The sequence below is a fragment of the Saccharopolyspora shandongensis genome (genome assembly GCF_900106995.1).
In the GTDB taxonomy this organism is placed as follows: domain Bacteria; phylum Actinomycetota; class Actinomycetes; order Mycobacteriales; family Pseudonocardiaceae; genus Saccharopolyspora; species Saccharopolyspora shandongensis.
Map to the genome: position 1 here is coordinate 57,672 of NZ_FNOK01000035.1, position 43,952 is coordinate 101,623.

Annotated in this window: 16 protein-coding genes (1 of these 16 only partly in view); 6 read left to right on the top strand and 10 right to left on the bottom strand. The window is 68.7% G+C overall.

Annotated elements, in window-relative coordinates:
* The 9 genes from BLW84_RS29705 to eccD all read right to left on the bottom strand — a co-directional run.
* On the bottom strand, positions 1-25,933 hold the 5' portion of the coding sequence (locus tag BLW84_RS29705) for a scabin-related ADP-ribosyltransferase (protein ID WP_093271903.1). Its footprint begins 9,518 nt before the window's first position; only the first 25,933 of its 35,451 coding nucleotides appear in the window; it begins with the start codon at positions 25,931-25,933; its stop codon lies off the left edge, out of view.
* A 6-nt stretch (positions 25,934-25,939) separates the two neighbouring features.
* Positions 25,940-26,263: a hypothetical protein gene (locus tag BLW84_RS29710; RefSeq protein ID WP_143061149.1), complete on the bottom strand. Its 324-nt coding sequence runs from the start codon at positions 26,261-26,263 to the stop codon at positions 25,940-25,942.
* Positions 26,256-26,696 (bottom strand): YbaB/EbfC family nucleoid-associated protein, encoded by a 441-nt coding sequence (locus tag BLW84_RS29715; RefSeq protein ID WP_245761478.1) that lies wholly within the window; start codon positions 26,694-26,696, stop codon positions 26,256-26,258. Before BLW84_RS29715 ends, BLW84_RS29710 begins: the two co-directional genes overlap by 8 nt.
* A 40-nt stretch (positions 26,697-26,736) precedes the next feature.
* Positions 26,737-28,878: a hypothetical protein gene (locus BLW84_RS29720; RefSeq protein ID WP_093271908.1), complete on the bottom strand. Its 2,142-nt coding sequence runs from the start codon at positions 28,876-28,878 to the stop codon at positions 26,737-26,739.
* A gap of 114 nt (positions 28,879-28,992) precedes the next feature.
* Complete coding sequence (locus BLW84_RS29725; RefSeq protein WP_093271909.1) at positions 28,993-29,394, bottom strand: hypothetical protein; 402 nt, start codon at positions 29,392-29,394, stop codon at positions 28,993-28,995.
* Between the two features lie 92 nt (positions 29,395-29,486).
* On the bottom strand, positions 29,487-29,780 hold the full coding sequence (locus BLW84_RS29730; RefSeq protein ID WP_093271911.1) for a WXG100 family type VII secretion target: 294 nt from the start codon (positions 29,778-29,780) through the stop codon (positions 29,487-29,489).
* A gap of 35 nt (positions 29,781-29,815) precedes the next feature.
* Positions 29,816-30,127, bottom strand: coding sequence for a hypothetical protein (locus BLW84_RS29735; RefSeq protein WP_093271914.1), 312 nt, complete (start codon positions 30,125-30,127; stop codon positions 29,816-29,818).
* Between the two features lie 67 nt (positions 30,128-30,194).
* Entirely contained in the window at positions 30,195-31,601 is a 1,407-nt protein-coding gene (gene eccB, locus BLW84_RS29740; protein ID WP_093271916.1) for a type VII secretion protein EccB, read from the bottom strand.
* Between the two features lie 27 nt (positions 31,602-31,628).
* Positions 31,629-33,011 (bottom strand): type VII secretion integral membrane protein EccD, encoded by a 1,383-nt coding sequence (gene eccD, locus BLW84_RS29745; RefSeq protein ID WP_245761482.1) that lies wholly within the window; start codon positions 33,009-33,011, stop codon positions 31,629-31,631.
* Between the two features lie 247 nt (positions 33,012-33,258).
* Between eccD and eccCa the strand changes: the two genes are divergently transcribed.
* The 4 genes from eccCa (at position 33,259) to BLW84_RS29765 (ending at position 42,479) form a co-directional block, all read left to right on the top strand.
* Positions 33,259-37,188, top strand: a complete 3,930-nt coding sequence (gene eccCa / locus BLW84_RS29750) for a type VII secretion protein EccCa (RefSeq protein WP_093271920.1) — start codon at positions 33,259-33,261, stop codon at positions 37,186-37,188.
* Positions 37,185-38,348: a S8 family serine peptidase gene (locus BLW84_RS29755; RefSeq protein ID WP_093271922.1), complete on the top strand. Its 1,164-nt coding sequence runs from the start codon at positions 37,185-37,187 to the stop codon at positions 38,346-38,348. Before eccCa ends, BLW84_RS29755 begins: the two co-directional genes overlap by 4 nt.
* A 303-nt stretch (positions 38,349-38,651) precedes the next feature.
* Complete coding sequence (locus BLW84_RS29760) at positions 38,652-41,507, top strand: LuxR family transcriptional regulator (protein WP_177226763.1); 2,856 nt, start codon at positions 38,652-38,654, stop codon at positions 41,505-41,507.
* Between the two features lie 330 nt (positions 41,508-41,837).
* A complete protein-coding gene (locus BLW84_RS29765) occupies positions 41,838-42,479 on the top strand; it encodes a sigma-70 family RNA polymerase sigma factor (RefSeq protein ID WP_093271926.1) in 642 nt (213 codons plus the stop codon).
* Positions 42,480-42,778: 299 nt separating this feature from the next.
* Here the strand turns inward: BLW84_RS29765 and rdgB are convergent, their stop codons facing one another.
* The gene (gene rdgB / locus BLW84_RS29770) at positions 42,779-43,342 is read right to left on the bottom strand and encodes an RdgB/HAM1 family non-canonical purine NTP pyrophosphatase (RefSeq protein WP_093271929.1); all 564 of its coding nucleotides are present in this window, start codon (positions 43,340-43,342) and stop codon (positions 42,779-42,781) included.
* Positions 43,343-43,470: 128 nt separating this feature from the next.
* Between rdgB and BLW84_RS48500 the strand changes: the two genes are divergently transcribed.
* Together BLW84_RS48500 and BLW84_RS29780 are read left to right on the top strand one after the other, a co-directional pair.
* Complete coding sequence (locus BLW84_RS48500; RefSeq protein ID WP_218157511.1) at positions 43,471-43,626, top strand: hypothetical protein; 156 nt, start codon at positions 43,471-43,473, stop codon at positions 43,624-43,626.
* Positions 43,627-43,698: 72 nt separating this feature from the next.
* A partial coding sequence (locus BLW84_RS29780; protein ID WP_218157512.1) for a hypothetical protein occupies positions 43,699-43,952 on the top strand: 254 nt, incomplete at its 3' end.

The following is a 43,952-nucleotide window of genomic DNA, read 5'->3' on the forward strand; positions in this document are numbered from 1 at the left end:
GCCCGAACCGCCAGCGGATCACCGTATCGCGCCCTGCGGTCGAGCCCTGGGCCCGCAGCTGACCGGGCGTGCTGCCCTGGGCGTGCAGCCAGTCATCGAAACGCACGAGATCCGCGCCGGTGAGGGGATCACCGAGGCCTGCGAACCACGCGAGGTCCTCGATGCGCAGCCCGGTGCCGGCCAGGCGGTGCGCGATCGCCATCCGTCGAGCGCTCTCCTGGTCGGTACCCGCCTGCACGGCCTGTTCGATCGCTGCCGTGAGGACGTTGTCGTGGGCGACGAGTTGAAGGTGCTCCACCGGTCCCGCCGAGCCTGACGGGCCACCCGCGTCCTGCCAACCGCTCTGCGAGGAATCGTCGAACGCTCCCGTCATCTCGGAGTCGGACGACGCTCCCGCGGGAAGGCCCTCGGTGCGTTGGACGTCGTGCTCGACGACGAGATCCTGCGCGAGTCGGTTGGCGGCGTCCACATCGCCATCCGCGTGCAGCCGTTCGGCGACGAGGATGGTGATGTCGTCGATCAGCTCCTTCTGCGCGCGTTGTTCGGCGGTGGGCTCGCCGATCACCAGAGGCGCATGGCCTACAGCACTGGTGATACCCACGGCTCGGGCGATGAGCGCGGCGTAGTGTCCCTCGGGGAGCTTGCCGAGGTTCGTGCGGGCAGCCGCGACCCGTCGCCGCAACTGGTCACGGGGTCCTTCCTCCGCGAAGGCAGACGCCTCGTCGACGTCGGAGTCGTGCTCGTCGTGGGTGGCTTCGCCGTCGTTGCGGGCGATCGCGGCCCGCAAGTCGGCCAGCGCCTCGTTGAACGTTTCCGCGTTACCGCTTTCCAGCGCGTGCTCGATCGACTCCTTGAACGACGCCAGCCGCGCCGGGTAGCCGACGACGACCCGACCCTCTTTCCCCTGCTGGAGGATGTGGCGCTGCACTTCCTGCACGATCAGTGCCGAAGCAGCTTCCGGCAGGTACTCCGGATTCCCCTCGAAGACACCCGTGTTGAAGACGAAGTCGCCCTTCTTGTGGGGAGCACCTTCGAGTGCGAACTCGTCACCGATGTATTCGGCACCGATGATGAACCTCTCGTCGATGCCGCCCGCGAAGGCGATCTCGCGTTCGTGTCTGAACTTCGCCGCGGGGCCGAGCGTCGCGTTCACGGCGATACCGCCCGGCGCGAAGATCCAGTAGCGCCACTTGCGCCCCTTGAAGGTGAAGAGCGAGTTCATCGACGTGCTCACGTACATCGCGTCCGTGTACAGGCGCACGTACTCCACCAGCGAGACGTTGTGACCGTCCGGCGCCGTGTTCCCCGGGTTCTTCGGGAAGAAGCCCGGTCGCCAGTCCCCTGCAACGTCGCCAGTGCCCATGAAGATCTCGTCCGGGGGCGGCTCGGCGATGCGATAGACGAGCACCGGTTCGTTGATCACCAACGGACGCGGGACGATGTTTTCAACGGGCACATCGACCACAGCCGCCGGCGGCCGGTTCTCCGACCATTCGTACCTCCGCAGCCGACCGGCGAGCCCCGCTTCGACCGGCTGTATCGCGCCGATCCCGGTCTTGGCCACGACATCCGGACCGTGCCAGACGTACTCGTTGTTGACGACCGTCGCCGTGACGTTGATTCCATCGGGAACACCGATCGCGGTGACTTCAATTCGGCCGTCCGCGTAGGCAGTGCGCGACCACTGTCCGTTATCGCTCAGCTGGACGACGCGGTCGAAATGCACGTCCGGCGCCAACCACCACTCCGCGAACTCGTGGGGCAGATTTTCGTCCCTCCTTTCGAACTCCGAGAGTTCGCCTTCGTCCAACCGAATCGGCGACCAGACCTCACCGGTTTCCGGGTCGATAGTCCGGACGTCATCATTGATCAGGTCGATTTCACCGGTATCCGTGGTGAACGCCAGCCGCCGGGAGTACTGACCGTTCTCGTTCCAGTGCTGGAATTCGAGTATTGCGACCCCATCGCCTTCGTTTGGCACGACGCCGAGATGAGCCGCGCCGATCAGGTCGACGAACAGCACCTGGTCACCGTTTTCGGCGCGGCGGAAGTGGCCGACGCCCTGGCCGTTTCGGTAGGTCCAGATCGGATCGCCCCACTCGACGCCGTCGAGTTCGACAATCTCGGACCCGAAGACTCGTGCGGCCGCCGTGGCCAGTCCCTCGTGCCACATCTGCGCGAAGTGGGCCAGGTCCTGTTCCGCCAGGGCGAGCAGGGTGCCCTGCCAACCATTGGCTCTGGCGAATTCAGCGAAAACGCGCCAGTTCGCGAAACCGATGCCATACCCCTCAAGCATCGACACGAGCTCGTGGAACTGCCATCCCGTATCCACTCCGGCGAGCATGGAAAGGGTGTCGATGATGTCTTGGAGCCCGTGTCCCTGCATCCACTCCGGGGCCAGCAACGCCGCATCTCCCGGTCCGATGCCCAGGATGCGGCCCAGCTTCGCGAGTTTGGCCGGCGCCAATCCGACTTGTCCCGCGACCTCCGCCAGCTCGGTCGGAATGCGTCCGAGCTCGTGGAACCAATCGAAGAGCTCGTGCATCCGCCTGGAACCCGCTGGAGCATCCTCAACCCTCATCATCTGCAGCGCGTCCTCGACGACGAACCACTCCTGGGCCAAGAAGGACCGCTCGTCTGCGTCGAGCTCGAACAGCTCCGCCAGCCGTTCCCGGCCTTCGGCGGATCGCGCGTTCTGCCCCAGCGGGATGCCTTCGACGAGCACCCACTGCCGAGGCGAAGCACCGTAGTGGTCCTTCGAGCGGGCCACCGCATCGACTGCCGCCGCCAGGCTCGGCTGCGGCGGGACCAGCAACAGGACGCTCGGATGGGTGCCGGCCAGAGCGGCAACGCGAAGAACGTCTCGTGGGGACATCCCGAGCTCCCCAGCGACTGCGGGCAGTGCGGCCCCGACCGAATCGAGATCGAGGGACTCGGCGAGAGCTGCCAGGGCCTGCCGGTCGTCGGCATCGAGCTGCAGCGAGTCGGCAAGCTCCGCGAAGTCAAGCGCCGCAGGGGCGTTCACCACGCTCGTGGAGACGATCTCCTGGAGCACGGTTCCACCATCGTCGTTCGAGACCACCCGGAACCGGCTGCCCGCAGGATAACCGATCCTGTCCTGCGGCAGGAGGCGCGCCGAATCCCACTGCGCATCGGCCGCAGGCAGGAGGACCACTCCGCCGGCGTTGGCGTTCAGCGACGCGAAGGCCGCAGCGGTCAGGCTGAACTCCTCGCCAGGCTGTGCGTTGACCAACCACCCCATCGAATGGTCAGCCGTCGCACGCACCCCGCTATCAGCCACCGGGAAGCGACGCAAACCGTTGTTCACCAAGGCTTCGACCAACATCTTCGCCGACCGATCATGCATGGCCGCGAGGATGTGGTTCAGGGCCCCTGACGCCGCCTGCAACGCTGCCAAGACCTCCACACCGCCGAGGTCGCCATCCATGACGTCGGACATGTTGCGCTCGAACAGGAACGGCATCGTCGCGAGTACCACGCGCATGAGCTCGTCGTTGTGCCAAAGACTCCGGTAGAACTCGCCGTCCGCATCCGTCGCCGTGAACCCCTCGACGACCCGCCTCGCCGCCTCCCCGGGGTCCTGCCAGCTCCTCATCCAGCTGATCGCCGAATCCAGCACGTCACCGAGCTCGGCGTCCTTGATGCCCGTCTTCTTGAGGTACTGCTCCAGGCCCCCAGCGAACAGGTACAGATCCGCAAGATCCTCCGCACCGAAGCGACCACCCGACACACCCGGCTGCGCCAACGCAGTCAGCGTCACCTCGTCGAAACCGGGAATGCCGCGAAGCAGCTCCAGCTTCCGCGAGTCGACCTCGAGCGCGTGCTGCTCGGACACCAGTGACACCGAATCGTCGGACGACGCGACCGGCATCTCGTCGCCGACGACCGGTGCGCCGCTCGGCTCGGCAACGGCCTGCGCCAGCTCGTAACCGTCCGCAATGGCATCGGTCGACTCCAGCTGCGCACCGGACTGTTCGGCCCCACCGACGTTGAATGCATTGCTGTCGTGGCGGGCGATCGCGGCCCGCAAGCCGGCCAGCACGCTGTTGAACGCTTCCGCGTCGCCGCTTTCCAGCGCGTGCTCGATCGGCTCGTTGAACGACGCCAACCGTGCTTGGTCGACGACTGCGGGCCGGCCCTCGTTCTTCTGCTGGTGGATGTGGCGCTGCACTTCCCCCGCGATCAATGCCTGGGCCGCCTGCGCCGGGTAATCCGGCAGCCCGTCGAAGACACCCGTGTTGAACACGAAGTCGCCGCGCCTGTAGGTCACATCGCCGACCGTGACCTCCGAGCCGAGGTATTCGGCACCGATGATGAACTTCTTGTCGATACCGCCTGCGAAGGCGATCTCGCGCTCGTGCTGGTTGTTCGTCGCGGGGCCGAGCGTGTCGTTCACCGAGATGCCACCCGGCGCGAAGATCCAGTACCGCCACTTGTGGCCGCCGACGTTGCCGAAGTACGAGCTGAGCGACGTGCTCACGAACATCGCGTTCACGTTCTGGTCCACGTACTCGACCAGCGAGACGTTGTGATCACCGATCTCAGCTTCGTTCCCGGGGTTCCTCGGCAAGAAGCCCGACAGCCCGCCTCCGGTGGCGCCGTCGGTGCCGTTGAAGATCATCTCCGGAGGGTTGAGGTCGGCACGGAAGACGAACAACGGCTCGTTGACCACCAACGGGCGCGGAACGATGCTCTCAACGCCCACCTCGACGACAGCCGCCGGTGGCTGACCATCGTTGCTCGACCACTCGTGCCGCAACAGTCCGGCGATTCCCGCCTCGACCGGGCGCAGTGCTCCGATCTTGGTCCTGGCAACGAAGTTCGTCGCAGACCAGCGGTATCCGCCGTTGTCCACCTCCGCCGTGACGTTGATGGCATCCGGAACGCCGATCGCGGCGACGTGAACCATGCCATCCACGTAGGCGGTGCGGAGCCACTGGCCGTCCTCGCTCCGCTGGGTGACCCAGCCGACTTCCACGATCGGCGACAGCCAACGTTCCCCGACCGCGTGGGGCAGGTGGTCGTTCCCGTTCGACACTCCCTCGTCCAACTGGATCGGCGACGGCTGCTCCGGCTCCACCTCGCCGGTTTCCGGGTGGGCAGCCTGGACATCGTTCTCGATCAGGCTGACTTCGCCTGTTCCCTTGACGAACTTCAGTTGCCTGGAGTACCGGCTGTTCACGTTCCAGTGCCTGAACCCGAGCGTCACGCTCTCCGGGTCTTCACTGGTCACGAAGCCGAGGTGGACCGCTCCGGTCCGGTCGACGAACAGCACCTGGCCGCCGTCGTCAGAGCGGTGGAAGTAGCCGATCTCCTCGCCGTTGCGGAATGTCCTCAGTGGATCGGACTGCACGACGCGCTGGAGTCCGGTCGCGAACTGGTCCACGTCCTCTTGCTGCAGCGATTCCAGGGCATTGGCGGGCACGAGGCCGAATGCGTCCTCGGCGATCACCGGGGCGGTCTCGTCGAACACCGCGGCGCGGCCGTTCGAGATCAGGTCGAAAAGGTCGTCGTGGTCGAACAGACGCTGATCGTCGCCGTCACCGGGATCGAAGTCGTTCTCCGCACCGTTGCTCTCGACCGGGTAGTCAGTGCGCTCGGGCACGTCTTGCTCGGTCGCCACGTCGTCGCCGGAAATGTCGAGTGCGTGCTCGGTACGGGCCAGCCGTTCCTTCCAGTCGCGCGTCAGTTCGGTCAGATGTTGGGTACCCTCCAACGTCAGCAGCGCGCCCTGCGCCCCATTGTCGTCGGCGAAGGTAGCGAACTCGCGCCAGCTCGTGAAATCGATGCCATGCCGCGCCAGCATCGACACCAGCTGCGTGAACTGCGGCCCCGTTTGCACACCCGCGATCGAGGAAAGGTCTTCCGCGATCTCGTCGAACCCCCGTCCCTGCGACAATTCCGGGGCGAGCAGTGCGGCGTCACCTGGTCCGACGCCCAGGCGCTCGCCCAGCATCGCGAGCGCGGCCGGTGCCGATCCGACGCTTTCCGCCACCTCAGAGAGTTCGGCCGGAATGCCTTCGAGCGCCTGGAACCACCTGAAGAGATCGCGCATCCGAGGGGAACCCGCGGGAGCGTCCGCGGCCCGCATCACCTGCAGCACGTCCTCCACCTGGAACCACTCCTGTGCCAGCAGAGATCCTTGGTCCCCGGCAAGGTCGAACAGCTCCGCCAGCCGCTCCCGGCCTTCGGCGGATCTCGCGTGGTCCCCGAGCGGGATGTCGGAGAGGAACACCGATTCGCGGGAGAACGGCTCGTAGTGGATCTTCGCGTAGGACACCGCGTCGACCGCGTTCTCCAGGCCGGATTCGGACTGCTGCGAGCCGCCCGCCATCGATCGGATCGCCTCGGGCGGGACCAATAGCAGGAAGCTCGGGTGGACGCCGGCCAGTTCGACGACCTGGAACACGTCCTGCGGTGCTACCCCCAGCTGCTCGGCGACGGTCGACAGCGCAACCTCGACCGAGTTTCGATCGAGCGACTTGGGCAGGCCCGCATACTCGCGAAGCTGCTCCAGCTCCTGGACGAAGGTGTCGATCTCGATCGCGGCCTGCTCGGACACCTCCGACGCCGCGTCACTCGGCACGAGCGGCGGCTCGGCCACGACAACCGGTCCGCCGCTCGACTCCGTGACAGGCTGCGACGGCACCGAACCGGTTGCCTCCGATAGGTTCGCGGCGGGCGATTCCGCGAACCACTTAGCCAGGCCCGTGAGGGAACGATCGGGGCCGCCGAGCTCTTGCGGTACACCCATGCCCGACAGGCCGCGAGCCGCGAGCCGGGCGCCGAGCGCCTTCGTCAACGCGCTCCGCGGGTCCAGGCCGGCGGCCACCATCGTGTCCACCGCCTGCTGGACTTCCAGTTCCTGGGACAGCTCGGCCAGCCGGTCCGCGAGGACACCGAGCTCCTGTGCGATCAGATCCCGGACATCGACGAACTGGAACTCCTCCGGCTGCCCGGAGTCCTCCCGCACCACCTCGGTCTGCTGTTGTCCCGGCGAGCTCGGTCGCGCACCCGAACCGGACGGACCAGCCCAGCTGGACGGACCGACGTTGTCGTCCTCCGCCACCTCGGAGGTGAGCGGAGCTCCGCCGAGCAATCCATCAGTCCGTCGGACGCGGTGTTCGGCGGCGAGAGCACGTGCGAGTTCGCGGGCCGCGTTCTCGTCGCCGTCAACGCGCAACCTATCGGCGACGAGAACGGCGATTTCGTCGATCAGCGCCATCCGCGCGGCTTGCTCGCCGGTGGGTTGACCGATGTAGGTGGGCCACTTGGACTCTTCCTTGGTGATCTTGCCGGCGTCGGTCGTGATCTCGGCGTGGCGGCCGGTTGATAGCTTCCCGAGCCTCTTGCGGGCGGCTTCGACCTCTTCCGCCAACTGCATGTGGGACTTCTCGTACCCGACGAAGACGGCCATCTCGGCGACGGCGGCATCAAGGGCTCCGATTTCGGATTGCGCGGCGCCGCTCTCCCATGCGGAGTACAGCTGTTGGAGCGCCATCTGGAGTGATCTCTCGGCGCCGGTCGCGTTCAGGCTTTCCCTGCTGGTGGATGCGATGGCATTCGAGGCGTGTTCCGACACCTCGGGCAGGGCGGGCACCGCGTCCACCCGTCGAGGGCGTGACCCGTCAGCGGGGAACATCCGCCACTGCTTGCGCCCCCCGCCTCTTTCGACCAGTGCCACGACGTCCTCGCCCAGCTCTTGCGCCAGCTTCGAGGGCGTCGTCTCGGTGAAATCGAGCGGCTGGTTCCGAGGTGCCTCGGTGGAGAGCAGCACGATGTGCCGTGCGCGGCGGCCGACCAGGTTCCACACGTTGGCGGCCGAAACCGGTTCGTCCCCCGGCAGGGAGACGAAGCCGGCTCCCTCGGTGACCGATGCCGGCAGCCACGGAGCCGGCGAGCGGGGCGGGTCGCCGACGACGGGGTTCTCGAAGGGTTGCGCGTCCGACGACCTCACGTCGAACTCGACCGGCATCCCGACCAGCGCGTTCGCGCCTTCCAGGCTGTGCTCCGCCCAGCCAGGCAGGAAGCTCAGCTTGGATCGGATGACGATGTCGTACTCCGGGACCGCGCTGTAGCGGCGCCAGGTGACGTTCTTGGTCTTGGTGGAGTTCTCCAGCGTCGTCGTGTTCGACATGCCGTGGGACGTGGCATCGCCGAACTGGCCCGCGCTGTCGGGCCCCGAGTAGCTGTGCGCCGCCTGGTCCAGCTGCGCGATGCCCAATCCGGCGTTGCCGCCTCGGTCGTGGGTGTCGCTGTTGGCTTCGGTGCGGTTCTCGCCGTCCTTGGTCTGGTGGACCTTCCCGGTCCACGCCTCCCGGAACCTCGGGTCCGTCAGCCGGGCGCGCACCTGCACTTCGTACTTGGCGGACATGAACCGGTCCGTGACGATGAACTCGGTCGTGTAGCCGTCCTCGCCGAGCATCCGCCGCCGGAAGCCCAGGTTGCCCATCAGACTGTCCGGCGAGAAGAGCGCGTCGATCTTGGCGCGGTTGTGGGTACCCGGCCCGAACCAGCGGCGCACCAGGTCCTCGTTGCCCCGGGCCGCGCCGATGGCCTCCACCAGGCTCGTCGTCAGCCGGTCATCGCGGAGGGCCTTGGCGAGTTGCAGCGACGGGGTGGTGCGGGCGGTCTCGGTGATGTCGCGGCGTGTGCCGGCATCGCTCGTGTCGGGCCGCTGGCGCAGCAGGAACTCGGGAACTGCCAGGTCGACCGAGCCGGACAGCCTCCTGAGGTTCGGCGGGATGCCGACCGCGCGCCGGTCCGGATGGCGGTAGGCGTACGACCCGGCCCTGCCCTCCGTGATGGTGGACAGCAGCAGCGGCGGCACCTTGTGCTTGTGGACGGTGATCTCCAGCTCGACCGGGGCACGCACCGCCGCCCGGGCATCGGAATCCAGCCGGTCCTGGCGGTAGCTGCCGGTCTCGGTGGACTGCCGGCTGCCCTCGTCCTTCGACCAGCCCAGCGACGCGCCCGGCAGCAACGCCTGGTTCTCCTGCAGGCTGCTGGTCTTGCCCGGAACGACGGACCCGACGGAGACACCGGCACCCAACCCGACCCCGCGGGAGCTACCGGCCCCCAGCGCCCGGGTACCGGTGGCCTCGGAGTAGCCCGACGCCCTGGTGTCGCCGTACTGGAGGTGTTCGGCCGACCCGGGAGCCTGCTTGGCACGAACGCTGATGGTGTAGTGGTTCTTGCCGAACCACTGTCCACGGTGGACCGTCTCGTCCCAGCCTCCGTTGAGGATATGGCGGATGCTCGCCTCGTCGTCCAGCTGCAGCAGCGCCTCCATGACGTCGCTCAGCGGGGCGGGTTCGCCGGATTCGGGCTTCCAACCGGGGAACAGCTCAGGCGCCGCGTGCGCCACCGCGCGGGCAGCCCACTCCGACAGCGTGCCAGGGCCTGCCTGCCGCGGATCGAGGTTGAAGCCGGTCACCGTGACGCCCTTGTCCAGGCCGCGGCCCAGATCGGTCAGCAGCGGCAGGTCATCCGGGAGCCGCTTGCTGGACACCGGCGCGCCGGTGTCCAGCGAGCCTGCCGCACTCGTGTCGGACCGGACGTACCGCACGCCATCACGGATGACGACATCGATGAACCGGCTGCTCGTACCGTTCGGGTACGGGCTGATCGCCTCCCACTTGCGGTTCGGCTGACCCAGGAAGTGCTGCCACGCATCGGCCCGGACCCGCACCACCAGGTCCGCGGAGTACATCGTCAGGTTCGCCTTGCGGGACGCGGCGGTCTTCGTCGCGCCGGTCAGCGAATCCTCGTCGCTGCCCGAAAGCCGTGCGGCGAAACCGAGCCTGGCATCACCCACGCCGGCGAGGACCTGTCCGCTCAGCTCACCCGAAAGGCCGGAGCCGCGCCCGTGCGACACCAACACCTCGGACTTGGTGACGTTCTCCCACCGCGCGTCGCCCGCGACGGGACCGAGCGCACGCTCGTTGTACACGCGCATCTCGAAGCCGCCGCGCTGCATCCGGTCGAAGAAGGTTCCTTCGCGGCCACCTTCGTCCAGGACCTGGATCCCGCGGAACATCCCCGCCACCCGAGTCCGCCACCACTCCGGGTCGAGGTCCATCACGAACTTCGGATCGTGGCTGCACTTGCGGGCGGGCGCGTCCTGCGGCTGCCGGTCGGACGCCTCGTCCGGTGCGGTGGCTTGCCCGACCGCCGCTCGCGCCTTGTCGAAACCGCCGACGACGGCGTGCGTCACCGCGTCGAACGCGTCGACCACCCGCACCCGGCCGCGTTCGTACCTGCCGTCCTTGGCCGCCAGCACGGCCGAGGTCTGCACATCGCGGAACGCTTCGTTGACCACCTGGTAGCCGTCGGCCACCGACACGACCACAGAGTCCCGCATGTCGACACGGCGGGCCTCGTCGAACTCGTGCACGTCCTGCCGCTGCGGCGGCCCCGGGTTCCAGCCGTTGTCTCCGGTCTCGTCGAGCAAGAATCGCGCAACGCGGTACTCGACGTGGGCCGGGAACACGATCCGCGTCGGCCCGAATCCGCCCACCGAGCGCGACAAGCCGCGCCTGAGGCTCCGGTCGCGGGTCTCGGTGACCTTCATCTCCAGCTCGAACGCGCGGGAGACCAGATCCGCCTTCCCGGAGTACTTCAGCCGGGACCCGGTGGCGGCCGACACCCCGAATCCGCTGGAGACCGACCGGTCGCCCCGGGCGCCTCCGCCTACGACGCCTCCGACGTAGACCTTCGCGCCGTACCCATCCTCCCGGACCTTCCTGCGCAGCCCGACGGCCACCTGCGCGTTCCAGCCGAACGCGCCCTTCAAGCCGGCCCGCCGCCCCGTGTTGCGCAGCCGCGTCGCGTGGAAGCTCGCGTCCTTGTCCAGGCCCTGGCGGTGCGTCACCTCGCCCAGGGCGCCGCTGACCTCGAAGGCGAACGTGCGGCCGCCGGCCCTGACCTCGACGCGGTGCGGCTGGGCCGCCCGGCCCTTGATCACATCGAACCGGTTCTCCAGCGCGTGCGGGCCGAGTCCGGCACCGAGCTGCCGGTCCACCTCCGCCCAATCCACTGTGGACTCGTCGATGCCGGCGCTCGCGAGGCGCTTGCGGATGTGCCGGCCGGCCTCCACGAGGAGCTGAGCGGCCCCGCGCAACCTGACCAGCGACGTGAACGTGCCATCACCGTCGAGGACGGCCTGCGCCCTCCTCCGCTCCGCACCGCTCACTGCGCGTCCGCGTGGCCCGCTCAGCCCGGCCCGCGGCTGGTTCTCCGGGTCCAAGGCGTGCTTCAGCACCGCCTCGAACTCCTCGGCATCCGCCTCCCGGACCCAGACATACGCGGCCCCATCGCTGGGCGTCACCGCCACCGGATCCGACATCCCCCGTGCGCCAGGACGCGCGCGGTACTCCGCGCCGAAGGACAGATCGAGCCGGTACCGCCGCGCGCCCTCCCGCTCGACCGACTTGTCCTTGGTCGTGGCGCCCGACCGGATCGCGTAGGAGTCCTCGCGCGTGGCGGCGATCCCGGTCTGCACCAGCGGACCGGCCTGCAGCGACGGCTGGTTCCCGTCCGCTTCCGACTTCGGCGGGTCGGCGAGCAGCCTCAGCCGGACCCCGAAGTCGTTGCCGGAAACCGTGCTCTTGACCAGTTGGTCTTCGTTGGAGGCGCGCCAGATCTCACCGGTCGCGATGTCGACGATTCCGCTGCCGACCCGTTCGAAGCCCTTCAGCAGCGGCTTGATCCTCACCTTGACTTCGGGGTGCTTCGACCAGTCCGCACCGGGTCGGGTCAGGGCGTCCGGGAAGACTGTCCGCTTGGTGATGCCGATGCCGTGCACCAGGCCTTCAGCGGTCTCCTCGACCAGTGCGGTGGCATCGATGCTGGTCGAGAGGTTGCCGTTCAGCGTGGAGTCCTGCCGCACCCAGTCCGGCAGGCTGGTCATGATCTGGTGCTGCAGGTCGCCGACGTTGGCGTAGGTGTCCACGTTCGCGATCAGCTGCTGGGCCTCGATCGGCATCGCGACCGGGTTGGGGGACTCGAAGCGCTCGGCTCTTTCGGCTTTCGGCGTTTCGAGCAGCGATTTCGGGTACGCCAGCCGCACCGTCGGGTCGAATGCGACGGTCTGCGAGTCCTCGCCCAACTTCCAGTTCAACTGGAAGTTCACGTCGAACACCTGGTTCTGCGAGCCGAGCTTCGCAGTGCGCTCCCGCACCACCCAGCGCTTGCCGCTCATCGTGGTGGAACGGCCATCGCCCACACCGATGTAGAGCAGCGCCCGCAGGTTGAGCGCGATGCCCGCGACGTCCTTGATCAGGTCGCCGAGGAAGCCGGAGACAGCGGCGACGTTGGCCTTGCGGGTGAGCGTCCGGCTGGACAGCTCCCTCGGACTCGTCTCCAGTTTCGTGCTTCCAGTGGCGAGCCTCTGCAGCTCTTCGGTGCTCATCTGCACCAGCTGGACACCCGTCTGCTCCATCCGCAGCACGGCATCCTTGGGCCCGTCAGGCGTCGTGATGCGGAACGTCCTGCCACCGGAGAGCGCCTGCAGCAGACCCGCCTCGCCGCGCAGCCGTCCATACGCGGTCAGCTGCTCCCGCAACTCCTGCTGCTGCGCCTGGTCCAAGGGCAAGTTGCGGACGAGGTTCTCGATCAGGTCGTGCTCGACCCCGTGATCGTCGCGGGTTCCCGACCAGACGCCTTCGCTCGGCAGCAGGCGCGAATGCTGCGAGATCACCCCGTCCCGCAGCAGTTCCGCCGGCTGCGGGTCTTCACGTAGAACTGTCTCGTCGACCTCGTACACAGGCTCCAAGACAGTTTCAGGATCGTCCCGCATGACCGTCTCTTCGACCTCGGGCACGTCCTCCAAGACAGCTTCCGGAACGTCCGGCACGACGGTCTCTTCAAACTCGAAGACAGGCTGCTCCAAGACAGTTTCAGGAACGTCCCGCACAACCATCTCTTCAAACTCGAAAACAGGCTGCTCCAAGACAGCTTCGGGAACGTCCCGCACAACCATCTCTTCGACCTCGGGCACGTCCTCGAAGACAATTTCCGCAACGTCCGGCACGACAGTCTCTTCAAACTCGAAGACAACCGCCAAGGCGGCAGCGTCGAAGGGCGCCGCCTCCTCCTGCTTGACGTCGAATTCCACCCTCAATCCGGTCAGCGCGTTCTCGCCGACCAGCCGGTGTTCCGACCATTCGGAGGAGAAGCGCCGCTTGGAGCTGATCACCACGTCGAACTTCGTGGTCGCGCTGTAGCGGCGCCACGTCACTTCCCCGGTCTCGGTGTAGTGCTCCCGCTGCGTGGTGTTGGACATGCCCCCGGACATGGAGTCGCCATGCCCCATCCCGGCCTCGTTGCTTCCGTAGGCGGAGGCATTGCCGCTGAGGACCCCGAAGCCCATGCCCATGTTGCCGCTGCGGTCGTGGACCTCCGCATTGCTCTCGGAACGGTTCTGGCCGTGCGCTTCCCGATGTCCGCTCGCGGTCCACTCGTGCTGGAAACGCGGATCGGCCAGCCGGGGACGGATCTGCACCTTGTAGTCGGTCGACAGGAAGCGGTCCTGGATCTGGAACTCAGTGGTGTAGCCGTCCTCGCCGAGCAGGTGCCGACCGCCGCCCAGGTTGGCCACCAGCATTTCCGGCGAGAACAGCTCCTCTAGCTTCGCCCGGTTGGGCGTGCCGGGCCCGAACCAGCGGCGCACCAGGCCGGGATTGCTCCGGGCCGCTGCGATGGCCTCCACAACGCCGGTGACCAGCGGCTCGTCGCGGCGCGCCTTGGCGAGCTGGAACGACTGGGCGGTGCGCGCAGCTTCGGTGATCTCGCGCTGGGGGCCCAGACCGGTGTTCTCGAGGTGCTGCTCGAGCAGGTGCTCCGGCGTGGTCATATCGACCGTGCCGCGCACGGTCTTGAGCTCCGGCGGAATGGTGATCTCGCGCCGGCCTGGGTACAGGTAGGCGGACGGCCCGAACCCGCCCTCGGTGATCGTGGACAGCAGCAACGGCGGCACCTTGTGCTTGTGCACCACGAACTCCAGCTCCACGGGTGCACGCACCGACGCCTGTTGGCCGATCTCGGTGCGGTCTTGCCGGTAGTCGCTGGTCTCGTTGGACTGCGAGATGCCGCCTTCGGTGGACCTCGCCCCCCATCCGCCCGGTATCTGCGCCATGTCGTCCGGCAGCCGGGTGCCCGAACCGGGCACCTCCGGCGTCGTGCCGAAGCCGAATGCCACGCCCGCGCTGCGGGAGCTGTTCTGGCCGACGCCGCGTGAGCCGGTCACCTCCACATACCCGGAGGTCGGGCCACCGTCCTGCTGGTGGAGGCGTTCGACCGGCCCCGGGGCCTGCTTGGCCCGGACGGTGAAGGTGTAGTAGTTCGTGCCGAACCACTGAGCGCGGAACAGGTTTCGGCGCCATCCGCCGTTGAGCACCTGGCGGAGGTTCGCCTCGCTGTCGAGCTGGCGCAACATCCGGGTGGCGTCGAACAGCGGTGCGGGCTCGCCGGATCGGGGATCCCAGCCGGGGAACAGCTCCGGAGCGGCGTGCGCGAGCGCCTGGATGGCCCGGTCGGACAGCCGCTGCGAGCCGGGGGTGCGCTGCTGGTCGACGGTGAAGCCGGTCACCGCGACGTTCTTGTCCAGCCCTTGCCCCAGGTCGGTCACCAGCGGCAGGTCGTCGGGGAGTCGCTCGCTGGACACCGGTGGGCCGGAGCTGTCCCGCGTCCCGGCGGGACCCGTGTCCGGGCGGACGTACCGCACGCCATCGCGGATGACCAGCTCGACGAACTCGCTGCTGGCGCCGTTCGGGTACGGGCTGATCGCAGCCCACTTCCGGTTCGGCTGCCCCAGGAACTGCTGCCACGCGTCAGCCCGGACCCACACCACCAGATCCCCGGTGTACAGCGCCAGGTTCGTCTTCCGGGAGGTGCTCACCTTCGTCGATGCGGTGAGGGAGTCGTCGTGCCCAGACGATGACTGCGCACCGACACCGAGCGACGCGTCGCCGACGCCGTAGAGGAACTGCGCCGTCGCCTCGCCCGAGACGCCCTTGCCAAGACCATGCGATACCGAGGCGCCGGACGTGGTGGTGTTCTCCCACTCCGCACGGCCCTCCACCGTGCTCACCCGGCGCTCGTTGTGCACCCGCATCTCGATGCCGCCGCGCTGCATCCGGTCGAACAGGGTGCCCTTGCGGCCGCCTCGGTCCAGGACCTGGGTGCCGTGGAACATCCCGGCCAGGCGGGTCTGCCACCACTCCGGGTCCAGATCCATGACGAACTTCGGTCCGTGGTCGCGCCGACCCGGCGCCTGCCCGCCTTCGCCGGCCGGGACGCCGTCCTGCTCGGGCAGGCTGCGATTGCCGATCTTGCCGGGAAGGCTGCTCACCGTGTCGATCGCGCTGTCGAACGCGTTGACCGCCCGCAGCCGCGCCCGCTCGTACCGCCCGTCCTTGGCCGAGCGAGCAGCCGAGACCTGTACTTCCCGGAACGCCTTGTTGACCTCCTCGAAAACATCCGCGACCGACACGACCGCCGCATCCCGCATGTCCACCGAGGCGTCCTCGTCGAACGCGCGTCCGTCGACCTGGACCGGCTCCGCGGGCCGCCACTGCCCGGGCCCCGCTCCGTCGAGCAGGAATCGCGCGACCCGGTACTGGACCTCGGCCTGAACCGTGAATTCGGCAGGTCGTGGCTGGCCCTCCCGCAGCCGACGCAGCAGCGCATCGGGCAGGGCATCGCTCCAGGACTTCGGCGCGGTCTCGGTGACGCTCAACCGGAAATCGACCGCTCGGGAGACCAGATCCGCCTTGCCGGAGTACTTCAACCGCGTCGCGGAGTCGGCGTTCCCCCCAGACCCGTCGGAGGCGCTGTCCTCGCGCCGGCCACCCACGCCGACGACCCCGCCGAGATAGGTGCTCGCGCCGTAACCGGTGGCCCGGGCGGTCGTGCGGGCCCAGAAACTCGCCCGCGCACCCCGGCCGAAGGCGCCGCTGAGGCGGGTCTGCCAGCCGGTGCTGCGCGACCGGGTCGCGCTGAAGCTCACGTCGTTGGCCAACTGGTCGCGAGCCGTCACGTCGCCGAGTTCGGCCTCGATCGCGAAGGTGAACGTCCGGCCACCGGCCCCGACCACGAACCGGTACGGCCGGGGGTCGCGGCCCGAGATCGCGTCGAGGCGGTTCAGCAGCCTGTGCGGGGCCAAGCCGCCGAGCTGCTTGTCCACGCCGGCCCAGTCCACCTCGGACAAATCGACTCCGGCGGCGGTCAGCCGCTCGCGGATGTGCTGCCTGGCGGTGTCGCGAAGCTCGATCTCGCCGCGCATCCGGTCCAGGGAGGTGAACATGCCGTCGCCGTCGAGAACGGCCTTCACCTGCTCCCGCACGTCGGTGTCCAGGCTGCCCTCGCGCGGGCGGAAGGGAACCAGCGGTGGGCTCTCCGCATCCAGCGCGTGCTTCAGCGCGGCTTCGAAGGCGGCCATGTCGCTCCGGCGGACCCATACGTACACGGCGCCGTCGCTCGGCTCCACGTGCACCGCTTCGGGTTGCTTCCGTCCGCCCTGGCGCGCGGTGATCTCAGCGGCGAGCGACACGTCGAGCCGGTACCGCTGGGCGCCTTCGTGCTCGATCGACTTGTCCTTCTTGCTGCCACCGGCGCTTTCCTCGTAGCCCTCCTGGCGCTTGGACTTGGCCGAGATCTGCCCCTCCGGGCCGAGGCGCACGGGAATTCCCTGGTTCCCGTCCACGCTCCCGGTTCCGACCTTCGGAAGCCAACGCGCCCGCAGCCCGCCTTCGACGCCGGAGCTCACGTTCTTGGCGAGCCGACCGCTCTTCGTCGTCCGCCAGATCTCGCCGGTGCCTACATCCTCGCGAATATCGCCGACGCGCTCGAAGCCCTTCAGCTTCGACTCGACGAGCACGCTGACCTCGGGCACGTTGGACCAACCTCGGCCAGGCCGGGACAGCAGTTTCGGATTCACCGCTCGGTGAGTGATGCCAACGCCGTTCACCAGGCCCTCGGCGGTCTCCTCCTCCAGCAGCGCCGCGTCGACGCTGGAGGAGATGTCACGGCTCAGCCCGGCGTGCTTGCGCACCCATTCCGGCAGGCCGTCCAGGATGTTGCGCTGCAAACCGCCGACATTGGTGTAGGTCTCGACGTTGGCGATCAGCTGCTGCACCTCGTGCGGCAGCGACGGCAGTTGCCGCTCGGTGGCCTCGGCACCTGATTCGTCCGATGTGGACACGGCTTGGGGCAGCGGCAGGTCCGGGACGGCCCCGGTCTGCGCCAACATCGTGGCGGGATAGGCGAGCCGGACCGCCGGAGCGAAACGGGCACTCCCCGACTGGTCCCCCAGCTGCCAACGCACCTGGAACTTCACGTCGAAGACCTTGTCGCGCGCCCCCAGCTTGGCGGTGTGCTCCCGCACCGCCCAGCGCTTGTCCGCCGACGTGCTGGACCGGCTGCCGCTCGCGCTGACGAACGGAAGGACCCGCAGGTGGAGCAGGGGCGCGCTCGCCGCCACGTGGAAGAAACCGGCGATGGCCGTGAAACCGCCAGAACGAGAGAGACCGCTGCTGGAGTGCTGCCGTGGCGCGGTCTCCTGCTTGCTGCGCTGAACCGGCGTGTTCTGCAGAGTTGCCTGGTCGAGTTCCACCGGCGTGACCTCGGTCCGGTCGAACCGCAGGAACAGGCTCTTGGGCCCGTCAGCGGTCGTGACCTGGAACGTCCTGCCGTTGGACAGGGTCTGCAACAGCCCGGCCTCGCCCCGGGCACGCGCGTAGCCGACCAACTGCGCCCGCAGCTCGGTCTGCTGATCGGATGTCAGGCCCAGGTCCGCCAGGATGCTGCCGACCAGCTGGTCGCCGGCCTCGGCGGGCGACCACACACCTGCGCTGGGCAACAACCTCGACTGCTGCGAAACCACGCCGTCGCGCACGAGTTCGGCGGGCAACGGCGCGTCGACGCGGTGGTCGATGGCCTCCAGCTCGATCTTGTGCGATGCCTCATCGTCCACCACGACCGACGTCTCGACCACGACTGCTGCCGCACTGCTCGATCCCACGGGTGCCAGCTCCAACACCTCGGTGTCGGGCTTCGTCCCGCCGGGAAGACCGTGGTGGCCCTGGAGACCATGCTCCGCGGCAAGAGCGCGGGCTCGGTTGGTGGCAGCGTCCTCGCCACTCGTGTGCAGGCTGTCGGTGACCAGAGCGACGATATCGTTGATCAACGCCATTCGCGCGGCTTGCGCAGGAGTGGGCTCGCCGATGTAGAGCGGCCAGCCGGTCGCACCGACGGTGATCTGCTGAGCCCGGGTGGTGAGCCCGTCGAACTTGCCCTCGGCCACCTTGCCGAGCCGCTTGCGGGCGGAGTCGACCTCGTGCGCCAAATCCGCTCGGGACCGTTCGTACCCGGGGATCGCCGACGTCTCCGCAGCAACGTCGGCTTCCAGCCCGGTAGCCGTATCACGGCCGGACTCGTCATCCGACTCGTTGCTCGACCGGTCGTTCGCGTCATGCTCCTGCGAGTCCGGACCTGCGGGATGCAGGTCCCCTGCTTCCTCCACAACCGGCGACTCGGAGGCTCCGAATTCGTTCCACCGTGCCCCGTACGGGAGCACCGTGAAGGACTTGGGCGGTTGGCTCTCATCTCTAGGGTCGACGCCCGTACCGATGACCTCGGTAGCTGCGAACACGCCGCCGTCGCGCCCAAGGTTCGAGAGGGCCTGCTGGAAGTCGAAAGCTGCACCGCCCGGCCCAGCGATCAGGCCGGCGGCGCAGGCGACCAACAGGTAGGAACCGGGGCCCGATGTCGGGTGCGCCTGGACGAAAGGCGCTGTCCGCAGAAGGATCCCCGCGAAGGTCGCACCGTCGACCGACACCTCCCTGCCGTCGAGAAGCGTCACGAGCATGGACCTCGGATCGGCATGCGCGCTGACGACGAACGGAGACTTGGGAATGCGCGCCCAAGGAACCGAATCCTCGTACTTCGCAAGAGAATCCAGATCCTGCTCGAAGAGGTCATCGATGAAGTCGTCGAGGGACTCCGGATACCGGTAGAGGTGATCGACCCCGACGGTGCCGCCACCCGCCTCGGCCCAAGCCTGCCCGTCGTCGGCGTCCTCACCGGTCCGGAAGATGACGCCGACCACCTCGTCGTCGCTGTTGGTCAGCGTCCGCGCCTGAACCTGCCCCGCCGTGAACGAGATCTGCCGACCAGCCCGGTCCGTGCCCGTGAAGCCATCGGAGTCGAGGCCGGATTCGTCCGCCGGGTCCTCTGCGGCCTGCTGCGCGCTCGATGACGTCTCGTCGGCAGATTCAGCAGCGAGTGTGTCGCGACCGCTGTGGCTTCCCTGATCGCTTGTGTCATTCCCTTGCACATCCGAGTCTTCGGCGTGCCCGCTCTCATCAGGCGGTCTCTCGGACGGATCATCGTTTCCCGCATCGGTATCTCCGGTAGCCGACGTTTCCTGGGCGCCGAATGCGTTCCACCATCCCCGGTTCGGGACCACCGTGTACGGACGGGGCGGCAGGTGGGCGGCTCTCTGGGGTTCAATGACGACATCCGTGCCGACCACCTGGGTGGCGGCGAACACGACGCCACCGCGCCCGAGCCTCACGAGGGCCTGCTGGAAGTCGTAAGCACCACCGCCCCGCTCCGCTAGCTGACCGGAATCGCACGCCACCAGCAGGTAGGAGCCGGGTCCCGACGTCGGGTACGCCAGGGCGAAGGCTGCCGACCTCACGAGGATCTCCGCGAAGGTCGCACCGTCGACCGACACTTGCCTGCCGTCGAACAACGTGACAGCCATGGACCCAGGATCGGCGTGCGCATTCACGATGAACGGGGTTTCGGGAAGACCTTCCCAAGGAACCGAGATCTCGAACCCCGCGAGATCCTCAAGCTGCTGCAGCGCACTCAGCTGATTGCGGAAGTTGTCGAAGGACAGGGGATAGGTGAAGAAGTGGTCGCTCTCAAGGGTCCCGCCACCGACCTCAGCCCAGGTCTGAATGTTCTCGACCTGGTCCGCGTCGGAGAAGAAGGTGACACCAACCGCCTCGTTGTTGCTATCGGTCAGCGTCCGCACCTGGACGAAACTCGGCTTGAAGAAGACAACGCCACCGTGCTCGTCCGTGCCCCGAAGAAAATCAGACTCATCGTCGGACTCGGAGCTCGTGTCGTCGTCGGACTGCGCCTGCTCGTCCGTGCTTGGGACAGGCGACTGGGTTCCGGTCTCATCTGGTGTGCCCTGCTGCGAGCTCGGCCACGCGTCGTCGTCGGTCTCGCCCGAGTCGGGCCGCATTGACGGATCGGCGGCGGCGCTGTCGTTACCAGCGATCGCGGCCCGCAGCTGCGCCAGCACCAGGTTGAATTCCGTTGTGCTTCCGCTTCTCAGCGCACGCTCGATCGGTTCGTTGAACGACGCCAGCCGTGCCTGGTCGACGACGCTGGTCTCCCCGTCCAACGTGCGCTGCTGGATGTAGCTCTGGACTTCCGCCGCGATCAGCTCCGAGGCCGCCTTCGGCGGGTAGTCCGGCAGCCCGGCGAAAGCGTTCGAGTTCAACACGAAATCGCCCGGCTGGTAAGTCACACCGCCCGCGGTGATCTCGGCGTCTCCTACGTACCTGACACCGATGATGAACTGTTCTCCGATACCACCGGCGAAGGCGATCTCCCGTTCGCGGTGCATCGTCGTCGCGGGACCGAGCGTGTGGTTCACCGAGATCCCACCCGGCGCGAACATCCAGTACTGCCACGGCGCCCCGCCCTGCTTGCGAAAGTACGGACTGCGCGTCGTGCTCACGAACATCGAGTCCGTGTTCTTCTCCACGTACTCCACCAGCGAGACGTTGTGACCGTCCTCCGCCTGGTTCCCCGGGTTTCGCGGGGGAAGGCCCGGCCGCCAGTCCACATCGCCACCGTCGGTGCCCCGCTTGTCGCTGAGGACCTGGTCGGGCGACCGCTTGTCGACGCGGTAGACGAACATCGGTTCGTCGATCACCAGTGGCCGCGGCACGATGTTCGCGACAGGGGCAGGGACTACCGCGGTCGGCGGCTGGTTGCCCAGCCACGGATACTCCGAGAATCCGGTGATACCAGGATCGATCGGGTGCATTTCCCCGATCCGCGTCCGGACCAGGCTGTCCGGTCCAGACCAGAAGTACTCGTCGCCGAATACCTTCGCCTTGACGTTGATGTCTTCCCGGACACCGAGAGCGACGATCTCGACCGTGCCGTCCGAACTAGCGGTGCGGAGCCACCGTCCGTCCGAGCTGTGCTGCACGATCTGCCCGTTCTGCAGGCCCGGCGGGTTCCATCGCTCCCAGGTCGCATAGGACAGGTGGACGTTGCCAACACGCCGGGGACGGTCCTCGTCCAGTGTGATCGCCGACCGGACGGAGCCGGGAAATCCGCTTGCCGGATCACGAGTGCCCGGATCGAAGGCCTGGACGTTGCCGTGGGTCAGATCGACCTCGCCGGTCGCCATTTCGTACTCCAGGCGCCGGAAGTAGTAGTTCCCGTTCTCGCCCCAGTGCTGGAAGACGAGCATCGCACGCCCGTCGATCTCGCCGCGCCAGGTGCCGAGGTGGGCCGCACCCAGCCGGTCGACGAGCAGTACCTGGTTTCCCGTGGCAGCACGCAAGAAGTAGCCGATCGGCACGCCGCGGCGGAAGATCGGTGCTCCATACCGAGGGGCGAACGTGGTCTCGTCGACGTGCACCTCCGTGCCGTCGTTGAACACGGTGTCGGGCAGGGCGAACGGGTCTTCTTCGGATTGCACCACCGGGCTCGTTGTGCCGTCCGGCTGTTGGGCATGGTCCTGGTCTGGCGGGTGCTGCGACGTTTCCGGAACGTTCGCCGCGCTCTCGGTAGGGACTTCCTCGAGCACGGCTCCGTCGTCGTTTTTCGAAATAACCCGGAACCGGGTGCCTGCGGGGAAACCGATCCCGCCGTCCGGCAGGAGCCTGGCCGAGCTCAACCCCGAGACGGCCGCAGGCCGGAACTCCACCGTGCCGGCGGCATCGTTCGGCGACGCGAAGACCGCTTCAGGCAGACGCATCTCCTTGCCGCGCCTCGCGAAGACCAACCAGTCCATCGAATTGGCCGCGCGGACGACCGTCACGCTCTCCGGCGCCCTCGGGAGCCGGCGCAAGCCGTTGTTGGCCAAGGCTTCGACCAACATCGTCGCGGCCTGGCGATGCGGGAACGGCGGGTGGATGTTGCGGAAGACCTCCTCACCCAGAGCACGTGAGGCGGCTTGGTACGCCGCCAGAATTTCCATGGTGGACGCGCCACCATCGAGCATGTAGTCGATCAGGTTGTGCTCGGCCAAGAACGGCATCGCCGCAAAACCCATGGCTCCGAGCTGGCTGTCGGTCCAAAGACTCCGGAAGAAGTCGCCGTCCTCAGCAGTCGTCGTGAAGCCCTCGACGACCCGCCTTGCGGCCTCTTCGGGATCCTGCCAACCTCTCATCCAGCCGATCGCCGAATCCAGCACGTCACCGAGGTTCGACCGCGCCTCGGCGTCGACGTCCCGAAGCCGCGCGACGTCCTCGATACCCGCCTGCTTGAGATACCGCCCCAGATCGCGGGTGAACAGGTTCAGATCCGCGAGGTCATCGGCGCCGAACCGGCCATTCGGCACGAACTCCTGCACCAACGCGGCCAGCGTCGCTTCGTCAAAGCCCGGAATCCGACGAAGCAGCTCGAGCTTCTGGGCATCGACCTCGATCACAGTCTGCTCGGGCGTCTCCGCCACCGCATCACTCGGCGCAACCGTTGTCTCATCCCCGATAACAGGTTCACCGCTCGGCTCTGGGGACGACTGCGACGGTGCCTCGGCATGCATCGGTGCGTCGTCAGAAGGCTGAGGATCCTCGTGCGGAGCGTCCACGTCCTCCGCCAGCCCCGGGACAGACGAACCGGGGTCCATGACCCAACTGGCGAGGCCGGTGAGAGAGCGGTCGGGGCCGGTGAGGTTCTCCGGAATGCCCCTGTCCGACATGGTGGAGTCGACCAGCCTGGAACGAAGCACATCCGTCCACGCGTCCCTGCGGTCCAGGCCCGCGGCCGCCCTCTCCCGAACCGCCTGTTGAACTTCCGGTTCCGCGGCCAGCCTGGTAAGCCGTCCAGCGGATACCCCCAGCTGCCGCGCGATCGACGCCCGGTTCGCGGCGAACTCGAACTCCCCCGGCCACGCGGCCGAGTCGTACGAACCAGCCCAGTTCGACGGACCGGCCACGGCCTGCCGCTCGTCGGCCACCTCGAGATCGGACGGTGTCCCGCCGAGCAGGCCGCGAGTCCGCCGGACACCGTGTTGATCCGCGAGATCGTGCGCGAGTTCGCGCGCGGCACCTTCGTCGCCATTGCTGCGCAGGCTCTGGGCGACGAGGGTGGCGATGTCGTTGAGCAGTTCCAAGTGCGCGGCTTGTTCGACGGTGGGCTCGCCGATGTAGGTCGGCCAGTTGCTCTCGCCGTTGGTGATCGACCGAGCCTTGGCGGTGACCTCGCGGTGTTCGTCCTCGCCGAGCTTGGCAAGGCTGTTGCGAGCTTTGGCGGCCTTCTTCCGCAGGAGCGCACGGGAATCTTCATACCCGGGGATCAAGGACGCGTCGGCAGAGGTGTCACGACCGCTTCGGTCTTCCGGCCCTGACTCGTAGCCCGAATCGGCAATGCTCTCTCGGTCGGGCGACTGCGTCTCCCGCTCGACCTCGTCCAACACCAGATCGAGCGCGTCTGCCGACTCCGCCGTATCGGGTAGCTCGTCCACCGGCAGTTGGGATTCGGCCTTCTCGTTCTGCGGACTTTCCTGGTTCGTCTTGGGCTTCGCCACGGGCGAGCCGGCGTGGGCTACCGCCTCGGCCTTCTCCGGGGCCTGGGTCGTCTGCGGCACCGGGGCAGAGGGGGTCTTCGTCGTCGCAGTCACCTGGACGTCCGCAGGCCGGGCCGAACCCGTCTTTCCGGTCGCCGTCGAGGAGGTAGTCGCGTCCTGCGGCTTCGCCTGGCCGCTCTGCGCGGACGCCGTCGAGGACTGCGCAGCCGTGGCGGACGACGTGGTCGACGACGTGTTGGAACCCGCGTTCGTGTTGCCCGCGGCCGGAGTGGACGTCGTGCCGCCGGATTGCGGGCCGGTTCCGGTCGCTCCTGGCTGCTGCGAAACAGCACCGGCCTGGGAGCCGACCGGAAGTTGCTGTGCCGAAACACCATTGACCGAAGATTGATCGTCCGCAGTGGACTCCGAGTGAGTCGCGGAACCAGATCTCTGGTCTTGTCCGGTCGGCGACAGGGTGGTCGTCGACGTGTCACCGGCGCCGTGGTCCTGCGACGGGCTTTGCGACTGGGTTTGCGACTGCCCGGCGATGTCGGACTGCGACTCGAAACCGGTGGTGGCCTGGTTCGCATTCGCACCGGACGGTCCGGCCTGCGAGTTGCTCGCCGAGGTCGACGCGTTCGTGTTCGTCGAGCCGGAGTTCGTCGAAGCCGAGGCTTGGGAGGCGTTGTCGTTCCCGCCCTGCGCACCGGCGGGTCCCTGCTGCGACGACGCCGAGTTCCCCCCGGCTGAGGCCGAAACCTGTTGTCCAGTAGCGGGATCGGTGTTGCCGAGGTTCGTGTTCCCGTTGTTTCCACCCGCCGGGACCGACGACTCGGGCGTGGATACCGACGGGTTCGATCCCGGCCCGGTTCCCGGCGCATCGCCGTTGCTGGGCGGGGTGCTCCCGCCGTTGCCGGTCGTCGTGCTCCCGCCGGCGCCGGATCCCGACCCGATCGACGACGCGTCGCTCCCCGGCCCTCCGGGCTTCCCGCCTCCGGTCGGTCCGTTCTTCTCGGCCAGGAAGGGGTTTTCGCCCTGCGGCGGCTTGAGGTTCCCGTGGATCCCGGCGCCGATGACGCTCCCCAGGTTCGAGGCCAGCCCGGCGCTCAGGCCCGCGGTGAACGAGAACCCGTTGGCCTGGAAGCCCTGGCCGATCGCCGCGCTGTAGGTGCCCTCGGTGAGGAACTCGTGCAGACCTTCCTCGATGACTTCGGCGAGCCCCTTGCCGAACTTGTGCGCCCACATGCCCTTCAGCGACATGCCGGCGAGGTTGCCCATGCCGTGCGCGCCGAGGTCGCGGCCGACGTGGGTCTCCATGTGGTCGGTGATCTGGGCCGCCAGCTTCGCCAGCGGCGGGAGCTTCGGCAGTTCGGCGGCGTACTTCTTCGCCGCCGCCTCCGCCGCGGCCTTGAGGATCTTCTTGTCGACGTCGTTGCCGAGCACCTTGACGAGGCCCTTGCTCAGCATGTTGCCCAGCAGTCCGCCCAGCGCGGACAGGGGCAGCGAGAGCAAGCCGCCCATGGCGCCGACACCGACCGCCTGCACGGTGGCCTTGGTGTCCCACTGGTGCCGGCTGCCCTTGGCCATCTGGATGCCCTGCGCCACCGCGTCGATCGCCACCTGGAAGGCGATGCCGAAGAGCTGGGCCTGGAGGATTCGCAGGAGCAGCCGGCCCCAGAGCCGCTTCAGCAGGAACCGGACGATCGCGAACCGGGCCGCGAGCCAGGCCATGCTGCCGCCGAAGGTCGGCCCCGACATGGCGATCGCCCAGGCCATCTCGACGAGCAGCTCGATCAGCGAGAGGATCGTGACGAGCTTGACGTACTCGGTCTGGACCGATATCTGCTGGAGGAAGTCGGCCGTGCCCTCGAACCCCTCCATCACGTCGTCGAGGTAGCCGGGCGACTCGACCAGTGGTGCCATCCGGTCGGCGAACCGCATCGCGGCCTTCCCGCGGAACTCGCTGCGGATCTTGGCGACGGCGCGGACGACCTCCGGACGGAGGTCGTTGCGCATCCGGCTGGACGCGTTCCGCCACGCCTGCGCGAGGACCAGCAGCTGGTCCTCGTTGATCTGCGGCCACTTCTCGCCGGTCAGGACCAGGAAGAGGTTCCCGACCGCCTCGGGCACCATGATCGCCATGAACGACTACTTCCTGCCGTGCGACTTCACCCCGTCGGTCGCATCGGTGTTGGCGTTGTCGAATACCACGGAGGTGTCGACGACGGCCTCACCATCCGAATCGAGCGACATGCCCAGCATGCGAAGGAATTCGAGCCCGTCCTTCTCGCCGGGCTTGTACTTGGACTTGAGCTCCTTGCTGATGTCGTCGCTACCGCCGATCACCAGGTTCACGCACTCCAGGCTGAGATCGGAGTGGATGGACCGGGCGAGTTCAGCGAGGCGCGAGAGGTCGACACCCCCCTTTCGCAACGCCTCGACATCGGCGGCGAAATCGTCTCCCTCAGCCATGTCCCGCACCGCCCTTCCGCGCATCGGGCAGGGGATCGTCCATCTCGCTCGCCTGGCGCACCGCTTCGTCGAACATGCGGTCCAGGTCGAAATCGCCGCCCATCACATCGGCGATGTCCGAACCGAACCCGGTCGGCGCGAGCTGGGCGAACATCGCCAGCGCTTTCCCGGCCGCGTCCTCCTGGGCCTCCCGGACGAGTTCGACGATGCGGTTGGCCAGCTCGGCCGGCGCCAGGCTGCGGTATCGGGTGCCGTCGAACCTCACGGCCGTCAACCGCTGCTGGTGATCCACCGTGACGGTGATCATCCGGTCCTTGCTGGTGGCCGAGGTGGTTTCCTTCTGGGTCTGCTCCTGGGCATCGCGGATCTTGGCCTGCTGGGCGCGAAGTTCCGCCATTGCCGCTTCCATCTCGTTGAACAGCGGAGATGACACAGCGAGCTCCTTCCCGATCGTCCTCAGTGGATGTTGCCGATCACGCCTGTCCGGACGCGGTTGCCTCCTGCGCGGTCTGCTCCTGTTCCGCGGGAGTGCGAGCGGGCTGGCGCGGGGGCCGAACGGGCCCGGTGACGACCTGCTCGTCGAGCTCGTAGTCGGCTTCGTCGGGGCGGCCGATCACGTCCCGGCAGGCGTCGGTGTCGGTGCCCCACACGTCTTCGTCCTCGGACAGCCAGGTCTGGCGCTCCCTTTCGCGGTCCCCGTTGCCCTGGCCGCCCATGCCCATGCCGCCCATCATTCCGGGCATGAACGGCATGCCGCCCATGCCGGTGGAGCCGGCACCCATGGGCCCGTTCATCTGGAGCATGTTCGGCGGCACCGGCGGCAACGCCCCCGGCGTCCCACCGCCGAGTCCGAATCCGAGGCCACCCGTTCCGCTTCCGCCAAAGGGGCTGGACCCACCGCCGCGCGAGGTGCTGCCGTCACCGAAGCCGGAGGGGGCGAATCCCTCGGGTTTGGTGATCGAATCGAAGTCGGTACCACCCGCGGCCGAGGATCCGCCGGACCCGATGCCGATGCCCGGGTCGAAGCCGGTGCCGCCCGGGGTTTTGGCCCCGTCCGAGCCGGTGCCGATGCCGTCCAGTGCCGGGAGAGGCGTCTTGTCGTGGCCCGGCAAGCTGAACTCCGGCGGCGTTTCCTTGTCCTTGTTGCCGCCGCCGGTGCCGGAGTTCCCGCCCGGCAGGCCTGGGGGCACGATCGGCGGGGGCGCGATCCCGTCGTTGGCACCGCCGGTGCCGTCTCCGAACTTGCCGCCGCCGTCCCCGCCGCCGGGCCCGTTGGTGGAGGAGTTCGAGTCGCCGAACGGGTTCTTCCCACCGGAATCGCCGAACGGGTTGTTCGTGCCGGAGTCGCCACTGGGGCCGTCGCCACCGGAATCCCCGAACGGATTGTTCGTACCGGAATCCCCACCCGGGCCGTTGCCACCGGACTTGCCGAACGGGTCGTTGGTGCCGGAGTCGCCACCGGGGCCGTTACCACCGGAATCGCCACCGGGGCCGTTGCCACCGGGGTTTCCGGTCGGCGGGGTCGGGTCGGTGCGCGGCGGGGTCGCCTCCGGCATCTCCAGCTTCTGGATCGCCGACCTCGTGTAGTTGAACTTGTCCTCCAGGGTCTTCATCGCCGTGGAGGCCGCCAGGTCCAGCGTTTTGAGCTCGGCGTCCACGGCGGTGAAGATCGCCCTGTTCATGGCGTTCCACGGCGCCGCGGTGGTCAGGTCGCCCTGGATGGGCACGTTGTTGACATTGGCGGTGAACTCGGACAGGGATTGTGTGATGTACGAGATCATCTCGTCCGGGGTCTTGCCGTTCATCTTGTAGGTGCTCTGATCGCCGATGACCAGGCCCTTGTCCTTCGTCAGGAACTCGTAGATCCTGTTCTCGTAGTCGACGATCATGTTGTTCGGCAGGTAGAGCGACTTGCTCCAGAAGGCGTTGTAGGCGTTCACGAGACTCGTGATGGTCTGCACGATCGTCTCCCTGAGCTCCTTCAGCGCTTGGGAGACCGCCACTCCCCGGTCCAGGGTGAGCTGATCGTGCAGGCCTTCCAGCCTGTCGGCGTTCTGGGCCATTCGCCGCTGGATGACCGATGCGGCCTTCCCGCCGAAGCCGGATTCCGTGGAATCGAGCTTGTTCGCCCAGGACCGGAAGTCCTCCCCCGACTCGCTCAGCCACTGTTCGTAGGACCGGATCAGGGTCTCCGCTTCCAGCAGCGTCCCCAGGTCGAGCAGCCCGCTCTTCTGCGAGAGCAGGTTGTCGACGACGGCCTTGACCTCCTGAACGCTCTGCTCCCAGGCGGCCTTGGCGCCGTCGTTGTCGTTGACCTGGTAGTAGATGCGGGCGAACGCCTGGTAGTACAGGTCGACGTTCGGGTCCGCGCGGTTGGAGGCGTTTTCCTTCAACTCCTTGCCGTCGTTGGACTTGGCGGCCTCCCCGCCCGCGCCCGCCGAGTCGTCCGGAGTGGTGTTGCCGCCGGAGCTGCCGCCGCCGGCGATCTGGAACCACTGCACGCTGGCAATCTTCGACCGCAGGTCGGTGCCCTTCCCGGTGAGGGCGAACAGCGCCTGGTGGAAGGTCCACTCGCTGGTCGGTCCCGACAGATCCGTCTTCTGGTCTTCGGGCATGGGGCGCCTCCTGCTTCCTCGGCTGTCGCGCCGTCAGATCGGCCGGTGGTTGAAGTGGACGTTGCGGCGGGAACCTCGTTCCCGCCGCAACACCCATGGACTGGTCGTCGTCGCTCAGGCGGTGGCCGGAGGGGTGCCGCTCCCGCTGCCTCCGGTGCCGAACTCCGGGAACTCCGCGTTGAACTTCGACGCCTCGTAGCTGGCCAGGTCGTCGGTTTCTTCGAAGACCCGCTGCGCCTTGACGAGCGCCTTGCTGAAGGTGTGCCAATCCTTGGCGAAGTTCCGGTTCATCTGCTCGCCGGACGCGCCGAGCTCCTTGAGCGAGTTGTTGAAGTTCTGGACCGCGATCCACGATGGATTGCCGACCTTGACCCGGTTACCCAGCTCCGGGTCCAGCCTGATCCCGCTGGACGCCTTCAGGAACTTCTCGCGCACCTCCACGTCCTTGCCGTCCACGAAGACGTTGAGCTGGCGGTAGGCGCCGCTGTCGAAGGTTACTGTCGTCTCATCGGCCATGATCTTCCTTTCCTGGAACGCCGATCCGGCGGACGGTTGCGGCGCGGAGTTCGTCGGTCGCCGAGCCCCGCACCGCACCGCAGCCGTCCTGATCAGCCGCCGGCGATGACGCGGGCGCCTTGGTTGTCGCCTTCCAGGAACGCGTTCGCGGCGTAGACCGACGAGGTCTGGCCGCTGCTCAGCCGGGTGTTCATGTCCGTGTAGGCCGCGTTCCAGGTCTTCTGGCGCTGCTCCCACAGTGGGAGCGCCTTGCCCTGCGTCGCCGTCTCCATGTTCTTGAGAACGCCGTTGAGGGCGGAGAGGATCGAGCCCATCTGCGAGACCGCGCCGCTGAGCCTGGCGTTGACTTCCTCGTAGGGGCCGTGTTTCACGCTGAATGAGGTCATGAGTTCCTCCGTATCGTCGGGATTCGAGGTCGTGACTACATCTGGGTGCCGTTGACCACCTCGTTCGCCTGCTCCTGGGCCGAACGGCCCACCTTGAGCAGATCGCGCACGCTGCCGTTGAGCGACTCGAGCTGGGCCTGGATCTTGTTGAAGTCGGCCGCCCAGGTGTCGAACTTGCCGACCAGGAGCCGCCCGGATTCGGACTGGTTGGCGTCGCCGAGTGCCATGGCCTGCGCCTGCACCTGGGTGTTCACGGTCTTCATGTCCGTCAGCGACTTGATGGTCGCGTTGATGATCTGGCTCAGCTGAGCCTCGTCCAGGCCGTACTGACCGCCGGGTACCGTCATCGGTTTCTCCTCGTCATGTGTGGGAGTTGACTGCCTCTTCGGATGCCGACCGCTGGTCGGCGGCGGATCATGGTGCCGATGGGGCACCACCACCTGCTGCGTTCTCCGGCGATAGCACCGGCCCGGTCGGCAGCAGCGAGAGCAGCTCCGCCGGGAGCGCAACGGTGTCGGAAACCCGGTAACCGAGCGCGGTCGCCGCTTTCTCGTTCGGCACCGGGAACTTCGCACCGGCATCGGTCACCAGGTAGAGCCCCATGCCCGGCATTCCGGGTGCGGGCAGCGTGCGGGCGAGCATGCCCGCACCGGGCTTGACCTCGATGGTGTCGGCGGTGAATTCATCGCGCACCAGCCCTGGACCGCCGACGACGACGCCGTTGTCCACTGTGGCCTTCACCAGCGTCGTCCGGACATCTCCGGCGCCGGGCTCGGCCAGCGCGCACGGTCCCTGGCCGTCCTCGAACGTCATCAGCGCCGGCGGCTCGTCCGGCAGTTGCGCCATGGTGTTGGGCGACGCGACCGCGGCGACGGCGGCCATCGCCGCCGGGGCGAGCTCGCGCGCCTTCCCCCCGGTCGCCGCGGCGGGATTGCCCAGCGCCAAGGCTGCGGCGGTCTGGTTGACCTGCATCAGGCCGGAGCCGGTGAGGAGGTAGAAAGCAGACGGGCGGCCCACCACGTCCACCTGGAACACCTGCCCGATCCTGGTCGGCTGGCCGCCGAGCACCGGGCCGGGCGAGCCCAGCCCCGCGACCGGGACCGGCGCCAGATCCGGGCCTGCGGGGATCGTGTTGATCCAGGAATCCCGGACGGGCAACGCCTTCAGGCCGTCGTAGCCGAGCACGGGCGCGACCCAGGGCGCGGCCAGCCGCAGCCGCGTGCCCCGCCACACCAGGTATTCGGCGCCGTCGGCCGAACGCACCAGCACGGCCTCGCCCTCGTCGGCCGAGATCACGTCGGCGGCCCCGCCGACGGTCACCTTCAGGGAAGGGTGCGACGCGCCGGATGCGTCGCGCGTCGACGTCGCGCACGTCAGCCAGGAGAGGTCGCGGCCCGGCGTGTTCGCGGGCAGCGCATCCGGTGCGCCAACTATGCCGACCGGGGTGCCGCGCGGCACCCCGGCCAGCGACGAGCTCGGCGTCCGGGCCACCGTCATCTTCTCGCCCAGCAACAGCTTGGCGGACGCGAAGTTCTGCACCGGGCGCAGGGTTCCGTCGGCCAGGACGTACTGGCCGCCGGTCTCGTTCTCGACGATCAGCTTGCCCGGCTGGGTCCACGCAGTGGCGCCGCCCGGCTTGAGGATCCCGTACACCGCGAACCCCGCGACTACCAGGATCGCGACCATCAGCCCGATCACGAATCCCAGCGGCGTCCTGCGCAGCGGCGGGCTGGGCGCGTCCGGTTCTGCGCTGACCAACGCGGAAACCACGCGCGCGGTCATGAAGGAATGCGCCTGGACCTGATCACTCCGGGAATGCACGGGGGCCTCTTTCCTGGCTGTCCGGGATCACGACGACCACGCGGCCCGAACCACGTCGTAGAGGCCGAGCGCGGCCAGCACGAGCGGCACGACGAGGATGGCCAGCGTCATGTGGGCCCAGTCGCCGGCGCGGCCCCAGTGCGGCAGCAGCAGCCGGCCGGGCATCCGCCGGGCCGCCACCAGCAGCAGCCCGGCCACCACGATCAGGCCGTTCATGACGGCGATCCGCCACAGCGGCGGGACGAGCAGGCACATCGCGGCGACGACCATCGCCAGCCCGAAGATCCCCGGCACGAGCACGGCGACCCGCTGCCTGGCGCTGGGGAATTCACGGGAATGCAGCAGCAGCAGGAAGGACGCGACCGTGGCCAGCGTCGGTGACGCCCAGCCGGGCGTCCACGCCAGCACTCCCAGGCAGCCGATCACCACGACGCCGAGACCGCGGCACAGCTCCGTGACGTTCAGGTCCGCCTGCGCGGTGCGCGCCATGATCTCGCGCCCCGGCTCCGGGTCGATGCCCTCCTGGAACTGCTCGGCGGAGGTGGGCAGCGGCGGCACCTGCAATCCCGCCAGCCAGACCGATAGTCGCGGCACCCGGGTGCCGAGCAGCAGGGTCACGGCGAGCACGATCGCCGCCGCGCCTCCGACGGTGAGCACCCCGGTCATCGTCAGCAGCCCCACCGCCGCGGCCAGCACCGCGGCGAGGGCCGCGGCCAGGTATCCGGCGCTGAAGCCGCCGCCCACCGCGAACCGGCCCAGGATCGCCGCCGCCGTGCACACCCCCGCCGACGTGAGGCTCGGCGCTGTGAGCAGTCCCGGGGATTCGAACAGCGACCGGCCGAGTGCGGGCAGCGCCCATCCGGCCTCTGCCGCGAAGGCCACCGCCGCCGCGAGCAGCACGAGCGCGATGGTCCGCTCCCCCAGTGCCCGGGAAGCCAGGACGGCGCCGGCCAGCAGGACGATGGCGGAGCAGCCGGCGGTGGTCGCAACCCAGCTTCCGGTGCCCACCGTCGGCGTCAGCAGCAACGCCAGAACCAGCACGGTGCCCAGCAGCCAGGTGAACAGCCGCCTGGTGGACTCCGGCCGCCAGGTGTCCCGGCGGTTGCTGCTGATCCCGGTGGCGACACCGTCGGCCAGGTCGTCGAAATCCGCCGGCGGGAGCTGATCGTTGCGCGGCCGCAAGTAGAGGATGTCGCCGTCGTAGAGACCGAGCGCGGCAGTGCCGAGGTCTTCCTGCAACGCGGGCTCGCCGAGGCGCTGCAGGATCCATCCGTCGTGCTCCAGCCCGGCGGTGCCCAGTCCAGAACCGAGGTGCTCCAAGAACGTCGGCAGCAGATCGGCGACCGGGACGTGCACCGGAACGGCCAATTCCACTCGCGACGTCGGTCCTTGGATCGTCAACCGACACACCTCGCCCGCGGCGAGCGCAGGCTGAGCCGTCGTTCCCGTCATACCCCTAATACGGACCGCGCCGCCCGGAGCGTTCAACCATTCTTTCACGGACCGCGCCGCCCGGATGGTTCACCGTTCTTCGCGGATTCGACTGACCCAACCACCATCCCGCAGCCGTATGGAGTACGAGGGCGTAGGTGAGGAAGGACTGATCGCTTTGAGTGTGACGCCATTTCGGCGACCGGCGCGGCAGAAGCCACCGGAGATGCCCGGTGGGGAACTGTCGCTGCAGGAGCCGCCCGTCATACCCGAGCAGGTCAGCGGCGGCATCGGCGGAATGCTGCTCTACCTGCCGATGGCGCTGGGCTCGGGCGCCATGATACTGATGTTCATGGGCGACCGCGGCGGCATCGGCATCGTCGTGGTCGCGCTCATGGCGGTGAGCATGCTGGCCATGGGTTTCGGGCAGCTCGGCCGGTCCGTCGGCGAGCGCAAGCGGCGGCTGCGCGGCGAACGCCGCGACTACATGCGCTATCTCGGGCAGGTCCGCAAACAGGTGCGCACGGTGGCCACCGAGCAGCGCAAGGCACTGGCCTGGCGGCATCCCGACCCGGCGGGGTTGTGGTCGGTGGCGATGAGCGCACGCCTGTGGGAGCGCCGCGTTTCGCACCCCGACTTCGCCGAGATCCGCATCGGGCGGTCCGGGCAGCGGCTGGCCATGAAGATCACCCCGGTGCAGTCCAAGCCCGTGGAGGACCTGGAACCGCTGTCGGCACGCGCACTTCGCCGCTTCATCCGCGCATACACCACAGTGGACGATCTGCCGACCGCGTTGTTCCTGCGCGGTTTCGCGCAGGTGCAGATGCGCGGCGACGACGAAGCCGCGCGCGAGCTGACCCGCGCGATGATCGCCCAGCTGGTGACCTTCCACTCCCCCGACGACCTGCGCGTCGCGGTGTGCGCGAGCCCCGACCGGGCGGCCGAATGGGACTGGGTGAAGTGGCTGCCGCACGCCCAGCACGGCAGCGAGCAGGACGGCGCCGGCCAGGTTCGCATGCTCACCGATTCGATCGCGGCGCTGGAGGCGCTGCTGGGCACTGAGCTCAACGATCGCGGCCGGTTCGAGGCCGGTGCGAGCCCGACCAGGGACGAACCGTTCGTGCTGATCGTCCTCGACGGGGTCGCAGCCCCCACCGAGTCCCGCCTGGCCGGCGCCGGCTACCGCAACGCCACGGTGCTCAACCTGGACATGGCGGGACCCGCGCAGCGCACCACCCTCCGCCTGGAGATCGCCGGGGACCGGCTGGAGATGATCCGGCTCAACCGCTCGGGCGCCGAAGTCCGCACCGAGCTGGGCCGGCCGGACGGCATGTCGGTCCGCAAGGCCGAAGCGCTCGCCCGCACCCTGGCACCGTTCCGGCTCAGCGCCACCAACGACATCGTCGAGCCGATGGTCACCGATTTCGACCTCGCCGCGCTGCTGGAAGTCGGCGAGATGGACCAGCTCGACGCGGCGAAGGTCTGGGCCCGCATGTCGGCGTCGGACCGGCTGCGGGTGCCGATCGGGATCGCCGAGAACGGCACCAAGATCGAGCTCGACATCAAGGAATCCGCGCAGGGCGGCATGGGCCCGCACGGCCTGCTGATCGGTGCGACCGGCTCCGGCAAGAGCGAGCTGCTGCGCACCCTCGTGGTCGCGCTGGCGATCACGCATTCCTCGGAGATCCTCAACTTCGTGCTGGTGGACTTCAAGGGCGGGGCGACGTTCCTAGGCCTGGACGGCCTGCCGCACACCTCGGCGGTGATCACCAACCTCGCCGACGAGGCGCCGCTGGTCACACGCATGCAGGACGCTCTGCAGGGCGAAATGGTGCGGAGGCAGGAACTGCTGCGCAGCGCGGGGAACTACAGCTCGCTGCTGGACTACGAGAAGGCCCGCACCGCAGGCGCTCCGCTGGCCCCGCTGCCGAGCCTGTTCCTGGTGGTCGACGAGTTCAGCGAGCTGCTCGCATCCCACCCGGACTTCGCCGAGCTGTTCGTGATGATCGGCCGCCTCGGCCGCTCCCTCGGCGTGCACCTGCTGCTGGCCAGCCAGCGCATCGACGACGGCCGCATGCACAAGCTGGAAAGCCACCTGTCCTACCGCATCGGCCTGCGCACCTTCTCGGCCATGGAAAGCCGCTCGGTGATCGGTGTCCCCGACGCCTACCAGCTGCCCAGCGCACCGGGCAACGGCTACCTGCGCTCGGACGTCGCCACGCTGTCGCGGTTCAAGGCGGCCTACGTTTCCGCCCCGTTCAAGCGGCGCACCGCCGAGCAGCGCCAGGCCGAGATCTCCCGGCAGGTGGTGCCGTTCGAGGCAGCGCGGCTGCCCGAGGCCCGCGAGGAGGAGCCGCCGACGCCGGTGGCCGAGGACGCCGAGGTGGCCGAGGAGAACACCGAGACCTTGCTGCAGGTCGCGGTCAGCCGGCTGCGCGACCAGGGACCGCCCGCGCACCAGGTGTGGCTGCCGCCGCTGACCGAACCGCCCACATTGGACGAGCTCCTCCCGCCGCTGGTCCCCGACCCCGACTCCGGCCTGACCTCGGTCGGCTGGCGGGGCCGCGGCAACCTGGTCGTGCCGGTCGGCGTGATCGACAAACCGTTCGAGCAGGCCCGCGACCTGTACGTGGCGGATCTTTCGGGCGTCGGCGGGCACGTCGGCATCGCGGGCGGGCCCCAGTCCGGCAAGAGCACGCTGCTGCGGACGCTGATCGCCGGGCTGGCACTCACCCACACGCCGTCGGAGGTCCAGCTCTACTGCCTGGACTTCGGTGGCGGAACGCTGCAGACCCTCAACGAGCTGCCGCACGTCGGCGGCATCGCCGGGCGAATGGACACCGAGCGGGTCAGCCGCACCGTGGCCGAGGTGCAAGGCGTGCTGGCCCAGCGGGAGAAGCTGTTCTCCCGGCACGGCGTGGAAAACATGGCCGAATACCGGTCGATGCGCCGCCAGGGCAAGATCACCGAAGATCCCTTCGGCGACGTTTTCCTGGTCGTGGACAACTGGGGCACGCTGCGCAGCGACTTCGAACAGCACGACCACACAATCCGGCAGCTGGCTTCCCGCGGCCTCACCTACGGCGTGCACCTCATGGTGACCACCAACCGGTGGGCGGACATCCACAGCGGACTGCGCGACCAGCTCGGTACCCGTCTGGAGCTGCGACTGGGCGACTCGATCGACTCGGTGATCGACATGCGGGCGGCGGCCGGGGTGCCCCGCAACCCGGGCCGCGGGCTGACCATGGACAAGCTGCACTTCCTCGGCGCGATCCCGCGCATCGACGGCCGGCGCCGGGTCGACGATCTCGCCCAGGGCGCACGATCGCTCAGCGAGGCGGTCGCCGACAACTGGGACGGCCCGGCCGCGGCCGAGGTTCGGATGCTGCCTGCCGTTCTGCCCGCCGGCGACCTGCCCGCCCCGCAGGGACGGCTCCGGGTTGCCTTGGGCTGGGGCGAGGCCGACCTGCAGCCCGTCTGGCACGACTTCGCCCAGCAGCCGCACCTGACGGTGCTCGGCGACACCGCCAGCGGGAAAACCGCGGTGCTGCGGCTGGTCGCCGACGCGATCCCGAAGCAGTACGCGCCCGGCGAGGCGGAGCTGATCCTGGTCGATTCGCGCCGGGTGCTGCTGGACGCGGTGCCCGACGAGTACCGCCGCGGTTTCGCCTTCTCCGCCTCGGCGGCGGAGGAGCTGATCGGCAAGGCCGCCGCGGAACTGCGGGAACGCCTGCCCGGCGCGGACATCACGCCGCAGCAGCTGCAGCGGCGCGACTGGTGGTCGGGGCCGGAGCTGTTCATCTTCGTCGACGACTACGACCTGCTGGCCTCCGGCATGGGGGGACCGCTGGATTCGCTGCTGGATCTGCTGCCGCAGGCCGCCGACATCGGGCTGCACGTCATCCTGACCCGCAGCGCGGCCGGATCGGCCCGGCTGTCGATGGATTCGGTGGTGCGGCGCATGCAGGAGTCAAACACGCCGGACCTGGCGCTGTCCTGCCCGCCCACGGAAATGCCGCTGCTCAACGGGATGCGTCCGCAGCAGTTGCCTGCCGGGCGCGCGCACCTGGTGACCCGCCGGAACGCGACGCTGATGCAGACCGGCTGGCTGGAGCCGCGCGGTGCGGCGGCCGAGGCCGGGAGCCTGGCATGAGGGGCAACGCCGCGGCGGCGGTGGCGGTGCTCGCGTTGGCCGGGTTCACCGGGGTCGCGCCGCCGCTGGCCGCGCAACAGCAGTGCGCGGCGCCCGCCGACAAGGTGAGCGAGGCTCGCGGGTGGGCGCTGCAGCGGCTCGCGCCGGACCGGGTGTGGGGCTTGACCCGGGGCGACTCGGTGCAGGTCGCGGTCGTGGGAACCGGGGTGAGCGCCGCGAGCCCCGCCCTGGCCGGCGCCGTTGCGCCCGGGGCGGACCTGACCGGCGGCGGCGCGGCCGATGACGACTGCTCCGGCCGCGATACCTTCGTCGCCGGGGTGATCGCGGCCCGGCAGCTGCCCGGAACCGGATTCACCGGGGTCGCACCGGGAGCCCGGATCTTCCCGGTCCGGGTGACCAACGATCCGTCGAAGGTCGATCCGGGCAAGCTGGCCGCGGGCATCCGGCTCGCCGCCGACTCCGGTGCACGGGTGATCGCGATCTCGGTAGGCACCCCGGCCGCGACGCCGGACCTGCGGGCGGCCGTGGCCTACGCCGGATCGCGAGACGTCCTGGTCGTCGCCGCGTCCGATGTGGACGTCGGCAAGGGGGCGGTCCCGTACCCGGCCGGCTTCCCGGAGTCCCTGCCGGTCGCGGGCGTCGGTGAGAACGGAACCGCGGCCGGCTCGGCGGCACGCCCCGCGCTGGTGGCGCCCGGCAGCCAAGTCGTGAGCATCGCGCCGCGCGGCGCCGGGAACGTCACCGCCACGGGCGGCGGCATCGCGGTCGGGTTCGTCGCCGGTGCTGCAGCGCTGGTGCGCGACTACCGCCCGGGCCTCACCGCCGTCCAGGTCCGCTACCGGTTGGAGACGACCGCCGACCACCCGTCGGCAGTGCTGCCCGACCCGCAGCGCGGCTTCGGCGTGGTCAACCCCCACGCCGCGGTCACAACCGTGCTGCCCGCGGAATCGGGAGATCGGGCGATGCCCGCGCAGACACCGCCGCTGCGGCTCCCACCGGTTCGGGCGGGCGATCCGCTTCCGGTCACCGTGGCGCTCGTGGTGACCGGAGTGGTGGGTGGCGCGGCGCTGCTCGGCGGGATCGCGGCGGCGCTGGCCCAGCGCGCCCGCCGGCGGGGATGGAGATCCGCGTGGGCCCCATCCGAGGAAGGTGAGCGCTAGGACCGGCTAATGATCTTCGTTGTCGTCCGGTGCGGCGATGCTGTCGGCCCATGATCCGCCGATCGCCCGAAACGGTGCATGCGGACGTGCAGACGGCCATGGCCGGAATGGCACGGCCTTGTCTTCCCAAAATGCCTTGACTCAAGGCGATGCGTTGACCACCGCCGAGCGACCGACCCAACCTTGTCGAGCCCAGGCGGACCATCCGCCCGGGTCCGGTGCTCGCCGCGACTGGTGCCAACACCCGCCAGGCGCCGACCCGGGAGGTCGACGGGGACACAAGTGATGAAGTCGAGACGAGCAGTGCCTGAGATCTTCGGCCGGGAGTCCGAACTGCGGCGGCTTCTCGGGCTGGTCGGCGACGTCGCGGCCAAGCGCGGCGGCGCGGTCTGGCTCGAAGGCGAAGCCGGTATCGGCAAGACCGCACTGCTCGCCCGAATCACCGTCGAGGCCGAGCGACTCGGCTGCCAGGTGTTCGACGCGGCCGCCGACCGGCTCACCCACCGATTCCCGCTGCGGGTGGTGCTGGACTGCCTCGGCATCAGTGCGCGGGCCGCCGACGGCACCTACCGCGACATCTGCGCCCAGCTGCGCGACGGCAATCAGCCGGACAGCGTCGATCCGCTGCCCGCGGCCGTCGAGCGGCTGGTCGGCATCGTCGAGCGCAGCTGCGCCGAGGCCCCGGTGGTCATGGTCATCGACGACATCCACTGGGCCGATGAGGCCAGCCTGCTGGTCTGGCACCATCTCAGCCGCCTGGTCGAGGAGCTGCCGCTGCTGCTGGTCGCCGCCGCCCGGCCGTCGCGCCCCCGGAGCGACCCCGGGTTTCTCCAGCAGGAATATCGCGCGGCGGCCGTCCTGCTCTCGCTGCCACCGCTGGATGCGGAGGCCGTCGCGCGGCTGGCCGGCCACCTGACCGAGACCACCGAAATCGGCCCCGCGATGCGCCACACCCTGGACCGCGCCGGGGGCAACCCGCTCTACGTGCGCGAGCTGGTCGATGCCCTGAGCCGCGAAGGCCACGTCGCCAAGCGGGACGGCGGCAGACTCGCCGACCTGCCCGACGAAGCCACCGATCCCCCGCTGCCCCGCTCTCTCGCGGAGTCCCTCACGTCGCGACTGAGCTTCGTCGGCACCGACACCCTCGGCCTGCTGCGGATGGCGGCGCTGCTCGGCCAAACCTTCTCCGTCACCGACCTCCGCAAGGTTTCCGAGCGTCCCGTGGTGACCCTGGTAGGCGCCGTGGAAGAGGCGCTCACCGCGGGGCTGCTGGTCGAGGCCGGCCCCCGGCTCGCGTTCCAGCACGGACTGATCCGCCACGCGCTCTACGAGACGACACCGACCGCCCTCCGAGTCGCCCTGCACAACCAAGCCGCGCGCGCCCTCGCCGAGTCGGGCGCGCCGATCGAACGCGTCGGCGAGCAGCTGCGCGCCTCGCTGGCGATCGACGACACCGAATTCGACGACGGGTGCCTGGACTGGCTCGCGCACAACGGCCGGATGCTGGCGCACCGGGCCCCGGAGAGCGCAACCGAGCTGCTGAGCGCCGCGATCTGCCTGCTGCCTACCGACGACGCCCGGCGCGAAGCGCTGCAGGCCGCCAAGGCCCGCACCCTGGTCGTTCTCGGCTGGCCCGAACAGGCGCAGGCCCTGTGCGAACGGGTGCTGGCCGAAACCCGCGACCGGCGCCTGGCTTCGGAGATGAGCTGGCACCTGGCGTGGTCGCTGGCCGTTCGCGGGCTCGATGAGCAGGCCGCGGAGGTCATCGAACGCGCGCTGCGCACCCCCGGGTTCGAGCGGCCGTGGCTGGCCCGCATGCACGCCATGCTGGGCCAGGTCATGCTCATCCGCGGCGAGTTCGAGAGCGCGAATTCCGCCGTGGAACAAGCTCTTTCGGAAGCTCGCCCGATCCACGACGGCTTCGCGCTCGGTCTCGCCTTGCACGTCCGGGCCGCGGCCCTGGCTCGGCAGTGCGACCTCGCCGGTGCCGTGGACTGCTACGACCAGGCCCGTGCCGAGCTCGGCGATGCACCGGAGAACACCGATCTGCGGCTGCTGGTGCTGGGAAACCGGATGGTCCTGCTGTTCGGGCTGGGCCGGGTCGATGAGGCCGAGAGCGCGCTGCACGAAATGCTGGCCATCGCCGAACACACCGCGACACCGAGCCAGTTGGCTTCGGTCCGGCTGTCGGCGGCCAACCACTACTACACCACCGGCCGCTGGGAGGACGCCGTCGCCGAGCTGGACGCCGTCGTGGAGCTGGCCGACCGGATGACCCGGCAGAACCGTCGCTGGCTGCACGGCTTGTCCGCACTCATCGCCGGGCACCGCGAGGATGATGAGACCTTCCGGCGCCAGCTCGCCGCTGCCGGCGACGATCCGAGCCCAGATTCCCAGGAAGGCGCCGAGTTCCTGTTGCTCAGCAAGGGAATTCAGGCCGAGGTGGAAGACGCCCCGGAGCAGGCGGTGTCGCTGCTGACCGAGGCGCTGTTGCGCGGCGAGCGGTTCGGCACCCGCTACATCTGGCTGCCGCTGCTGGTCCGGCTCGCGATGAGCACGGGCGACACAGCCGCCGGGACCCGCGCCGCACAGGCTTGCGAAGACGACGCCGCGGTCGGGGCGGTGCCGAACATCGTGGCTGCCGCACAGCACTGCCGGGGCCTGCTCGACCGGGAACCGGTGGCCGTGCGGGCCGCGGCCGAGATCTACCGCACGATCAACCAGCCGCCTAGGCACGCCCAAGCGCTGGAAGACCTCGCCGTGCTGCTGGCGGAACGCGGCCAGCTGACGGCCGCCCGAGCGGAATACGCGCGGGCCGCCGAGATCTACACCGAACTCGGCGCGAGCTGGGACCTGCGCCGCGCCGATGCCCGCCTGCGCCCGCACCGCCTGCGCCGGACACGCGGCCGCAGGCCACGCGCTACCACCGGCTGGGATTCGCTCACCCCGACCGAGCGGAAGGTCGCCCGGCTGGTCGCCGATGGGCTGGCCAATCCCGACATCGCGGCGACGCTGTTCTCCTCCCGCCGCACCATCGAGGTGCACGTCTCCCACATCCTGGCCAAGCTCGGCGTCCGCTCGCGGGTCGAGGTCGCGGTCATCGCCATGCGAAATGCCACGAATGCTTCCCGCGACGGCAACAAGTTGACGTCGAGATGAATCATCAGTCGCCATTTTCATGCGTTACCCGGATATTAACCCGAAGTTCACTGTATCCAATCCTTCGCCGACGGTCCGGCCGGGCTCACATCCGTTGACCAAGGACACTCTCGGCCGGATTGGCATCGACCGGCACGGCAACTCCGCCTGCTCGGCGCCGGCATTCACGTGGAAACCCGAACAAATACGCGATCTCACTGATTTCACGTACGCGCGAACCCGGCAGGATCGATCCCGAGAATCCATCAGGCCCCGCACTATCCCCACACCACTCCTCCACTGAGGAATTTTGGACGGGCCAGGGCCATAAGATCAAATGAAGACGGCCTCATGACCAGACTCCGAGCTGTTTCGCCCGAAATCGCGCACGACCAGGCGAGCGATGAAACCACCCCGCGCCACGCCTGCGCCAACAATGCGGAGACCGCGCTGAAGAACCTCTACCACGACCACTACCCGAGGCTGCTGTCGTACGTCACGCGAATCCTCTCCGACCAGCACCACGCCGAGGACGTCGTGCAGGAGACGATGCTGCGCGCCTGGCGGCACGCCGACCAGTTCACGCCCGAACGCGGCACGGTATGGGGCTGGCTGACCCGGGTCGCCCACAACATCGCGATCGACCGGATCCGGGCCCGGCACGCACGCCCCACCGAGGTGGACGAAGCGACCCCAGGCACGTCGCACGACCACAACGCCGACCACTCCGACAGCGTGATCGACGCGATGTTGGTCGCCGGCATGATAAACAAGCTGGTCCCCGCGCACCGGTCGGTGCTCTACGCGGTGTACTTCGCCGACAGCACGGCCGCGGGCGCGGCGGGCGCGCTCGGCATCCCGGTCGGCACGGTCAAGTCGCGCCTGCACCATGCGCTGCGCAACCTCAAGCACGAACTAGAACGTCAGCGGACGGAACCGGTTGCGCGCAAGGCATTCCCGAGCCCACTGGACGCGAGGCCCATCGCCTCGTGACCGCGAAGTCTCATCCGATGCGCCGACCGACAACACCCCGGAATCGGCCGAGGAAGCCCCGCACGAGCTGGCAAGCGGCTGCAGCCCAGGTTTTCTCGGCCGTGCTGCGACGCCGGACGACTGCGGACGCACTGCAAAGTCATCTCGCGGTGCGCAGTCATCCCGCTGCGCAGCCACTTGGCGTTGGCAACGACGAGCAGCACATCTCATAAGCAGTCTTGCGTGGCGCGATGCCCGCTGGCACGTCACCGTGTCAGCGGCGTGCCGGCCGGGTTCAGCGGTGCGAGTGCGGGTCACGGCTAGGCATTCGTCGGGGCGAGATCGAGCCCTTTCCGGAGTGCGTTGACCGCGAGTCGCCGGTGGGAGATCTCGTTCTTTTCTTCGGGCGCCATTTCGGCGTAGGTCCGTCCGCCACCGCTGCTCGGGATGAAGATGGAGTCGTAGCCGAATCCGTTGTCGCCACGTGGTTCTGGGGCGATTGTCCCGTGCAGGCTCCCGGTGAACACCTGCACATCGCCGTGGGCGTCGGCGTAGCCGATCGCTGTGGTGACCGTCGCGGCACGAGCGGGATCGTCCCCGACCATCGTCAGAACGCCGTCTACCCCGCGCGCCTTGAGAACCCACCTGATCAAGGCGCCGGGGAAGCCGTTCCACGCGTCCAGTGCGAGCCCGGTGTCGTCCACGAGCACTGGGGAGCCGTGCAGGCGGTAGGCCTCTGCCGCCTTGCGGTGGACCACTTCGGTGACATCCAGTGACTGGATTTCCGTCAGGTCCTCGCGGACCGGGGTTACGGGGATGCCGAGCAAGGACGCGTACTCGCGCGCTTTGCCCGCATTGCCTGTGATCAATGAGATTTGGGTCACGCGTGTGCTCCCGATGGTGAGTCGTGGATGTGCAGCCAGTGACGTTGGAAGTCGGTGAGCCGGATGTCCGCCGGGAGGGCAAGAGGCTACCGCAGAGCGTAACCGCGCCTCCTTCCCGGGAGCGGTACGTGATCGATGAACACGTCTGGTACCAGGCGTGGCTGGCCAGCGCCCAGTCGATGGCGATGTGGGCGGACCTGACGAGCGGATCTACTCGGAAGCACGACTACGACATGGTCCAGGCGGCCGAGCATTGGCGCCAAACCGTCTCCGCCTCGACCTGAGCCGCTCCGCCGAGCTGGAGCTGCCTGGCGTTGGGAGGGAACCTCCCCGCCTCGCCCTGCGTCGCACCTGGCGTGATCAACAAGCTGGCCGAACGCATCGGCTCCTGGCGCTCCGTCCACGCGAACTCCGATAGCGCCGAGACGGACTCGCTCGTGTTGGAGTGCGCCCGCTTGCTGACCGGTGATCCCGGTGGCGAACAAGCTCCGCTGTGGACCTTCGGGTTGGCGGCGATGTCGGAGTACGTCGCCTGGCGGCCCGGCGACGGTGTCGCGGACGCCGTGGTGGACGCGCTGCTGGCCGCCGACCGGGCATTGCGGGACCGGCC

Excerpts from the sequence above, each read along its gene's own strand:
- BLW84_RS29710 (WP_143061149.1), bottom strand. The coding sequence starts at position 26,263 with ATGGCTGAGGGAGACGATTTCGCCGCCGATGTCGAGGCGTTGCGAAAG.
- BLW84_RS29720 (WP_093271908.1), bottom strand. The coding sequence starts at position 28,878 with ATGCCCGAAGACCAGAAGACGGATCTGTCGGGACCGACCAGCGAGTGG.
- BLW84_RS29725 (WP_093271909.1), bottom strand. The coding sequence starts at position 29,394 with ATGGCCGATGAGACGACAGTAACCTTCGACAGCGGCGCCTACCGCCAG.
- BLW84_RS29730 (WP_093271911.1), bottom strand. The coding sequence starts at position 29,780 with ATGACCTCATTCAGCGTGAAACACGGCCCCTACGAGGAAGTCAACGCC.
- BLW84_RS29735 (WP_093271914.1), bottom strand. The coding sequence starts at position 30,127 with ATGACGGTACCCGGCGGTCAGTACGGCCTGGACGAGGCTCAGCTGAGC.
- eccCa (WP_093271920.1), top strand. The coding sequence starts at position 33,259 with ATGCCCGGTGGGGAACTGTCGCTGCAGGAGCCGCCCGTCATACCCGAG.
- BLW84_RS29755 (WP_093271922.1), top strand. The coding sequence starts at position 37,185 with ATGAGGGGCAACGCCGCGGCGGCGGTGGCGGTGCTCGCGTTGGCCGGG.
- BLW84_RS29765 (WP_093271926.1), top strand. The coding sequence starts at position 41,838 with ATGACCAGACTCCGAGCTGTTTCGCCCGAAATCGCGCACGACCAGGCG.